47 protein-coding genes (1 of these 47 cut by a window edge) are annotated in these 47,385 nt (G+C 70.3%); 18 read left to right on the top strand and 29 right to left on the bottom strand.

The genetic code is table 11. From position 1 onward, the window contains the following. The coding region (locus LK09_RS15905; RefSeq protein WP_039401560.1) for an AMP-binding enzyme at positions 1–218 on the top strand (218 nt) is incomplete at its 5' end. Between the two features lie 69 nt (positions 219–287). On the opposite strand, the gene LK09_RS15900 is transcribed toward LK09_RS15905, so the two are convergent. Together LK09_RS15900 and LK09_RS15895 are read right to left on the bottom strand one after the other, a co-directional pair. Further along, complete coding sequence (locus LK09_RS15900) at positions 288–758, bottom strand: RidA family protein (protein ID WP_039401559.1); 471 nt, start codon at positions 756–758, stop codon at positions 288–290. A gap of 1 nt (position 759) precedes the next feature. After that, a complete protein-coding gene (locus tag LK09_RS15895) occupies positions 760–975 on the bottom strand; it encodes a DUF4177 domain-containing protein (RefSeq protein ID WP_039401556.1) in 216 nt (71 codons plus the stop codon). A 95-nt stretch (positions 976–1,070) separates the two neighbouring features. On the opposite strand from LK09_RS15895, the gene LK09_RS15890 reads away from it, so the two are divergent. From LK09_RS15890 to LK09_RS15865, 6 genes are all read left to right on the top strand, one after another. Continuing rightward, a complete protein-coding gene (locus tag LK09_RS15890; RefSeq protein WP_082008325.1) occupies positions 1,071–3,701 on the top strand; it encodes a penicillin-binding protein in 2,631 nt (876 codons plus the stop codon). A 1-nt stretch (position 3,702) separates the two neighbouring features. Beyond that, positions 3,703–4,620, top strand: a complete 918-nt coding sequence (locus LK09_RS15885) for a metallophosphoesterase (protein WP_039401553.1) — start codon at positions 3,703–3,705, stop codon at positions 4,618–4,620. A gap of 188 nt (positions 4,621–4,808) precedes the next feature. After that, positions 4,809–5,474, top strand: coding sequence for a VOC family protein (locus LK09_RS15880; RefSeq protein WP_039401550.1), 666 nt, complete (start codon positions 4,809–4,811; stop codon positions 5,472–5,474). A gap of 1 nt (position 5,475) precedes the next feature. Next, positions 5,476–6,138 (top strand): VOC family protein, encoded by a 663-nt coding sequence (locus LK09_RS15875; protein ID WP_052226892.1) that lies wholly within the window; start codon positions 5,476–5,478, stop codon positions 6,136–6,138. A 52-nt stretch (positions 6,139–6,190) separates the two neighbouring features. Beyond that, on the top strand, positions 6,191–6,661 hold the full coding sequence (locus tag LK09_RS15870; protein WP_039401547.1) for a MarR family winged helix-turn-helix transcriptional regulator: 471 nt from the start codon (positions 6,191–6,193) through the stop codon (positions 6,659–6,661). 94 nt (positions 6,662–6,755) lie between these two features. Next, the gene (locus tag LK09_RS15865) at positions 6,756–8,165 is read left to right on the top strand and encodes an MATE family efflux transporter (RefSeq protein WP_039401544.1); all 1,410 of its coding nucleotides are present in this window, start codon (positions 6,756–6,758) and stop codon (positions 8,163–8,165) included. 24 nt (positions 8,166–8,189) lie between these two features. Here LK09_RS15865 and LK09_RS15860 read toward each other — a convergent pair whose 3' ends face one another. From LK09_RS15860 to LK09_RS15850, 3 genes are read right to left on the bottom strand one after another with little or no spacing between them, the layout of a single operon-like run. Then, positions 8,190–8,678 (bottom strand): PaaI family thioesterase, encoded by a 489-nt coding sequence (locus LK09_RS15860; RefSeq protein ID WP_039401542.1) that lies wholly within the window; start codon positions 8,676–8,678, stop codon positions 8,190–8,192. Positions 8,679–8,683: 5 nt separating this feature from the next. Then, positions 8,684–9,256, bottom strand: coding sequence for a TetR/AcrR family transcriptional regulator (locus LK09_RS15855; RefSeq protein ID WP_052226891.1), 573 nt, complete (start codon positions 9,254–9,256; stop codon positions 8,684–8,686). Further along, complete coding sequence (locus LK09_RS15850) at positions 9,237–9,686, bottom strand: hypothetical protein (protein WP_052226890.1); 450 nt, start codon at positions 9,684–9,686, stop codon at positions 9,237–9,239. The genes LK09_RS15855 and LK09_RS15850 overlap by 20 nt, the downstream gene beginning before the upstream one ends. A 124-nt stretch (positions 9,687–9,810) precedes the next feature. Here LK09_RS15850 and pgi point away from each other — a divergent pair, with 124 nt between their 5' ends. After that, positions 9,811–11,499 carry a glucose-6-phosphate isomerase gene (pgi, locus tag LK09_RS15845; RefSeq protein ID WP_039401540.1) on the top strand — a complete coding sequence of 563 codons (1,689 nt, stop codon included), beginning with the start codon at positions 9,811–9,813 and terminating at the stop codon, positions 11,497–11,499. Between the two features lie 326 nt (positions 11,500–11,825). On the opposite strand, the gene LK09_RS15840 is transcribed toward pgi, so the two are convergent. The 8 genes from LK09_RS15840 to LK09_RS15805 all read right to left on the bottom strand — a co-directional run bounded on the left by LK09_RS15840 (position 11,826) and on the right by LK09_RS15805 (position 18,994). Continuing rightward, positions 11,826–12,602 carry a class I SAM-dependent methyltransferase gene (locus LK09_RS15840; protein WP_052226889.1) on the bottom strand — a complete coding sequence of 259 codons (777 nt, stop codon included), beginning with the start codon at positions 12,600–12,602 and terminating at the stop codon, positions 11,826–11,828. Then, positions 12,599–13,153, bottom strand: a complete 555-nt coding sequence (locus tag LK09_RS15835; protein ID WP_156138856.1) for a hypothetical protein — start codon at positions 13,151–13,153, stop codon at positions 12,599–12,601. The genes LK09_RS15840 and LK09_RS15835 overlap by 4 nt, the downstream gene beginning before the upstream one ends. A gap of 35 nt (positions 13,154–13,188) precedes the next feature. Continuing rightward, a complete protein-coding gene (locus tag LK09_RS15830; protein ID WP_039401688.1) occupies positions 13,189–13,893 on the bottom strand; it encodes a TetR/AcrR family transcriptional regulator in 705 nt (234 codons plus the stop codon). A 117-nt stretch (positions 13,894–14,010) separates the two neighbouring features. After that, complete coding sequence (locus tag LK09_RS15825; protein WP_039401535.1) at positions 14,011–15,126, bottom strand: Gfo/Idh/MocA family protein; 1,116 nt, start codon at positions 15,124–15,126, stop codon at positions 14,011–14,013. After that, a complete protein-coding gene (locus tag LK09_RS15820) occupies positions 15,123–15,917 on the bottom strand; it encodes a ThuA domain-containing protein (protein ID WP_039401532.1) in 795 nt (264 codons plus the stop codon). The genes LK09_RS15825 and LK09_RS15820 overlap by 4 nt, the downstream gene beginning before the upstream one ends. Before the next feature lie 17 nt (positions 15,918–15,934). Beyond that, a complete protein-coding gene (locus LK09_RS15815; protein ID WP_052226888.1) occupies positions 15,935–16,795 on the bottom strand; it encodes a carbohydrate ABC transporter permease in 861 nt (286 codons plus the stop codon). Further along, positions 16,792–17,640, bottom strand: a complete 849-nt coding sequence (locus LK09_RS15810; protein WP_052226898.1) for a carbohydrate ABC transporter permease — start codon at positions 17,638–17,640, stop codon at positions 16,792–16,794. The genes LK09_RS15815 and LK09_RS15810 overlap by 4 nt, the downstream gene beginning before the upstream one ends. A 121-nt stretch (positions 17,641–17,761) precedes the next feature. Further along, positions 17,762–18,994, bottom strand: a complete 1,233-nt coding sequence (locus LK09_RS15805) for a sugar ABC transporter substrate-binding protein (protein WP_039401528.1) — start codon at positions 18,992–18,994, stop codon at positions 17,762–17,764. Between the two features lie 181 nt (positions 18,995–19,175). On the opposite strand from LK09_RS15805, the gene LK09_RS15800 reads away from it, so the two are divergent. Beyond that, positions 19,176–20,210 carry a LacI family DNA-binding transcriptional regulator gene (locus LK09_RS15800; protein ID WP_039401684.1) on the top strand — a complete coding sequence of 345 codons (1,035 nt, stop codon included), beginning with the start codon at positions 19,176–19,178 and terminating at the stop codon, positions 20,208–20,210. Positions 20,211–20,217: 7 nt separating this feature from the next. Here LK09_RS15800 and LK09_RS15795 read toward each other — a convergent pair whose 3' ends face one another. Together LK09_RS15795 and LK09_RS15790 are read right to left on the bottom strand one after the other, a co-directional pair. Beyond that, positions 20,218–21,423, bottom strand: a complete 1,206-nt coding sequence (locus LK09_RS15795) for a serine hydrolase domain-containing protein (RefSeq protein WP_082008320.1) — start codon at positions 21,421–21,423, stop codon at positions 20,218–20,220. Between the two features lie 44 nt (positions 21,424–21,467). Next, entirely contained in the window at positions 21,468–23,162 is a 1,695-nt protein-coding gene (locus LK09_RS15790; RefSeq protein ID WP_269430942.1) for a biotin carboxylase, read from the bottom strand. Positions 23,163–23,371: 209 nt separating this feature from the next. Between LK09_RS15790 and LK09_RS15785 the strand changes: the two genes are divergently transcribed. The 3 genes from LK09_RS15785 to LK09_RS15775 are packed head-to-tail and all read left to right on the top strand — an operon-like array spanning position 23,372 to position 26,114. Next, the gene (locus LK09_RS15785) at positions 23,372–24,742 is read left to right on the top strand and encodes a ferredoxin reductase family protein (protein WP_052226886.1); all 1,371 of its coding nucleotides are present in this window, start codon (positions 23,372–23,374) and stop codon (positions 24,740–24,742) included. Positions 24,743–24,753: 11 nt separating this feature from the next. Continuing rightward, positions 24,754–25,269 carry an FMN-binding protein gene (locus LK09_RS15780; RefSeq protein ID WP_039401523.1) on the top strand — a complete coding sequence of 172 codons (516 nt, stop codon included), beginning with the start codon at positions 24,754–24,756 and terminating at the stop codon, positions 25,267–25,269. A gap of 23 nt (positions 25,270–25,292) precedes the next feature. Beyond that, the gene (locus tag LK09_RS15775; protein WP_052226896.1) at positions 25,293–26,114 is read left to right on the top strand and encodes an FAD:protein FMN transferase; all 822 of its coding nucleotides are present in this window, start codon (positions 25,293–25,295) and stop codon (positions 26,112–26,114) included. On the opposite strand, the gene LK09_RS15770 is transcribed toward LK09_RS15775, so the two are convergent. Together LK09_RS15770 and LK09_RS15765 are read right to left on the bottom strand one after the other, a co-directional pair. Beyond that, the gene (locus LK09_RS15770) at positions 26,092–26,898 is read right to left on the bottom strand and encodes a class I SAM-dependent methyltransferase (protein ID WP_039401520.1); all 807 of its coding nucleotides are present in this window, start codon (positions 26,896–26,898) and stop codon (positions 26,092–26,094) included. The genes LK09_RS15775 and LK09_RS15770 overlap by 23 nt on opposite strands. Before the next feature lie 153 nt (positions 26,899–27,051). Beyond that, positions 27,052–27,984: a nucleoside hydrolase gene (locus tag LK09_RS15765; RefSeq protein WP_039401517.1), complete on the bottom strand. Its 933-nt coding sequence runs from the start codon at positions 27,982–27,984 to the stop codon at positions 27,052–27,054. 83 nt (positions 27,985–28,067) lie between these two features. Between LK09_RS15765 and LK09_RS15760 the strand changes: the two genes are divergently transcribed. Beyond that, complete coding sequence (locus LK09_RS15760) at positions 28,068–28,520, top strand: GyrI-like domain-containing protein (RefSeq protein WP_156138855.1); 453 nt, start codon at positions 28,068–28,070, stop codon at positions 28,518–28,520. Between the two features lie 216 nt (positions 28,521–28,736). Here LK09_RS15760 and LK09_RS15755 read toward each other — a convergent pair whose 3' ends face one another. Next, positions 28,737–30,521 (bottom strand): DUF2207 domain-containing protein, encoded by a 1,785-nt coding sequence (locus tag LK09_RS15755; protein ID WP_052226884.1) that lies wholly within the window; start codon positions 30,519–30,521, stop codon positions 28,737–28,739. 38 nt (positions 30,522–30,559) lie between these two features. Between LK09_RS15755 and LK09_RS15750 the strand changes: the two genes are divergently transcribed. After that, positions 30,560–31,003 (top strand): MarR family winged helix-turn-helix transcriptional regulator, encoded by a 444-nt coding sequence (locus tag LK09_RS15750; protein ID WP_039401515.1) that lies wholly within the window; start codon positions 30,560–30,562, stop codon positions 31,001–31,003. 109 nt (positions 31,004–31,112) lie between these two features. On the opposite strand, the gene LK09_RS15745 is transcribed toward LK09_RS15750, so the two are convergent. The 5 genes from LK09_RS15745 to LK09_RS15725 all read right to left on the bottom strand — a co-directional run bounded on the left by LK09_RS15745 (position 31,113) and on the right by LK09_RS15725 (position 36,615). Further along, positions 31,113–32,141, bottom strand: a complete 1,029-nt coding sequence (locus tag LK09_RS15745; protein WP_039401512.1) for a DUF2804 domain-containing protein — start codon at positions 32,139–32,141, stop codon at positions 31,113–31,115. Positions 32,142–32,148: 7 nt separating this feature from the next. Next, positions 32,149–34,017: a peroxidase family protein gene (locus tag LK09_RS15740; RefSeq protein WP_052226883.1), complete on the bottom strand. Its 1,869-nt coding sequence runs from the start codon at positions 34,015–34,017 to the stop codon at positions 32,149–32,151. A 67-nt stretch (positions 34,018–34,084) separates the two neighbouring features. After that, complete coding sequence (locus LK09_RS15735; protein WP_039401510.1) at positions 34,085–35,611, bottom strand: L-serine ammonia-lyase, iron-sulfur-dependent, subunit alpha; 1,527 nt, start codon at positions 35,609–35,611, stop codon at positions 34,085–34,087. Between the two features lie 34 nt (positions 35,612–35,645). Next, complete coding sequence (locus LK09_RS15730; RefSeq protein WP_039401507.1) at positions 35,646–36,143, bottom strand: hypothetical protein; 498 nt, start codon at positions 36,141–36,143, stop codon at positions 35,646–35,648. Positions 36,144–36,249: 106 nt separating this feature from the next. Further along, positions 36,250–36,615 (bottom strand): VOC family protein, encoded by a 366-nt coding sequence (locus tag LK09_RS15725; RefSeq protein WP_039401504.1) that lies wholly within the window; start codon positions 36,613–36,615, stop codon positions 36,250–36,252. A gap of 138 nt (positions 36,616–36,753) precedes the next feature. Here LK09_RS15725 and LK09_RS15720 point away from each other — a divergent pair, with 138 nt between their 5' ends. Together LK09_RS15720 and LK09_RS15715 are read left to right on the top strand one after the other, a co-directional pair. Continuing rightward, on the top strand, positions 36,754–37,530 hold the full coding sequence (locus LK09_RS15720) for a metal-dependent hydrolase (RefSeq protein WP_039401502.1): 777 nt from the start codon (positions 36,754–36,756) through the stop codon (positions 37,528–37,530). Then, positions 37,527–39,602: a prolyl oligopeptidase family serine peptidase gene (locus LK09_RS15715; RefSeq protein ID WP_231563091.1), complete on the top strand. Its 2,076-nt coding sequence runs from the start codon at positions 37,527–37,529 to the stop codon at positions 39,600–39,602. Before LK09_RS15720 ends, LK09_RS15715 begins: the two co-directional genes overlap by 4 nt. A 7-nt stretch (positions 39,603–39,609) precedes the next feature. Here the strand turns inward: LK09_RS15715 and LK09_RS15710 are convergent, their stop codons facing one another. Beyond that, positions 39,610–40,005: a PNPOx family protein gene (locus LK09_RS15710; protein ID WP_052226882.1), complete on the bottom strand. Its 396-nt coding sequence runs from the start codon at positions 40,003–40,005 to the stop codon at positions 39,610–39,612. 136 nt (positions 40,006–40,141) lie between these two features. Between LK09_RS15710 and LK09_RS15705 the strand changes: the two genes are divergently transcribed. After that, entirely contained in the window at positions 40,142–40,351 is a 210-nt protein-coding gene (locus LK09_RS15705; RefSeq protein ID WP_039401499.1) for a three-helix bundle dimerization domain-containing protein, read from the top strand. Here the strand turns inward: LK09_RS15705 and LK09_RS15700 are convergent. Further along, positions 40,341–41,171 (bottom strand): DUF1684 domain-containing protein, encoded by an 831-nt coding sequence (locus tag LK09_RS15700; RefSeq protein WP_039401497.1) that lies wholly within the window; start codon positions 41,169–41,171, stop codon positions 40,341–40,343. The genes LK09_RS15705 and LK09_RS15700 overlap by 11 nt on opposite strands. A 140-nt stretch (positions 41,172–41,311) precedes the next feature. On the opposite strand from LK09_RS15700, the gene LK09_RS15695 reads away from it, so the two are divergent. Further along, complete coding sequence (locus LK09_RS15695; RefSeq protein ID WP_052226881.1) at positions 41,312–42,454, top strand: FAD-dependent oxidoreductase; 1,143 nt, start codon at positions 41,312–41,314, stop codon at positions 42,452–42,454. A gap of 4 nt (positions 42,455–42,458) precedes the next feature. Here the strand turns inward: LK09_RS15695 and LK09_RS15690 are convergent, their stop codons facing one another. The 4 genes from LK09_RS15690 to LK09_RS15675 all read right to left on the bottom strand — a co-directional run. Beyond that, the gene (locus LK09_RS15690; protein WP_052226880.1) at positions 42,459–44,501 is read right to left on the bottom strand and encodes a vWA domain-containing protein; all 2,043 of its coding nucleotides are present in this window, start codon (positions 44,499–44,501) and stop codon (positions 42,459–42,461) included. Between the two features lie 42 nt (positions 44,502–44,543). Then, entirely contained in the window at positions 44,544–45,935 is a 1,392-nt protein-coding gene (locus tag LK09_RS15685; protein WP_039401493.1) for a sigma 54-interacting transcriptional regulator, read from the bottom strand. A gap of 94 nt (positions 45,936–46,029) precedes the next feature. Beyond that, the gene (locus LK09_RS15680) at positions 46,030–46,683 is read right to left on the bottom strand and encodes a hypothetical protein (RefSeq protein WP_039401490.1); all 654 of its coding nucleotides are present in this window, start codon (positions 46,681–46,683) and stop codon (positions 46,030–46,032) included. 532 nt (positions 46,684–47,215) lie between these two features. Beyond that, positions 47,216–47,385, bottom strand: partial view of an arsenate reductase ArsC gene (locus LK09_RS15675; RefSeq protein WP_039401487.1) — the end only. The gene runs 241 nt beyond the window's last position; 170 of the gene's 411 nt are visible here — the last part of the coding sequence; its start codon lies off the right edge, out of view; its stop codon occupies positions 47,216–47,218.

The following is a 47,385-nucleotide window of genomic DNA, read 5'->3' as shown; positions in this document are numbered from 1 at the left end:
ACGGCCTCGCCCACACCCTCCGCGCCTGGGTCGGCGAACAAATCGGCCCCATCGCCCGCCCCCGCGACATCTACATCGTCGGCGAACTCCCCAAAACCCGCTCCGGCAAAATCATGCGACGCCTCCTCCGCGACGTCGCCGAAGGCCGCGACATCGGCGACACCACCACCCTCGCCGACACCCACGTCATGAGCATCATCAGCAGCCAAGTCAAATAGGCACAGACACAGAAGGGGCGGGATGCCATGGCATCCCGCCCCTTCTGCGTGCTGAGCGCGTCGATCCGCTCAGTCGAGAGTGAAGACGACCTCGACCTCGACGGGGCTGTCCAGGGGCAGCACCGGCACGCCGACGGCGGAGCGGGCGTGGGCGCCGGCATCCCCGAAGAGCTCGCCGAGGAGTTCGCTGGCGCCGTTGATCACCGACGGCTGCGCGGTGAAGTCGGGCACCGACGCCACGAAGCCGGTCACCTTCAGCACCCCGGTGAGACGGTCGACGTCGCCGACGGCGTTCGCCGCGGCCGCGATCGCATTGAGCGCGCACAGCCGCGCGTACTCGCGGGCATCCGAGGCGGGCACCACCTTGCCGTGGCCGTCGCTCACCTTGCCCGTGGCGGGGAGGGCGCCGGCGACGAGCGGCAGCTGGCCGGCCGTGTAGACGAGGTCGCCGTGCACCTTGGCGGGGACATATGCCCCGGCGGGAGTCGCGACGGGCGGCAGGTCGATGCCGAGGTCGGCGAGCTTCTGCGAGAGCGACATGTCAGTTCCCTTCGAACTGCTTGGCGGCCTCGGCGGCGGCGCCGAGTCCGGCGTTGGCGGCACCGGCCCCCGACGGCCGCTTGAAGTAGGCGACGAGACCGCCCTCGGGTCCGGTCACCACCTGCACCAGCTCCCAGCCCTGCTTGCCCCAGTTGTTGAGGATGGCGGCGGTGTTGTGGATCAGCAGGGGCGTGGTCATGTATTCCCACGTGGTCATGAAGCGCTCCGGTGGTTCGTTGCTGAAAGCAATCGGACAGTTTCCAGGGAGGGTCCGGGCAGGGTTCGCCCAGCCTCGTCCCCTAGATTGAGCCTATGCCTGATAACAAACGGACTGCTGCAGGCGTGCTCGGGGGGCTGGCGGGCCTCGTCGGTTTGAGTGCGCTGGCCGGTGTTCTGGTGACCGCGACGGTCACCCCGGCCGTGGCTGTGACAAGCTCCGCTGCGACAAGCGCGATCACCATGTTCGACAACCTGCCGAGCGTTCTGACGATCGACAAGATCAGCCTTCCGTCGACCTTGTACTACAAGGACCCGAAGACGAAGAAGGACGCCGTGCTGGCGAAGTTCTACGACCAGAACCGGTCGCCGGTGACGTGGAAGCAGATCGCGCCGGTGATGTACGACGCGATCTTGTCCAGTGAGGATGCCCGCTACTACGAGCACGGCGGGGTCGACCTGGTCGGCACGACCAGTGCGGTGCTGTCCAACCTGAAGGGCCAGTCCTCGCGCGGCGGTTCCTCGATCAGCCAGCAGTACGTGAAGAACGTGCTCATCCAGCAGTGCGAGTGGAACGCCGACGGCAACAGCGTCGACGCCGCCAACTCCTGCTGGCAGAAGGCTGCCGGCGCCTCCGGCACCGACGGCATCAAGCGCAAGATCCAGGAGATGCGGTACGCGATCGCACTGGAGCAGAAGTACTCGAAGAACGAGATCCTGCTCGGCTACTTGAACATCGCCCTGTTCGGCGGCACCAACTACGGGGTGGATGCCGCGTCCCGGTACTACTTCGGCATCCCCGCCTCCAAGCTCAGTGTCGCGCAGGCGGCGACCCTGGCCGGCATGGTGCAGAACCCGAACTCGTACCGCATCGACCTGCCCGCCGGGTCCACGCAGGTGAACGGCAAGGCCGCGAACACCGCGAAGGACAAGATCGCGCTGGTCAAGAACGGCGACTACTACGACATGGTCGATCCGGCATCCGCCCCGAAGGATGCCGTGAAGATCACCGGCTACTCGGTCACCAAGGAACGGCAGCTGTACGTGCTGGGCCGGATGCTGAAGAACGGGAAGATCACCCAGAAGCAGTACGACCAGGCCGCGACCGCCCCGATCGTGCCGAACATCACCCAGCCCACCGTGGGCTGCGCGAAGTCCACCGCACCGTACTACTGCGCGTACGTGCGCAACACGATCCTCACCGACAAGGCGTTCGGCGCGACCGCGTCCGACCGCGGCCGGATGCTGCAGAAGGGCGGGCTGAAGATCTACACCACCCTCGACCCGCGCGTGCAGAAAGCAGCCCAGACCGCCCAGAACACGTACCTGCCCACCGAGGTCTCGTACATGAAGCTCGGGTCGACGTCGGTGAGCATCCAGTCCTCGACCGGGCGCGTGCTCGCGATCGCGCAGAACACGAAGTACAGCGACGTCAGCAACAAGAACGGGTACCAGACCGTCATCTACGCCGGCGATTCGAAGAACGGCGCCTCCGGCGGCTTCAACGCGGGCTCGACCTTCAAGCTGTTCACGCTGCTCGCGTGGCTGAAGGCGGGTCACTCGGTCAACGACATCGTCAACGGCACCCATCAGTCCTTCTACACCTGGAAGGACTCGTGCCTGCCGAGCGGGACCCTGTCCGACCCCTCGGGCTACCAGCCCGGAAACTTCCAGAACGAGGTGGCGAAGTTCGGCACCCCGATGGAGTTCACCAAGGAGTCCCTGAACTCGGGCTTCTGGGGCATGGCGCATCAGCTCGACCTCTGCGACATCGGCAAGACCGCCGCATCCCTCGGCGTGACCCTCGGTGACGGCCTGGCGGTCCCGCTGGCCACCGACGGTCAGGGCAAGCAGGGCTACCCGGCGCCGTACGAGATCCTCGGATCGGACAACGTGTCGCCGCTGGCCATGGCGGCGGCGTACGCCACCGTCGCGAACAAGGGCATCTACTGCCAGCCGAAGGTGATCGACCAGGTCACCGACGCCGCCGGCAACAAGCTCGCGATCCCGAACACCACCTGCAAGCAGGTGATCGACCCGAAGATCGCGGCGACGGCGGCGTACGCCCTCAAGGGACCCATGCAGCCGGGCGGAACGGGCGCGCAGGGCAACCCGAACGACGGCACCGAGCTCATCGGCAAGACCGGAACGCACCAGTCGTACGAGACGTGGCTGATCACCTCGAGCACGGCCGTGACCACGGCGAACTGGGTGGGCGCCTGGGACGAGCAGAACAAGCAGCCGCGGATGGACCTGAACTACTACAACGGCACGCTGTTGTGGAGCATCCGCTATCCGCTGGCCCGTGACATCCAGGGCGCCATCGACCAGTGGTACAAGGGCGGCAGCTTCCCCCAGCCGGATGCCACCCTCACCAAGACCGCTCAGAAGTCCGTGCCGAACGTGGTCGGCATGAGCCAGTCGGACGCGATCGCCGCGCTGCTGAACGCCGGCTTCGGCTACGTGATCAGCTCGTCGGTCGACTCCGCACTGCCCGCGGGCACGATCGCGGAGCAGAACCCCGGCCCCGGCAAGGCGAACGCCGGCATCCGCATCACGATCAGCCCGAGCAACGGCAAGGCCAAGTCCGGCGGCGACAACGGCGGCAACAACAACGGCGGCTCCGGCGGCGGCTCGGGTGGCGGGTCCGGAGGCAGCAACAGCACTCCGACCCCCGGCCCCAGCAAGGGCAGCGGGCACGGCGGCGGTGGCGGCGGCAACGGCTGACGTGGCGAATCGCTCGACTCGGACCGCCCTCACCGCGCTCGGCGTGGTGGGGGCGGTCGGCGTCGCCGCGGCCACGTGGGGCATCGGCATCGAACGCCACCTGTATACCGTGCGGCGGCACACGCTGCGGATCCTCCCGGCCGGGACTCCCCCGCTTCGGGTTCTGCACCTCTCGGACGTGCACATGGCGCCGTGGCAGCAGCGCCGGCAGCGGTGGCTGGCGTCCCTCGCGGCGCTCGAACCGGACGTGATCGTCAACACCGGCGACAACATCGGCCACCTCGACGGGCTGGCCGGCATCCGTGCGGCGTTCGAGCCGTTCCGGGGCATCCCCGGGTTCTTCGTGCACGGCTCCAACGACAAGGTCGAGCCTGCCCCGCGGAACCCGCTGAAGTACTTCCAGGGTCCGTCGAAGGTGCACCGCATCCCGCTGAACATCGACAGCGCCGCGATGGATGCGTACTTCGCGGGCCTCGGCTGGGCGGACCTCAACAACACGGCGGCCACGATCGAGGCCAAGGGCGTGCGCATCAACGCGTTCGGCGTGAGCGACGCGCACCGCGACTGGGACGACCTCGACGCGCTCCCTCCCCTGGTCTCCGGGTTCGGCGACGGCCTCGTGTGGGGCGTGACGCACGCACCGTATCGCCGGGTCCTCGACGAGTACGTCGATCTCGGCGCCGAGATGATCTTCGCCGGCCACACCCACGGCGGGCAGGTGCGGGTCCCGTTCGCCCGCAGGGCGCTGGTCGCCAACTGCGACATCCCGCTCGACCAGGCCCGCGGGCTGTCGTCGTGGGCGCGCGACGGCCGCACCGTGCCGCTGAACGTCAGCGCGGGCGTCGGCCACTCGATCTACGCGCCCGTGCGATTCGGATGCCGCCCCGAGGCATCCCTGCTGGAGCTGCTGCCGGCCTGACCCCGTCGGTCCGCAGCGGTCGATTCGGACCCGTCCGCAGCGGACGGATGGCGGTGGATCGTACGGATGGCGGGTCGGATGGACCCGGGGATACCGCCCCGCGTTCACAGCGCCATCCGTGCCTGCGTCTTGCGACCGGTCGTCGCGATGTCGGAGGCCGGGTCTACGGTGGGTGCGAAGGAGCGGACATGACGGACGAACCCGAAGACCACATCAGCGCGGCGCAGTTCCACGCGTCGCCGGGCACGGCGGGATGGCACGTCCTCTACGGCGGCGCGCAGACCCTGTTCCCCACCGACTCCCTCATGATCGGGGCACGATTCGCGCGCCGCGTCGCCGAGGTGGCCGCCGGACTCGGCCGCGCCCCCGACATCGATCTCCGGGCGCGCTGCGTCGCCGTGCGCACGGCGCGCAACCCGCGCGGACGACTCGCCCGTGCGGATGCCGAACTCGCTCGCCTCGTCACGGAGGCCGCGCGCGAATCCGGACTCGCGCCGGATGCCTCGCAGCTGCAGACGCTGCAGATCGGCGTGGCGCAGTACCCGGGCGTCGACACGCAGGAGTTCTGGCGGGTCGTCCTCGGATACGAGCACCTCGACGACGTCGTCGCCGACCCGCTGCGCCGTGGTCCGCGTCTCTGGTTCTACGCGCTCGACAAGCCCGGTCGAGGCCGCACCCACTTCGACATCGCCGTACCGAATGCCCAGGGTGCGCAGAGAGCAGAAGCCGCCCTCGCCGCCGGCGGCCGGCTCTCGTGGGGCGACGACGTGCCCGCGTGGTGGGGCCTGGCATCCCCCGACAACCACGGCGTCGACATCGCCGCGTGGGGCGACGTCTCCGAGGCGGTGCTCTGACATGCCCGCGCTGCCGACCGACCCCGCACCGATCAGTGCGAAGCAGTTCCATGCTGCCGACGGCGTCGCCGAGTGGCGCGTGCTGTTCGGCGGGGCAAGCGCGCACTGGCGGACGCCATCGCTGGTGCAAGGCACCGAGTTCGCGATCGCGGTGGCCGATCTCGCTGCCGAGCACGACCGGGCGCCCGACATCGACCTGCGTCCGCACGACGTCATCGTGACGACGCGGCGGCCCGACGGGGCCCTCGATTCCGCCGACATCGCGCTCGCACAGCGGGTCACCCTGCTCGCCCGCGATGCCGGTCTCGTCGCCGACCCCGCGGTGCTGCAGGCGATGCAGATCGCGGTCGCCCATGCCCGCGACGTCGACGTGCGACCGTTCTTCGAAGCGGCGTTCGGGTATGCGGATGCCGACGACACCGACGCCGCCGACCCGAACCGGCGTGGCATCCCTCTGGCGTTCCATCCGTTCGATCGGGTGGGTCGCGGGCGCACCCACCTCGACGTCTCGGTGCCCGCCGATGTCGCCGAGGCACGCGTACGTGCGGCCCTGGACGCCGGCGGGCGGCTGGTCGACGACTCCCACGCCCCGCGGTGGTGGACACTCGCCTCTCCCGACAACCACGGCGTCGACATCGCCGCGTGGCCTGACCTCGACGACTGATTCGATTGTTCGATCCTTGACAGTTAGAACTCTAACTGTTAGGTTTCTAACCATGACACGAGCCGAGCAGATCAACGCCGCCATCCGCGCGATCGCGTTCGCCCAGCGGGCGACCGCCGACGCCTGGGTGGCCGGCAGCGGACTGACCCGGCAGCAGGCGTTCACGCTCGGCTACATCGAGGAGCACCAGGATCGCGGCGTGATCGCCCGCGAGCTGGCCGAGATGTCCGGCACGACGCCCGCATCGGTCGCGAGTCTGCTGCAGGGACTCGAAGACCGCGGTCTCCTCACGCGCACGCCGTCGCCCGACGACTCGCGCGTGAAGCTTCTCGCCGTCACGGAAGAGGCATCCGAACTGGTCGTCGGCTTCGACGAGCAGATGCGCGCGGCGCAAGAGCGGTTCTTCTCCTCCCTGACCGTCGACGAGCAGGACCAACTCGCGGCTCTGCTCGATCGCGTCGTCGCCGGACTCGACGTCGACATCCCCACCGAGCCGCCGCGCCGCACGCGCAGACGCCGCTAGTCCCCGGCCGAATCCGGTCGCCGTCCGGCGACCGGTGCTCGTCGCGCCCGCTCTCCCCCCATTCAAAGCCGTTCCCCGTGACGGAGGTCTCATCATGTCCGCATCCAACCGCTTCTATCTCTCATCCGCCCCGATCTGGCGATCGCTGGTGCACCTGTGCATCCCGATGATCGCCGGCTTCTCGGTCGGCGTCGTCTACAACATCATCAACGCGGGCTTCATCGGCGCCCTGCACTCGACGCCGATGCTCGCGGCCGTCACCTTCGCGATGCCCGTCTTCGCCCTCATCATGGCGATCGGCGGCGTCTTCGGCGTCGGCGGCGGCACCTACATCTCGCGCCTTCTCGGCGCGCAGGAGACCGAGGATGCCGACGCCGGAGCCGCGGCATCCCGCATCAAGCAGGTCTCGTCGTTCACGCTGTGGGCCTCGATCGCCACCGGTGCGGTGATCGGGGTTCTGGGCCTCGTGTTCGCCACTTCGCTCGCGGGCCTCGTCGGGGCATCCGGCGCTGCCCTGGCGCCCACCGCCCAGTACATCGGCGCCATGTTCGCGTTCGCGCCCGTCCTCGTCGCCTGCTTCTCGCTGGAGCAGGTGGTGCGCGCGGAGGGGGCGGCCGTGGCATCCATGACCGGTCTCATCGCCTCGACCGTCGCGAACCTCGTGTTCGACGTGCTGTTCATCCTCGTGCTCGGGTGGGGCGTCCTCGGCGCGGGGATCGCGCTCGGCCTGTCGAACGTGGTCATGGCCGGCTACTACGTGTGGTGGCTGAGCCGCCGCAGCGAGGCCATGTCGCTGCGCCCGCGCTGGTTCCGTGCCGACGGCGAGATGCTGCGCACCGTGTTCGGCGTCGGTGCGTCCGAGCTGCTGCAGTCGTCGTTCCTCATCGTGACGACTCTCGTCACGAACTGGATCGCCATCGGCTACGGCGACGCCCTGCTTGCCTCGATGGGCGTGGCCCTGCGCATCTCGCAGCTGCCGGAGATGATGTGCATGGGCGTGTTCATGGGGGCGATCCCGCTGTTCGCCTACGCGTTCGGCGCCCGCAACCACGCGCGCCTGCGCCGCGGCATCGCCGGGGCCGCGGTGGCGATCCTCGGGATCACCGTGGTGTTCTCCGGGATCGTCTTCCTGTTCCGCGACCAGGTGTTCGCGCTGTTCAGCGCCGACCCGAGCGTCGTGAGCGACGGCACGCAGGTGCTCACCGCCATGCTCGTGGCGACCGTCTTCAACGGCATCACCGGCCTCGTCATCGCGGTGTTCCAGGCGACCGAGCAGGTGCGCAACGCGACGATCATGTCGGTGGCTCAGGGCATCCTGTTCATCCCGATCGTCCTGCTCGGCAACGTCGTGTTCGGCATCACCGGTGTGATCTGGGCGATGACGGTCACCGAGCTGCTCACGTTCGCGCTGGGGATGACGCTGTTCGCGCTGTCGCGCCGCGCGCTGGATGCCGCGCCCTCCCCCGAGGCTGTGGAGGCGGCCGAGGCCGCGGTCGCCGCCTGATTCCGGCTCAGGACGGCATCCGGCTCACAGCACGAGCAGCGAGCTGGATGCCGTCGCGAGCAGCCGCCCCGCGGCATCCGTGATGTTGCCGTCGGCGAAGATCACCCGACGGCCGGGCTTGGTGACCGTCCCCACCGCGGTCAGGACTCCGTCGTCGGCGGTGATCGGCCGCAGATACTTGACCGAGATCTCGATGGAGGTGTACCCCCGACCGGCCTCGAGGGTGGTGTGGGCGGCGCACCCCGTGACCGTGTCGAGCAGTGTGCAGGCGAGACCGCCGTGCACCATGCCGAGCGGGTTGTAGTGCTCCAGCCCGGGACGGCACTCGAACGTCACCGTGCCGGGGTCGGCCGCGACGAGCTCGAAGTTCATCGTCTCGGCGATCGGCGGCCCCGGGTACAGTCCGTCACGGATCGCCCGCATCGCCTCGAGCCCGCTCATGCTCGCCACGCGATCGCGGGTCTCATGCGGGTCGGCGAACTCGATCGTGCGGGTGTGGCGCAGCTCGGTCATGCGGTTTACTCTTTCTCGTGGGTGGGCAGCGCCGCGGCCTCGTCGCGCAGGCCGCCGACCACCAGGTCGAACGTGTGCAGGGATCGCTGGGCACGCGCGATGGCGACCGCGCCTTCGATGCCGGCCAGGAGCCGGGCGGCGAACGCCTCCGCGGCGGATGCCTCGACGCCGGCAGCCGCGAACAGGGCGGACAACCGCGCGATCCAGCGGGCGAACATCCTCCCGGCATCCGCGCGGAGCTCTCCCGGCCCTGCCGAGGCGGTGACCGCGACGAGGGAGCATCCCACGGCGAAGTCGGTCTTCTCGAGCGACCGGCGCCAGCCGGCCGCGAACCCGTCGACGATGTCGGCCGGCGTGCGTCCGGCGAGGCGGTCGAGCCCCCCGATCACCCGGTCGGCCTGGCGCTCCAGCGCCGCGCGGACGAGTTCGTCCTTGCCGCCGGGGAAGTGATGGTAGATCGACCCCCGTGGGGCACCGGATGCGGCGAGCACCTCCGTGAAGGAGGTCGCCTGGTAGCCCTCCTCGGCGAGCAGGCGCGCGGCGGCATCCGCCATCAGGTCACGGATGCCGGTGCTCATGGGTCCGTCGGCCGGCGGCGATCTCGGCGCGGGCGAGGTCGACGAGATCGGCGTTCGTCTGGGCGTGGCCGTACAGACCCCAGCCCCCGTCGGGTGCCTCGATCATCTGCACCCAGGTGCGCGGACCGAGCGACGGATCGCCGGATGCCGTCACCACGATGCCCGTGATGTGGTCGACGAGGAGGTTGCGCTTGGCCTGGTCGAGGGCGCCGGCATTGGTGAGCACCTGCACGCGCACGTAGTTGCTCTCGCCGTCGACGTTCGAGATCGCGGAGGCGGGCAGCTCGTGCACGAAGGCGGCGGTGTTCTTGCGGAACATCGCGATGTCGGGGACCTGTTCGACCTCCATCACGGCCGTCGCCAGCTGCTGGGCGACCGCGTGCGTGGAACCGAACGTCCCCTCGGTGCAGTACACGTCGATCATCGGCATGGCAGCCTCCTTCGGTTCGCGCTGACTATGACGCTCAGCATAGTATGACGCGCGTCATATCGCCAGAGTCGGCCGATGTCCGAAGCGATGCACCATCCCCGCTGAGGCCAGTAACGTTGCACCCGTGACCGACAGTGCTGCCCCCATCGATGCCACGTCCACCTCGGCCTGGGCCGAGCTCACCGCGCACAAGGCGGGAATCGCGCCGGACCTGCGCGCCTGGTTCGCCGACGATCCGGGCCGCGCCGAGCGGCTCAGCCTCCCGCTGGCGGATCTGCACGTCGACCTCTCCAAGAACCTCGTGACGGACGGCATCCTCGCCTCCCTCGTGCGCCTGGCCGAGCAGACCGGCGTGGCCGAGCGGTTCGACGCCATGCTCAGCGGCGTCCACATCAACACCACCGAAGACCGCGCCGTGCTGCACACGGCACTTCGCCGCCCGGACGGCGCCTCCCCCGCTCTGATCGTCGACGGGCAGCACGTGGACGACGACGTGCACGAGGTCCTCCGCCGGGTCGCGGAGTTCGCCGACCGGGTGCGCTCCGGCGCCTGGACCGGCGTCACCGGCAAGCGCGTCACCCACGTCGTCAACATCGGCATCGGCGGCTCGGACCTCGGCCCCGTCATGGTCTACGAGGCGCTGAAGCCCTACGCGGATGCCGGCATCGAAGCCCGGTTCATCTCGAACATCGACCCGACCGACCTCGCCCAGAAGACCGCGGACCTCGACCCCGAGACGACGCTGTTCATCGTGGCATCCAAGACCTTCACGACGCTCGAGACCCTGACCAACGCGCGACTGGCGCGCGACTGGCTGTGGGCGTCCCTCGGGAACGCCGGCGTCGACGTGGCATCAGATGAGGCCAAGAAGGATGCCGTCGCGCACCACTTCATCGCCGTGTCGACGGCGCTCGACAAGGTGGCCGCGTTCGGCATCGACCCGGCCAACGCGTTCGGGTTCTGGGACTGGGTCGGCGGCCGCTACTCGGTGGACTCGTCCATCGGCACGTCGCTGGCGATCGCGCTCGGCCCGGACGCGTTCGGTCAGCTGCTGGCCGGATTCCACGCCGTCGACGAGCACGTGCGCACGACGCCGCTGGAGCGCAACGTGCCCGTCCTGATGGGTCTGCTCAACGTCTGGTACAACAACTTCCTCGGCGCGCAGTCGCACGCCGTGCTCCCGTACGCGCAGCAGCTGCACCGGTTCCCGGCGTATCTGCAGCAGCTCACTATGGAGTCCAACGGCAAGTCGGTGCGCTGGGACGGCAGTCCGGTCACCACGGAGACCGGCGAGGTGTTCTGGGGCGAGCCGGGCACGAACGGCCAGCATGCGTTCTACCAGCTGATCCACCAGGGCACACGCCTCATCCCGGCCGATTTCATCGCGTTCGCCAACCCGGCGTACCCGCTGGCCGACGACGGACGCGACGTGCACGGCCTGTTCCTGGCGAACTTCCTCGCGCAGACGAAGGCGCTCGCGTTCGGCAAGACCGCCGCCGAGGTCGAGGCGGAGGGCACCACCGGCCCGCTCGTCGCCGCGCGCACGTTCCCCGGCAACCGGCCCACGACGTCGATCTTCGCGGACGCTCTCACCCCGGCCGTGCTCGGCCAGCTCATCGCGCTGTACGAGCACATCACCTTCACGCAGGGCGTGATCTGGGGCATCAACTCGTTCGACCAGTGGGGCGTCGAGCTGGGCAAGCAGCTCGCCCTGCAGATCGCCCCCGCGATCGAGGGCGATGAGGATGCCGCCGCCGCCCAGGATCCCTCGACCCGCGCCCTCCTCGCCTACTACCACGCCCACCGCCGCTGAGCCCGGTCCCCGGTCGGCGGCATCCGGCCGGCCCCGCGCTCGGCGCAGTTTCGCTCGTCGCGAGGTGCGAGTCGACCCGCACTTCGTGACGAGTGAGTGACGAGTGTGGGGCAGTCCCCGCGCGTCACTCGGCACGTTCTGCACTTCGGCCGACGCGTCGTGACGAGTGAGTGACGCTCCCGCGCTTCGCTCGTCACGTTCTGCGCCTCAGTCCACACGTCGTGACGACTGACCCGGATACGCCCGGCCTCGCGGCGCCCGGGATCCGTCACGAACGTCGGGCTCAACCGGGCGTTCGTGACGGATCCGGGTGGGTTCGCCGCGGGTCAGACGACCACTCGTCGACCGTTGAAGCTTGTCGCGCAGCCGAAGAAGTGTCGCCGTGTTTCGACCGTGAGCAGGGGATGACTCGCAAGCGCAGCCGCCGTGCGTTCACCATCCCCGTAGGCCCGCAGGTATCGCGCCAGCATCCGGTACTCCTCGGTCTCGGCGACCAGAAGTCGCGCGAGCCGCGGCACGACGACACCGATGTAGAAGCGGTAGAGCGCGCGAAGAATTCGGTGCGGAGGCTCCGTGACCTCGATGAGCGCAAAGTGGCCGCCGGGCTTGAGGATGCGTGCCAGTTCCTCGACGAAGAGCTCCGTCTGCAGCCGGTCGAACGTCTTCACCCCGTAGGCGCTGACGAGAACGTCCAAGGATCCGTCCGACAGTCCGCTCACGAGCATGTCGTTCTGGACGACGGCGATCTTCCCGCCGTGGCGTGCTGCGCTTCGTGCGCGCGCACGGTCGACCATGCGCGAGGAGAAGTCGAGCGCGACGAGGTTCGTCCCCGGGAAGCGCCGGACGAGCGCCGTCCACGTCTCGCCCATGCCGCACATCGCATCGAGAATGCGGGCGTCCGCCGGCTGTGGCGGGACGAGTCGCGCGAGGCGGCGTCGCCACAAGACGGAGAACCCGAGTGACAGCGCAGTGTTGACGCGCTCGTAGGACCGGGACATGCGGTCGAAGAGGTCACGGACCGACGATGCGGAGTACAGGTCGTCGGGTGCTGGTGAAACCCGCCCCGCGGTGACCGGGACCGCGTCCTGGAGAGTGCCCTTCATGCCCCACCAACCGTCGGTGGCAGCGGGTCGTTCGCTGACGGCGGCAGCGCCACAGCAGCACCTTGACGATCCCGCGCGAGCGCCGCCCGTGACGTGATCAGCCATCCGAGCGACACCACGACACCGGAAGCCCACGAGTCGGCGCGCATCATCGACCAGGGCTGCAGCAACGTGCCGAAGGGGTTGCCGGAACCGATCGAGAAGACGTATTCGACCGCGAGGCCGACGGCGAGACCGTATCCGAAGAACGCCAGCACGTGGATCCAATCCCGATCCACCCGCCGCATGCGACGACCGAGCAGGTATGCGAGCGGCATGCCGAGCAGCGTGACGAGCCCGCTGACGAGGAGACCAGGCACGAGCCAGAGGAGCGCACCACCGAAGATCGTGCCGACGACGTTCGGTTGCGCGCCCGGGCTCACCTCGAGGATCATGCCGACACTGAAGACGAGGGCTCCAATGGGCTGGAAGAGGACATAGGCGATGCCGGCTCCGCGAACGAACTCATCCCCTGTGAAGGCCCGAGGCTCGTCGGCAGTGCGGGGCGACACCCAAACCTCCGCCGGAGACATGGCCGCCACGGCGTTCACTCCCCCACCTCGACGACGAGATCGAGCAGCCCGCGCAGCGGGCCGCGCACGACCGGCATCCGCGTCAACGGCAGCCCGAGCTTCAGCAGCTTCAGCGCCTGGGTGAGCAGTCGTTCGGTTCGCCTCTGCCCGGGGCTGCGGTCGTAGCTCCAATACAGGGAGAGCAGGAGGTAGCCGAGCCAGAGTGCCTGCGGCATCCGCACCGCGAACTCCTCCGGGAGCGGGTTCTTCTTCGCACGCGCCACGGCCTCGCGGAACAGGCCCACTGTGATGTCGCGTGCCGGGCTCGACTCAGCAGACATCGGGTTGAGCGGCGACTCGGGCGCGATCATCGCGGTGAGGAATCCCGAGGCATACTCGTGGAACGGACGAAGCTGCTCGAGCCCGGTGCGGAACACGATGGCCAGACGCTCCACCAGGTCGGTGGTCTCGTCGAGCCGTGGCAGCGCCGCCGCGCGGTGCGCCTCCTGCACCTCGACGTAGAGCTCCTGCACGAGGTGCGTCTTGGTCGGGAAGTAGTAGTAGGCGTTGCCGATCGACACCCCGGCATCCGCCGCGACCTTGCGCATCGTGGTGCCATCGAACCCGTGGTCGCGGAACGACCGCAGAGCGGCATCCCGGATCGCAGCACGTGTGCGCTCCGCCTTCGGCGTCAGCGCTGCCGAAGTGGCGTCGGGGCCGGCATCCTCATTTTCGAACACGTTCAAAAACTAGCACGCGCTCGATCGGCTGGCTACCCTCGACCATTCGGCTGTCCTGGATTGCACGCGCGGGCGTCATCCAGGACAGCCGAACAGCCCAGAAGCCGTCGGTGAATCTCAGCGCAGCCTCGCGACCGCGTCGCCGGCCGATCCCCACGAGGCCAGCACACCGCGCAGATCGGCATCCCTCTCATCGGCGAGCGCGGCGGTGTAGGCGTTCTCGAGCACGCCGTCGAGCGCGACCCGATGGCCGGTGCGGGCGGAGCGCACGGCCCCCTCCACCATCGCGATGGTGTGGATGTTGGAGTGGACCTCGCCCGAGGGGATGCCGCCGGTGCGCAGCGCCCGGACGAACTCGTCGAGCGCCCCGGCGATCTCCGAGCGCGCGGTCACCGGGCCGTCCGCCGGGACGACCGCCGGATCGGACACCGGCTCTCCCTCGCCGTCCCACGCGGCGGTCCCGTTCTCGCCGCTGATCCGCCACGTGCCGTTCCACGACGTCTCGAGCCCGGGGCTGCACCAGCTGCCGGTGTAGACGTAGCGCGCACCACCGTCGAATGCGAAGTCGGCGGATGCCGCGGCATCCCCCCGGTACCAGCTCCACGACGGGTTGAACGACCGGCAGTCGACCGATGTCGCCTCGGCGCCCAGGAGGTAACGCGCCACGTCGAAGGCGTGGATGGCCATGTCCACGAGGAGCGGATCGTCCATCTCGTCGCGGAATCCGCCGAAGTGCGGCGCCTTGAAGAACTCGGTCGTGACGATCCCGATGTCGCCCAGTGTCGCGGCCATGCCCTTCAGCCGCGCGAGGGCCGGGTAGTACCGCCGTGACTGGCTGGTCATCAGCAGCTGACCGGTCAGCTCGGCGGCCGCGACGAGCGCCATCGTCTCGGCCACCGTCGGCGCGATCGGCTTCTCGCACAGCACCGGCAGGCCGGCCCGCAGCGCCTCGACGTTCACCGCCCGGTGCGCCTGCGGCGCGGTCACGTCGATCACGGCATCCGCCCCCGTCTCGGCCGCGACGGCGGTGAGGGATGCCCCGGAGATGACGTCCGCGCCGGATGCCGCAGCGGCCTGCGCGGCGGCCTCGGTGTCGAGGTCGACGACGCCCACCAGCTGCGCCGCGGGTGTTTCGGACACGATCCGCATCCAGTGGCGTCCCATCACCCCGGCGCCGACGACGACCAGCCGGAGCGGCGCGGTGCCGGGGATCGTCGCGAACGCCGGGGTCATGCGTCGTCCCGGTTGTGCATCGCACCCTGGTAGCCGTGCCCGGTGAAGAAGTCGCCGCTTTCGTACCGCAGCAGCACCGGCGTCTCGCGGGCGGGACGGTCGGATGCCGCCCACAGGACTCCGTTGGCGATCACGCGCCGCACGTCGCGATGGTGGTAGACGGGGTAGTCCTGGTCGCCCGGGCTGAAGTAGAAGATCTTGCCGTTGCCGCGACGGTAGGTGATGCCGCTGCGGAACACCTCGCCGCCGGAGAAGGTGCTGAGGAAGACGATCTCGTCCGGCCTCGGGATGTCGAACTGCTCGCCGTACATCTCCTGCTGCGGGATCTCGATCGGGTGCGGCACGCCCTGCGCGATGGGGTGCGTCGGGTCGATCGTCCACACGAGTTCCCGGTCGTTCTCGCTGCGCCAGCGCAGCGTGCAGGACGTGCCCATCAGCTTCACGAAGATCTTCGACCAGTGTCCGGAGTGCAGCACCACGAGCCCCATGCCGTCGAGCACGTGGCGGTGCACGCGCTCGACCACCTCGTCGGACACCTCGGCGTGGGCGGCGTGCCCCCACCAGGTCAGCACGTCGGTCTGGGCGAGGCGCTCCTCGCTGAGGCCGTGGTCCGGGTCGTCGAGCAGCGCCGTGGTCACCCTCACGCGGTCGCCGAGGTGCTCCTCGATTCCCGACTTGATCGCGGCGTGCATCCCGTCCGGGTAGATCGCGGCGACGTGCGGCTCGACCTGCTCGTGGCGGTTCTCGCCCCAGACGACGACGCGCAGCGGGTTCTCGGCCGTGGGGTTCATTTGTTCTCCTTCGTAGGTCATTTGACGGCGCCGCCGAGGGCTCCGGCGGCGATGTAGCGCTGGGCGAAGATGAGCAGTGCCGCGGCGGGCAGGGAGGCCAGCACGGCGGTCGCCATGACCGGCCCCCAGCTCTGCACGTTCGCCGAGATGTAGTTGTAGATGCCGAGGGTGATCGGCCGGACTTCGGGAGTGCTCGTGAGGGTCAGCGCGAACAGGAAGTCGCCCCAGGCGCCGAGGAACGTGAACAGGGCGGCCGTCACGATCGCATTCTTGCTGATGGGCACCACGATCGAGATGAACGCGCGGAAGTTGTTCGCGCCGTCGACGAGCGCGGCCTCGACGAGGCTGGGCGGGATCGACGACATGAACGCCCGGATGAGGATGATCGCGAACGGGATCTGCGCCGCGCTGTCGGCGAGGATGAGGCCGACGTACGAGTTCAGCAGACCGACGTTGTTGAAGAGGGCGTACAGTGCGTTCGCGATCACGATCGACGGGATCATCTGGGTGATCAGCAGTGCGAACACGAACACCGTCATCCCCCGCATCCGGAACCGGGCGAGGCCGTAGGCGGCGGGGGTCGCGATCGCGATGGTGAGCACGACGGTGCCGACGGACACGATGATGCTGGTGACGAAGTTCTGACCCTGCTCCTGGATCGCGGTGGCGTACCCGGCGAACGTCGGATGCAGTGGCAGCCACGTCGTCGTCGCCGCTCCCGAGTTCGCCTGGAGGCTGCTGTTGACCATCCAGTAGACGGGGAAGATCATGACCACCAGGAACAGGATGCCGAGCACCGTCATGGGCCAGCGGCGAGCGTGCGCGCGTCTGGCCGCCTTCGCTCCGCGCGGGATGACGACCGCCTGCGTCGCGCTCATTCGTCGACCTCCTTGCGTGACAGATACAGATAGACGAACGCGAACACGAGCGAGACGACGATCAGCACGTTGCTGATCGCCGCGCCCTGCCCGAACGCGAACTCCACGAACGACTTCTGGTAGGCCCAGGTGGCCAGGGTCTGGGTCGAGTTGGCCGGGCCGCCGCCGGTCAGGCCGAGGATGATGTCGACCGCTTTGAGCGTGTAGACGACCCCGAGGACGATCACCACGCTGACGACCGAGCGGATGCTGGGCCACGTGATGTGCCAGAACGCCCGCCACCCGACGGCGCCGTCGAGGGATGCCGCCTCGTACAGCTCCTCCGGCACGGCCTGCAGGCCGCTGTAGAGGATGGTGGTGTTGAACGGGATTCCCAGCCAGATGTTCACGCCGATGACGGCGACGAGGGCGAGGCTCGGACTCACCAGCCACGGCACGGGCTGGATGCCGAACAGCCCCAGGAACTGGTTGAGGGCGCCGCTGTCCTGGTCGAGGATCCACTTCCAGACCGCGCTCGAGGCGATGAGCGGCAGCAGCCACGGCAGCAGCAGCATCGACCGCAGGAATCCGCCGAGCGGGAACTGCCGCGTGAAGAACAGCGCGAGCGCGAGGCCGATCACGAACTGCAGGGCGATCGAGCCGATCGTGAACAGCGCCGTGTTGACGACGGTCGTGCTGAACAGCGAGTTCGTGACCACCGAGACGTAGTTCGCGAATCCCACCCAGGGCGCTTCGCCGGTGTAGAAGGTGGCCGTCGTGTAGTTCTGCAGCGACATCGTCACGTTCTTGACGACGGGGTAGCCGAAGAAGATCAGCACGAAGAGGATCGCCGGGATGACGAACATCCAGCGGGCGAGCGAGGCGCCCCATCCCCGCCGCCGGCGCCGCGGTACCGGCGGTGGGGAGACGAGGCGGTCGTCGATCGCCTCGGCGGCGATCGTGGCGTTCACGGTCGACATCAGACGGTCACTTGTTCTGCGCCTGCGCCTGCTGCAGCGCGTCGGCCGGAGTCGCCTTCCCGGTGAGGGCCAGCTGCACGGCGGTGTAGATCGCCGTCGCCGCGGTCGGCCACTTCTCGCCGAGCTCGGCGGTGCGGGCGCGGGCGGTCTTGACGGTGTCGATGACGGATGCCACCTGCGGGTGCGTCTTCGCCCACGCGGCGGCGACGACCTCGTTGGAGGGCACGTTGCCGGATGCGGCGGCGACCTTGGGCTGCATGGCGGCGGAGTTCAGGCATCCCACGAACTTGCCCGCCAGCGCCATCTTCGCCTTGTCGCCGGTGTTCGGCACGGTGTAGGTCTCGCCGCCGAGGGGCGAGACGATCGACGTCGACGAATCAGGGGTGGGGATCGGCACGCTCGCGAAGTGCAGGCCCTTGGCCGCGTTCAGTGCGGGCAGCTGCCACGGGCCGTTGATCATCATCGCGGCCTTGCCGGCGATGAACTGGTTGTTGACGTCGGACTGCGCCCAGGTGATGGAGCTCTTGGACATCGATCCGTCGTTTTGCAGATCGTTCACGAGCTGCAGGGCCTTCGCCGCCTCCGGGGTGTCGATGTTCTTCTCGTCGCCGCCCGCGGTCCAGAAGAACGGCAGGAACTGCCACGTGCCCTCGTAGGTGTTGATGTTGCTCATCGCGAAGCCGTACCGGCCCTTGCTCTTGTCGGTGAGCTTCTTCGCGGCCGCGCGGAGTTCGTCCCACGTCTTCGGCGGCGTGATGCCCGCGGCCTTCAGCTGGTCGACGTTGTAGTAGAGCGCGATGGAGTTGACGACCGGTGCGAGCCCGTACAGCGTGCCCTTCGACGACCCGGCCGCGACGACGGCCGGCACCGAGCCCTTGCCGTCCAGGCCGTACGCCGACAGCGGCGACAGCGCCCCGGTGGCGGCGATCTGCTGCACGTCGGGGTTGTCCAGCATGAGGACGTCGGGGAGGGTCTTGGAGGATGCCTGCTGGAGGACCTTGGAGACGAGCCCGGCGCCGGCGACGTGGCTGGCCTTCACCGTGACGCCGACCTGCTTGGCGCATTCCGCGTAGATCGCGTCGTAGCCCGTGGCGTTGCCCTGGTAGTAGTCCTCGACGGTCAGGGCCTTGCTGCCCGCCCCGCTGCCGCCGCTGCCGCCGGCGCTGCTGGAGCAGGCGGCGAGGCCGAGGGAGAGGATCGTCGCGCCGGCGAGGGCTGCGACGAGGCGTTGCGTGTTCACGGATGAGCTCCTTTGCTGAGGTGAAAGCCGTGCCGCGAGATCTGGTCAAGCGCTTGACCTCAACGGCTTGATCAGGATTCTGCACCCTCGTCGAAACGGAAGTCAAGCGCTTGACCACAAGTTTCCGGAAGCGGGATACTGGATGCATGGACGAAGGATTCGGTCACGGCCCGTGGTGACGATGCAGCAGGTGGCGGATCGGGCGAACGTGTCGATCTCGACCGTGTCGTTCGTCGTCAACGACACGAAGCCGGTCAGCCCCGAGACGCGCGCCCGCATCCTCCAGGCCATCGACGAGCTCGGTTACCGGCGCAACGCCGCCGCCCGCACCCTCGCGAGCCGCCACTCACACGTGATCGCCCTCATGTATCCGCTCAGCGAGCACCACCTGAGCGAGTTCGTCACGGCGGCTGCCGCGGCGTCGGCGCGCCTCGGCTATCGGCTCATCCTCTGGCCGACCCACGGCGACGATGCGGCGTCGGAGGTCACCTCCCTCGTGAAGTCCGGGATCGCCGACGGCGCGCTGCTCATGGAGGTCAAACTCGAAGACGAGCGGGTCGCCATGCTGCGGGATGCCGATGCGCCGTTCGTGCTGATGGGGCGCACGCGCGACACCACCGGGATCGACTTCGTCGACGTCGACTTCGAGACCACGACCACCCAGGCGGTGGGGCAGCTCGCGCGCCTCGGGCACCAGGACCTCGCCCTCGTCGTCGAGGACAACACCGACACTCCCCTGGCCGGCTATGCGCCCGCGGCCCGCACCGAGCAGTCCTTCGTCGCGGAGACCGCCGCCCGAGGACTCGGCGCCTACGTCGCCCGGCTCCCGCGCGGGCCTGCGGCCGGGTCTGCGTTCGCCGATCTGCTCGTGCAGCACGCCCCGGACACCACCGCCGTCATCAGCCTGCACAACGACGCCAACTTCGGCCTCGTCAACACGCTGCGCCGCCGCGGGGTGCAGGTGCCGCGCGACCTGTCGATCATCACGATCTCCGCACCGGAGCGCCTCGGCGCCCTGTGCGATCCGCCGATCACCACCTATCCGCAGCCCGCCGAGGAGCTCGGCCGCCGCTCCGCCGAGGCGCTCATCGCGCGCCTGCAGGGCTCGGAGGAGGAGCCGATCCAGCTGCTCATCCCGTGCGAGCATCCCTCGTCGACGTCGTCGGTGGCAACCGCTGCGCGCGACCGGGCGCCGCTCACGGGCGCCGACCTCTGACGGCCGGTCAGCTCAGCGCGAACGCGGCCGCGTCGAACGCCGCGATCGTCGACAGCAGCTTCTCGCCGTCCTGCGGGGACGGCCAGGTCGACACCTTCGCCGCGACCACCCGGGCCGCACGGTTGATGTAGATCATCTGCCCGTGGATGCCGAGCGCGAGGAAGACGTCCGACCCCGCCCGCGGGAACCAGAACCCGTTGCGGTACATGCCGCCGTCCATGAGCGTCGGCTCCGGCGCGTTCGCGAAGGCGGCCCGCGAGTCCCACGCTCCGATGGCGGTGTCGGCGACCCACCAGCTCGGCAGCACCGGCACGCCGTCGAGGGCGTACCCGTCACGCAGGAAGAGCGATCCGAACCGGGCGAGGTCGCGCAGGGATGCCGACACACCGCCGTCCAGCATCGGCGCGCCGACCCGGTCGACGCCGACGTGGGCGTCGAACTCCGCACCCATCGGCTGCCAGAGCCGGGTGGCCATGACGTCGGCCGCGTTGATGCCGGTGGCCCCTTCGAGCACGAACCCGAGGGCATCCGTCTCGCACGACTTGTAGTCGAACCGGCCGCCGTGCGGGCCGTCGGCGCGCAGCGTCGCGAGGAAGCCGAGGAGCGTCAGCGGCACCCCTTCGTGGCGGCGGGGCGCCCAGTCGATCGCCTCTTCGAGCAGCCGGACCTCTGCCGCGTCGTCGAGGTAGTCCTCGGAGAAGTGGATGCCGGTGCGCATGTCCATCAGGTCTTGCACGGTGGCGCCCACGTACCCCGAGCCGGCCAGGGCCGGCACGTAGTGGGCGACGTGGAAGGACGGATCGAGCTCGCCCGTGCCCTCGAGGATGCCGGCGGTGGCCGTGGTGAGCGACTTCGAGACCGACATCAGAAGGTGCACGTTCTGCGGCGCGAACGGCTCGCTGTAGGACTCCTCGACGATCGCCCCGTCTTTCGTGACGACGTACCCGTCGGTGTCGGTCGCCGCCATCACCTCGGCGAACGTGCGCGTCTCACCGCCCCACGGATGCGGCACGGCGAGCGCCGACAGGTCTTGCGGCGTCCGCGCGAACGCGGTGGTGCGCGCACCGCGCGCGATGGGGTGCACGGGCAGGAAGCTGGCGATGTTCTGCATCGACCAGGCGAGGTATCCCGCCGTCTGCCACTGGTCCAGGGGCGGCCCGCTGGGCCTCGAAGCCTTGCCGCCGATCACATCGAACTCACTCGTCGTATACATCTCTGCTGCTGTTCGCGCACCCATCGGCGCGCCGTCGTCTCGGGTCAGGAGCCCTTGGCCGCCGATGTCCGGGGTTCGGCGGCGCGGCTCTCCAGGGGCGTTGCCGCATACATGCCGCGGATGGAATCGATGAAGTGCATCGCGCGGATCGTGAGCTTGTTGCCCGGTGTCTGCAGACGCCCCTTGGTGACAAGGATACCGAGGTCGGCGCCCTTCCAGCGATAATCGCCCGGTCCGTAGACCCGCAGGAAGAACGCCTCGCCCTCGTTGTTGATCTGGTGCCAGTCCGATTCGGCGTTCGAGAACACCAGCGCGCCGTCGTGGTTGATGACGTATCGGCCGGTGGGCGGGGCGGCGTTGATCAGCTCCACGGTGGGGTCGGTGTGCTTGATGACCATCGTCGACCACTCGTCTTCGCTGGCCAGTTCTTCCCAGCGCGCGTTGATCTCGGCGACGTCGAGCTCGAAGTCCACGCCGGCGTACTCGAGCAGGTGGAAGACGAACAGCGGAACGTCGGCGTACGCGCCGGCGGTCACGTTGGTCGTGGCGGACGCCCCGGAGATGCGCGGGTTCAGCTCGCCCAGGTACACCTCGCCGGTGTCGGTGTCGACGAGCACGTCGACCTCGAAGAACCCCCGGTATCCCTCTTTGCCGAGGGCGCCGCCGAGCCGCACGACGAGGTCGGTGGCCCGCTTGCGCGTGTCGTCGTCGAGCACCTCCGGGAACATCTCGTTGCCGGCCCAGCCGCCGCGGTACGGGGTCAGCGCCTTGTGTCCGGTGATCTCGGTCATGCAGGGTCCGACCACGGTGCCGTGGCGGGTGAGCACGGCCTCGACGGCGATCGGGCGGTTGTTGATCCGCTTCATGATCTTGATCTCGACGCCGGTGACCTCGCCGGCGATCTTGGCGAACTCCTCTTCGCTGGTCACGAAGAACGTCGTCTTGCCGGAGTCGCCGTACGCGGTCTGCAGCACCAGGTCGGTGCCCAGCTTCGCCTTCTTCGCGACCGCGACGACGTCCGCCCAGCTCTGCACCGTCGTGAGCACGTTGGGCACGCTCGGCGCGCCGACCGAGTCTCCCAGCTGCGTGGTGACGATCTTGGAGTCGAGGCGCTCCCGCAGCTCCGCCGACGGCAGGATGAGGTCGTAGCCGAGCTCGGCGCAGATCTCCTCGGTCTCGGCGTCGAAGAACACCATCGCGATCTGCGGGCGCGTGCCCGACGGCGTGCGCCGCGCGATGTGCGCACGCACCTCCGGATTGCGAAGCAGCCAGTTGTTGATCTCCTCGCCGGACTCGAACTCGATGTACGGCTTGTCGATCGGGCTGAACACGCGCGGGTGCGACCGCTCCCATGCGTCGTAGTAGACGATGTACGAGAATCCGCGCACCCAGCGGTCCAGACCCAGCAGGTTGAACGCGGTGGCCCCGACGAAGAACACGGGCTGCTCGCTGGTGCGGAAGTAGTGCCGGATCTCCGACATGTTGTGCAGCGCGTGCTGCTCACCCGTGGTCTTGGCCCGGCGCGCGTTGGCGGTGCGCCGGCGGGGTGCGGGTTTCGCGACGGTCTTCGCGACGGGTTTGACCACCGGCTTGACCGGGACCCGTTTGGTCGCGGCCGGCTTGGCCGCCGCCGACCTCGCCGGGCGTGCGGCCGGTTGGGTCGCGGGCTCGGTCGGAGCGACGGATGCCGTCGCGGCGTCGGCCAGTGCGGCGGAGCCGCCGGAGACGTCCTCGGCCACGGCGTCCGTCGAACGGACTGAAGACTTTCGCGCCATTGTGAAACCCCGTTTCCTGACTCAGGTGCCGCAATCCTGCCACAAGAGGACGGTGCGCGTCAGTCCGCGCGCGATTGATTTCCTAATCGGATTAGGTGATGCGATTGCTATGAAGACCCGGTGGACGCGTCATTCTCAGTCCAGTCTTGGCGGTTGCGCTCCACGATCGGAGCATGACCTCCTCCCCCGGCGCCGCGACACGCGTGTGGAACGCCGTCGCGATCACCGTGATCTGGCTGACGAGCCTGTTCGTCGTCGCCCTCTGGGTGCACGGCGGCGGCATCCGTTCGCTGTTCGCGATGGATGCCGACACGCTCGACACGCTGGGTCGCATCACCGGGCTGGTGTCGGCGAACCTGCTGCTGTACCAGGTGCTGCTCATGGCCCGGGTGCCGGTGTTCGAGCGCGGGTTCGGGCGCGGCGCGATCACGCGGATGCACCGGCTGGTGGGGTTCTGGTCGTTCTGGCTGCTGATCGCCCACCTCGTGCTCATCACCCTCGGGTATGCGTTCGCGGCGGCGATCAACCCCTTCGTGCAACTGTGGCAGCTGATCTGGGACTACCCCGGGATGCTCCTCGCGACGGCGGGCACGATCCTCCTGATCATGGTCGTGGTCACGTCTCTGCGCCGGTCCCGGCACAGGCTCCGGTACGAATCGTGGCACCTGCTGCACCTCTACGGGTACCTCGGCGTGGGCCTGGCGATCCCGCACATGCTCTGGACCGGGGCGGACTTCCTCGGCTCGACCGCGGCGACCGTCTACTGGTGGACGCTGTGGGCCGTCACCGCGGCGGCCGTCCTCGTCTACCGCGTGCTGGTGCCGCTGGTGCGCTCGGCCCGGCACACCGTGCGCGTGGCCTCCGTGCAGCGCGACGGCGCGAAGGGCGTCACCGTCCGGATGACCGGGCGCGCGCTGCACCGCCTCAAGGCGGCGCCCGGGCAGTACTTCGTCTGGCGCTTCCTGAACGGCCCGGGCTGGACGCGGGGCAACCCGTTCTCGCTGGCGGCGGCGCCCGACGGGAACGAACTCGTGATCTCCGCCCGGCTCGTGGGCGACGGCACCTCGCGCCTGACCACCCTGCGCCGCGGCACCCGGGTGATGTTCGAAGGACCGTACGGCGACCTGACCGGCGAGCGCCGCCAGGCGCACCGCCTGCTGATGCTCGGTGCCGGCGCGGGGGTCGCACCGTTGGTCGCCCTGCTCGAGGGCGAGCGCTGGGAGGCGGGCGACGCCATCCTCGTCACCCGTGACAGTTCCGCGAGCGAAGCGCTGCGCACGACCGCCATCGCCCGGCTGGTCCAGCGCCGCGGCCTCGTCCACTACGCGCTCGACGGCCCGCGTGCCCGGAGCGGCGCGCCCTGGCTTCCGGCGACGCACGAGCAGTGGGCGGGCCCCGACCTCCTCCGCTATGTGGCGGGCGATCTCGCCGCGTATGACGTCTACGTCTGCGGGCCGGTCCCCTGGATGGACGCCGTGATGGCGGACCTGCAGGAGGCCGGTGTCGCGCCCGCGGCCATCCACCACGAATCTTTCAGCATCTGATCGGAGCCACCATGAAGAAGATCGTCATCGCGGTGCTCGCCACCCTCTCGGGCCTGGTGCTGCTGTTCAGCTATAAGACCTCGCTCGACCAGTCGATCCCGGTTGCATCCACCGGCGGGACCGGCACGGGTTCCTCGGGATCGGGAACGACCGGCTCCTCGGGATCGGGAACGACGGGGTCGACCGGGCGATCCGCCTCGCCGACCCCGACGGGATCGTCCGCGACGAAGGGTTCGTCGGGGTCGGGGCTGAAGGACGGAACGTTCACGGGGCAGGCGGTGGACACCCAGTACGGCCCGGTGCAGGTCGCGATCACCGTCTCCGGCGGCAGGATCACCCACGTCTCTGTGCCGGAATACCCGCAGAACGACCCGCGCGACCAGGAGATCAACTCGCAGGCGATCCCGATGCTCGTCTCCGAGACGACACAGGCGCAGTCCGCGAACATCGACATGATCTCCGGTGCGACCTACACGTCGCAGGGGTACCTGCAGTCGCTGCAGTCCGCCCTGGACCAGGCCAAGTGAGCACGGGCGAGAGGGGCACCGACATGGGCGCCGGCATCCGGTACACGCGCATCGAGCACCTGATGGGCACCGTCTTCAGCGTCCACGTGATCGGCGCGCCCGATCGCGGACGGATGCCGGACGCCGTCGACGAGGCGATCGACCGCACCTTCGCCCAGCTCGCCGACGTGGAGCGCGTGTTCTCCCCGTTCCGGTCGGACTCCGACATCTCCCGGCTGCGCGACGGCGTCGCACGCCTCGGCGACCTCGACCCGCGCCTGACCGAGGTCGAGATCGCCTGCCGCACGCTCGCCTTGGAGAGCGGCGGCCGGTTCTCGGGCTGGCGGGACGGCTGGTTCGATCCCACCGGCTACGTGAAGGGCTGGGCGACCGAGCAGGCGGCACGCACCCACCTGGCCCCGCTCACCGGGCTCGACGGCATCCTCGCCGTCGGCCTCAACGCGGGCGGCGACGTCCAGGTCCACACCGCTGCGGAGGCAGAGTGGACGTGGCGGATCGGGATCGCCGACCCGCGGCATCCCGGGGCGGTCCTGGCGACCGTCGAGCTGCGCGACGGCGGCGTCGCCACCTCCGGCACGGCCGAGCGGGGCACGCACATCGTCGACCCGCGCACCGGGGAGCGGGCACTGCAGGTGCTGAGTTCGACGGTCGTCGCCGACGGGCTGACCGACGCGGATGCCTGGGCCACCGTGGGCGTGGTCGCCGGGCCGGACCTGTCGTGGCTGCGCGACGCTCCGGTGCGCTCCGGGATCCTCGTGGCCGCGGACGGGGCGGTGCGGCGCTTCGCGCACGGCGTGGAGCTGGCGCCCGCGGGCGACCTGCTCAGCTGCGCGCGAGCGCGGTGACGACGATCGTCGCGACCGAGAGCGTGAACCGCCCGCCGGCGGCATCCACCGCGTCGCGGATGCCGGTGAGGACGTCGGCCTGCGCCTGCTCCGGCATCCTGCTGAACCCGCCGAAGGTGGCCACCATGTCCAGCCACAGCGCGGTGTCGACCTCGGTGGTCCAGTCGAAGCGCCAGCGCTGCGGGTCGGTGTATCGTCCGGAGTCCGCGAAGCCGCGCTCGGTGTTCTCGAGGATGGTCATCGTCTCGTCGATCGTGGGGACCGCGAACGGCGTGAACGGCAGACCGGTGTCGGCGGACCGGTAGACGTCGGCGAACTGCTCGGCGAGGAGACGCGGCGGGTCGGCGATGTTCCAGAACACCGCGATGCGACCGGCCGGACGGGTGGCATCCGCCGCCTTCCGCGCCCCCGCGAGCGGATCGATCCAGTGCCACGACTGCCCCGCGATGACCAGGTCGAACCAGCGGCCGTCGGGGTCCCACTCCTCGAACCGGCCCTCCTCGACGGTGAAGCCGCGTGCCCGGGCGAGCGCGGCCATCCGGGCATCCGGCTCGACCCCGGTGACCAGGTAGCCGAGGTCGGCGAAGGCCTGGGCCGCGATCCCGGTGCCGATGCCGACGTCGAGCACTTTGCGCCCATAGGTGGTGCGACGGATCGCGTCGATCATGGCCTGCGGGTAGCGCAGACGGGCGCGATCGTAACGGTCGGCCTCGGCTCCGAACGACTCCGCGATGTCGCGGGCCTCGTAGCTGGCCGGCTGCGGTTCGGGATCGGGCGTGCTCACGCAGGGAACACTACCCGGGTCGGGCGGTCCTGCCCTTCGACAGGCTCAGGGCGCGAGGCATGCGGGCTGAGCCTGTCGAAGCCCACGACCCCGGCCGGACATCACGCGAGGGTGCGGGCTGAGCCTGTCGAAGCCCACGACCCCGGCCGGACATCACGCGAGGGTGCGGACGGCGTCTTCGATGAGCGACCAGAAGCGGGGCACGTCCAGGTCGAGCGCGACCGTCGCGTTGTGCGGCCGGTCGAGCGCGTCCAGCAGGTCGACGCTCGTCGCACCGCGGGTCTCGGTGCCGGCCAGTTCCACGTCGAGCCGGGTGCGAACGGTGGTCGCGACGGCGGGGTCGGCGAGCAGCGCGACGGTGATCGGGTCGTGCAGGGGGCCGTCCGGCATCCGCTCCGCCCGCTCGTAGGTCGAGCTGAAGTAGTCGAGCAGCTCGCGTCCGAACGCACCGGTGCGGGTGCCGGTGGCGGCGATGCGCGCCCGCACCTCCGGAGTCGCGAGCGCCTGGTGGGTGATGTTCAGGCCGACCATGGTGAACGGGACCTCCGCAGCCAGCACGATCGCGATCGCCTCCGGGTCGGCCCACGCGTTGAACTCGGCGTACGGGGTGACGTTGCCGCGGGTCGTCGACCCGCCCATCCACACCACGCCCGCGATGCGCGAGACGGTCTCCGGGGTCTCCTCGAACAGCATCGCGACGTTCGTGAGAGGCCCGGTCGCGACGATCGTGATCGGCTCCGGCGACGCGTCGATGACATCCCGCATGAGCTGCTGCGCGTTGCGGTCGTCGAGCGGGACGGTCGGGGCCGGCAGTTCCGGCCCGCCCAGGGCGTTCGGGCCGTGGATCCAGTCGGCCGGATGCAGGGGCCCGGCCAGCGGGTGCGCGGCACCCGCGCCGATCGGGATGCCGGACACCCCCGCCACGGTACACGCCACGCGCGCGTTGTAGGTGGTGTGCTCCAGGAGCCCGTTGCCGCCCACCGTGGTGATGGCCCGCAGGTCGATCGCCGGATGCGCGGCCGCCAGCCAGATCGCGAAGACGTCGTCGTGGCCGGGGTCGCAGTCGAGGATGATCGGCGTGGTCATCCCGGCAGGATATCGATGCCGGACCGTTGCGTCCGGGATGCGCGGCCCGGAGACTGGGACCGGCGGGAGAAAGCGAGATGCACATGTCCGAGATCGACGTCACCGAGAAGCCCCTCCCTGCCGTGCGGCTCGCCGCGCGGCGCACCGTCGTGGTGGAGCAGCGCGAGATCCCCGACTTCGTCGGCCCGGCGTTCGCCGCCGTGGCCGAGGCCGTCGGCGGTCCGGCCGGTGCCCTGGCGACTCCGATCGCGCAGTACGACATGGGCGAGGCCGGCACGGAGATCACGGTCGGCTACGCGTACGACGGCCCGGAGCTCCCCGGCGTCGAGATCGTCGAACTGCCGGCCGCCGACCGGGCGGTCTGCGGCATCCACCTCGGGTCGATGGAGCGCATCGCGCAGAGTTGGCAGGCCCTGCAGTCGGCGATCGCCGCCCGCGGGATGGTGCCCGCGGGGCCCTGCCGCGAGCTCTACGTCCGGGCTGAGTCGGACGACCAGTCGGACTGGGTGACGGAGTTGCAGCAGCCCGTGGCGTGAACCTGAACGATGGCTATGCGTCCACGTTCAGGAGCTGCAGGATGCCCCCGACCACTACCGCTCGTTACCGTTTCGTTATAGAGTGATCGCACGGCGACCGAATGCTGTGGCGGTCTCCGGATTGTGATTGCAGGACTACTCCTGGTGCAGGGTTGGGCCGGTCGGAAGCCTCTCCGACCGGCCCTTGCTCTGTCTCACATCCAGGTCGTGATCCGGTCAGACTCCCCCGCCGCCACCGCCCCCGCCGCCACCGCCGGCGAACCCGCCGCCGCCGGCCCCACCCGTCGACGACGACGCCGTCGCCGCGGCCGACAGGGTCGCGATCCCGGCCGAGAAGGCGTCCGCGTCGAACCCGCCGCCATTCAGGCCGTAGTACCAGACGGGCGCCGCGCCGGCGGCGGCGGTGTACACCGCGAGGTGCTTCGCCCACTCCCGCTCCTGGCCGAAAACGACCGCGTACGGCAGGAGCGCCTCGTAGAGCTTCAGCATCTGCCGCGGGTCGGAGGCATCCACCCGGACGCGCTCGGCCCCCTGCGGCGACTGAAGCATCCGGATGCGGTCCTCCTCCGCCCACTCGATGAACATCTTGAGGCCGGCGAGGTGATCCTTGGCGGCGACGCCCTGCGCCGTGAGCGGGCGACGGCCGACGAGGACCGCGATCACGACGATGATCGGCACGAACAGGGCCATCGCGAAGATCAACCAGCCCGGGTCCGCGGATGCCGCGAGGGCGGCGAGCAGGAAGCCGAGCCCGGCGAGCCCGGCGAGGATCGCGAGCAGGATCGGCCACGCCCGCGCCCCGGCCGGCACCGGCGCGAAGTAGCCGCGGGCCTTGAGTTCCTTCGTGATCGCGCCGGTGATCTTCGTGACGGCGCTCGCGAAGGCACTGTTCTGCGTGCCGAACTCGAACTCGGGACCGCGTCGGAACATCGCGTCCAGCACCATCCGCCCGTCGGCATCCGCCCTGGACGCGTCGACGAGCTGCGCGCTGAGCTTCGGCTTGCCGGTGAAGCTCCGGCCGGTCTCGACGAGTCGGATGCTGCCCCCGATCGCCTGCTCCAGGATCTCCGCCGGCACCGCCTTCGGCTGCTTCGCCAGCAGCAGCGCGCCTTCCAGCGCGTCGACACCGGGCGGCGGGGTGTACTCCGGGATGACGATGCCGCGGCCCGGGGCATCCCGCAGCCACCGCCGCCGCGACCGGAGCGCCAGGACGACGGCGACGAGACCGACGAGCACGGAGCCGAAGACCGCCCAGCCCCACGGCGTGGCGAGTGGCGACGTGTCGAACGACACGAACGTGCCGGCAGTGAAGCCGACCGCGAGCGTCATCGTGTTGTGGGGCGCGACGGGTGCCGCGGACGCCTTGGTCGCCTGCCCGGTTCCGTCGATCGTGCACCGGTTCGTGCTGCCCTGGGCGCCGACGTAGCAGGCCTGCTCGCCGGTGCGGGCTTTCGCGAGCTCGGGCGTCAGGTGCAGGGTCGCCGTCACCCGGCCGAACTGCTGCGGCCAGTCGAAGCCGTTGACGTCCCAGTAGAACTCGTCGTCGCCGGTGTCCGCGAAGTGCGCGGTCACGTGCCGGAGCGTGTAGGTGAAGACGAACGTCTGCGCCCCGTGCAGGTAGTCGGGCGAGCGCGACGTCATCGTGAACGTGCCGCCCTGCTGGTCGACGCTCGCCGGGCGCGGGTTGCCAGCGCCGTCGGTGATCGACACGAGGTGCGGCTGCAGCGGTTGTCCCTGGTACGTGTCGGGGATCGCCCGCCGCATGCCGTGGTTCTGGTCGGAGGTCGGGAAGTCCGCGACGAACGTCTCGACGACCCGCAGCGTGCTCGTGCCGTCGGGCTCGCGGCCGAGGGTGTAGTCGGCATCCATGCTCTGGAAGCTGAAGTCGTCCACGCCGGTCATGACCTGGGCGGATGCCGGGGCGGACGGGCCCGTCAGCACCCCGCCGATGAGCGCGACCGCGGTCAGGACGGTCACCGCGACAATGCGCCGGATCCTCATGACACCAGCTTATGAAGGACAAAGGTAGGGTGAGGGACATGACCGACCGGCGCCTCGCGATCGACGCGTGGGAGAGCCTCTTCCGCGCGCAGCACGAGGTGCTCGCGGAGATCTCCGCCGACTTCGATTCGGGCGTGCTCTCGCAGGCCGAGTACGACGTGCTGCTCACGGTGACGCGGGCCCCCGACATGACCGCGCGGCTCCGGGACGTGACCGCGAACATGCTGATCAGTCAGCCGAGCGTGTCCCGGCTCATCGACCGGATGGCGGTGGCCGGACTCATCGTGAAGGCCGCCGACCCCGAAGACGGCCGCGGCGCCCTGGTGCAGGCCACGCCCGAGGGCGCCCGGCGGTTCCGCGCCCTCGCCTCCCAGCACGGCCGTGCGATCGCCGAGCGCATGGCGGTGCTCGACGACGGCGAGCTGGCACAGCTGCGCGACCTCACCGCCAAGCTTCGCTCCCCCCGCGAGGAAGGCGACTGACAACGCCGCGTGCGGGCTGAGCCTGTCGAAGCCCACGCGCCGCGGGTGGTCTTACCCTTCGACAAGCTCAGGGCGCAGGTCCACAAGCTCAGGGCGCAGGTCCACGGGCTCACCAGCGGTTGTGCACGTCCTCGGCGAAGCCGTCGAGGTCGGCGAACGGGAGGGGGGTGCCGCCGGGCGGGGTGAACGTGCCCGACCACCGCCCGAAGCACTGATCGGTCCGCGAGGCGACGACGGCGAGATTCGTGTCGGAGTGCTTGAGCCGCTCCGGGGTGAACACGGCATCCAGATCCCCGCCGTGGATGCGCCACGGCTTCAGCACGTCGGCGAGGTCGTACTCCCAGGCAACCGGCACCGAGATCTTGTGCAGCACGCCGTCGACCACGACGCCGTTCTCGGTGGAACCCGTTCCGTCGGTCCAGCGTCCGCCGACCTGGATGCCGATCGTGCGGCCGTCCGTCACGCCGCTGGCGGCGCCCCAGTTCCACGCGATGTCGTACGGCCACTTGCCGCGCCCGTGGTCGAGCACCGCCCACGCGGCGTCGAACTCGTGCCGCACGCCGTCGACCGTGACCGAGCCGGATGCCGGCAGGGCGACATCCTTGACGGTGTACTGGAACCGGCGGTCGTTCCACGGCACCACCACGGCCAGGCACTCGTGGCCGGCCGGCCGGGTGACACGCACGTCGAACCACGCGGTGTCGATCCGCGCCCGCAGGCGCACCACCGCGCCGGCGGCATCCTCGGGCTCGATGTCGATCGTGAGCTTCCTGGCCCGCGCCCGGGCGGGACCGGCATGCAGGCGCGGGGGCAGCTCGACGCCCCGCGCGGGGAGGACGGTGGCATCCGCACCCCACGTCCGCCCGCTCGCGCGGTCGCAGATCCAGACCTCGTGGACGGCGGCGTAGTCGATCGACGAGACCGTCAGCGCCAGGATGTGCGACGGGGTGATGACGTTCCAGTACTCCCACCGCTTGTTGCGGCCCCAGCCCGCGGGGATCCCCGCCGTGTCGACGAGAGGATGCCGCGCGAATCCGAGCGACTTCGGGTCGAGCCGCCCACCGGGTGTCGTCAGAGAGACGTCCTCGGTGAGTTCGTGCTCGGTCGGGTCGGATTCGCGCGCGGCATCCTCGGTCATTCGTCGATCATGCCGCACCCGCTCGCTTCCAGATGCCGAACGCGTTCGGCAGTCCCTCGACGTACGGGGCGAGCCCGGGGCAGTTTCGCGACAGCACCGTGGCCATCGTGTTCTCGCGCACCCAGGCCATGCCCTCGGGCGTGTAGACGTCGTCGGTGAAGGCATCCGTGAAGAACCGGTCGCTGTTCAGGCGCCGAGATGCCATCAGCACGAAGATCCGGAACGCGGTGTCGCTGAACGCGAAGCCCTCGGGCAGGTCTTCGCTCATCACGCCCGGGATCAGGTCGAGGTCCTCGATCCTGCCGTCGTAGACCTCCTCCAGTTCCCGCGCCCACTGCTCGTTGCTCGTGACCTCGGCGAAGGTCTCCGGCACGGTCAGGTGCAGCAGCCGCCGGAACTCGCAGTAGCGCGGCACGCCGAGCTCCCGGCAGCGGGTGATGTCCAGCGCGGCCATATCCATGATCTTCCCGTCCGGCCGGGTGTACATCTGCAGCCCGCGGGGGAAGTTGTGCAGGGTCACCAGGCCCGGGTTCATCGTGCCGAACGTGTACAGCAGGTCGGTGAGCGAGACGCTGCGCAGGATCGGCACCGCGTGGGGCCCGGTCAGTTCGCTGAACTGCTTGGCTCCGAGCGTCGGCGCGTCGTCGGCCGCGGCCCGGAAGTCGAAGTCGTCCGGAATGAGCGGATGCATCCGGTACACGGCCACGAACTCCTCCGTGAGCGCGTACGGCACGCCGTAGTCCTCGGTGCCGGTTCCCGGGATGCCGCGCAGGGCCTCGTTCTTGGAGAACGCGGCGACGAAGTCGTGCAGCTTCTCGCCGGCGAGCCCGTACCAGTTGACGTGCAGGGCCTCGGCCGCGGTGGGGTGCGCGGTGACCGCCGGCGTCCACTCCACAGTGTGGATCTTGGCGATCAGCGCGCACACCACCAGCCGCGCCTTCTGGAACAGGGTCTCGTCGTCGAATTCGGGGTGGGCTGCGGCGAGGTGGTCGGCGACGGCATTGTGCTCGTGCGTGAAGAGGGTCTGCATCATCCCGAGCCCCAGCCAGAAGCCGGGAACGCGGGTGGGGTCGGCGGCGGGGTCGTCCGGGATCGGAGGCAGCCCGTCCACGATGCGCATGCGACCTCCGGTGCCCTCGCGCAGGAAGACCTGCGCCGCCCGGTCGTTGCCGTAGATCGAGGAGCCGTCCCACCAGTGGGTGTTGGTGTTGATCCAGGTGCGAGGGCCACGGGCATCCGGCGGCGTCGTCGGGTCGTCGGGCACGCGCATCACCTGCACCGGCGGAGTGGGCCAGGTGTCGCCGGGGACCGGCGGCATCACCCAGGGACGGTCGGTGGGGCTCGTGCCGTGACGGAACCAGTCGTGGATCATGAACTGCAGCCACGACGCGATGATCGCGTTGCCGCCCGTGGCGGCGTTGAGCTTGTCGCGCGTCATGAGCTTGAGGCTGATCTCGCGCGGGTTCGGGATCAGCATGCGGTCGTCGTCGCGCGCGGTGTTCTCGAGCGGGACGTTGCGGCCGAAGCGCGTGTTCGCCATCCCCATCTCGGGATGCTCGAGGTCGTTCCAGCTGCCGTCGGGCGTGCGCTCGGTGAGGAAGCGCTCCTCGAACGGCGGCGCCTGGGTGGCGTTCACGGCAGGGAGCCGGCTGGTGTCGTAGAGGTTGTGCTGCCGCAGGGTGTCGCGGATGCCGATCAGCTGCGCCAGGCCGAGCGGCTTGGGCAGCTCGTACCACGGCTTCTGCCGCGACCAGTCGTCGGTGAGGTGGTCGTACCAGAGCTGGAACGCGCCCGGCCGGTCGGGTTCGTCGGCCGTGCTGTCGTAGTCGGCGACGCGTTCGTCTGTGGTGGGTGCGCTCTCGTTCTGGGGTTCCATGGTGCACTCCTCTCGCCAAGAAGAGCGCCCCGCGGCATCCCTGATACGTGTTCGGCCCCGCCGTGCGTCAGCACTCGATGACGTTGACGGCGAGACCGCCCTCGCTCGTCTCCTTGTACTTCGTGGACATGTCGATGCCGGTCTGGCGCATCGTCTCCACGACGGCATCCAGCGGCACGTAGTGCGACCCGTCGCCGCGCAGCGCCAGTCGGGCGGCGGTGACCGCGGTGGATGCCGCGATCGCGTTCCGCTCGATGCACGGGATCTGCACGAGGCCGCCCACCGGGTCGCACGTCAGCCCCAGGTGGTGCTCCATGGCGATCTCCGCCGCGTTCTCGATCTGCCGGTTGGTGCCGCCCATCACGGCGGTCAGTCCGCCGGCGGCCATGGCGCACGCCGACCCGACCTCGGCCTGGCAGCCGCCTTCGGCTCCCGAGATCGACGCGTTCGCCTTGAACAGGGAGCCGAGCGCAGTCGCGGTCAGCAGGAACCGCCGGATGCCGCGGCGCCGGTTCGCCTCGGCGAGCTCGTCGTCGAGGTCGATGCCCTCGATCGCGGCGATCTCGCTCCGCTCGGCCGACAGCCGGGCGCCGGCATCCGCCGCGCCGAAGCCGAGCAGGGCCGAGCCGACCAGCTCACCGTGCGGGGTCACCGCGTTGCCGACCCCGAGGCCGGAGTCGGCGAGGAACCGCCACCAGTACATCGCGACGGCGGGGAGGATGCCGGCAGCCCCGTTCGTGGGAGCGGTGACGACCCGCCCGCCGGCGGCGTTCTCCTCGTTGACGGCGAGCGCGAAGGCGCCCAGCCACTCCCCCGGGAGCTCGCGGTGCCCGTCGGATTCGACGCCCTCCAGCTGGGCGCGGATGACGGATGCCCGGCGCTTGACCTTCAGGATGCCGGGGAGCGTCCCATCGGTGCGCAGCCCCGCCTCGACGCAGGTGGCCATGGCATCCCAGATGCGGTCGAGGCCGTCGGCGACCTCCTGCTCGCTGCGCTGCGACTCCTCGTTGCGGCGCGCGGCCTCGGCGATCGTGAGGCCCTGCTCGTCGCACAGCTGCAGCAGTTCGGCGGCGGAGTCGAACTGCAGCGGGTAGGTGTGCTTCGCGACCTGGGCGGGGGCTCCCTCGCGGCGGATGAAGCCGCCGCCGATCGAGTAGTAGGTCTCGGCGGTGAGGGGCGCGCCGGCGGCATCCTTCGCGACCAGCGTCATCGCGTTCGGGTGGCCGGGCAGCCGGGTGCGCGGCGCGAACGTGATGTCTTCCTTCGCGAACGGCACGGGGTGGGTTCCGCCGAGGATCAGCGGGTCGCCCTCCGGCCAGTCCTGCCAGGCGTGCCGCACGTCTGCTGGGTCGCAGGTCTCGGGCTCCAGCCCCTGGAGCCCGGCGACGACGGCGTCCGGGGTGCCGTGCCCGATGCCGGTGGCGCCGAGCGACCCGTAGAGGGTGCCTTCGACGCGGGCGACGGTGTCGAGGATGCCGGCCTCGCGCAGCCGGGCGACGAAGTCGACAGCGGCACGCATGGGGCCGACCGTGTGGGAGCTCGAGGGTCCTACGCCGATGGAGAACAGCTCGAACGCCGAAACGTATGCGCTCATACTCCGAGCGTAGGACCCCGCAGAGCCTGCGGCTCTACTCGGCCCGGGTCTGCCCGCCGACGGCGGTCTCCAGCGCGCGGTCGTGCACCGCCGCGAGGGCGTCCGCGCCGCGCAGCTGCTCCCATGCCTGCGCGGTCGCCTCGAGCGTGAACGCGAGACCGGCCGCATACGCCACGATCGACTCGTCACCGACGTACCACGGGTGCGGGTCGGGGTCCGGGAACGGGAACGGCACCGGGATGTGCGGGAACTTCCGCGGCGGCGGGCAGATGTCGTCGCCCGGTTCGAACGCGACGCCGAGCAGCTGCGCCGTCGAGGCCGCGCGCACGAGTTCGACGGCGACGCCGGCGCCGTAGTGCATCGCCCGCTGTTCGGCGGTGCGTCGCGCGGCTGCGATGGGCGGCAGCGGCTGCGGGTTGAGCGCGGCGAGGTTCGCGCGCTGCTGCCACGGCGCACCCGGTCCGCCGTCGACGATCTCCCAGATCGCCGGATTGATTCTCGCGATGATCGCGATGAGGCTGTTGCTGAGCATGACGAATGCTCCCCCCTGGTCATGGCGCCCGACGGGCGCACCCGCACGGTGCGGGGCACGGAGAGGAGCCGGTCGCCGCCGTCGCTGATACGACGCCCGGCACGGGTCAGCTGCGCTGGAACGACACCAGTCCGACGGTGTTGCCCTCGCTGTCGCGGATGAACGCCTGCCATTCGTCGTGGCCGGCCGGGCCGAGCGTGTCGTCGTCGTGGTGGAAGATCACGTGCGGCTCGGTGACGACCTCGACGATCTCGTCGAGGCGCCCGAGCGCGGCCCGGACGTCATCCACCTGCAGGTAGACGAGGGCGGTCGGGGCTCCGGCATCCAGCAGGAGCCGGGTGCCGCCCAGGTCGAAGAAGAGCAGCCCGGGCGGGTCGAACCGGGCCGTCGGCGGGGCGCCGAGAAGGGCGGTGTAGAACCCCGCCGCGCGGTCGAGGTCGTCGGCGTGCTGGGCGATCTGGACGAGTCGCATCAGCGGTGCTCACTTTCCCGTCACGCTCGTGGACATGACCCGAGCATGGCAGAACACGCCGGTGTTTTGACCCCGATCGCCGGGTGTCGGCATGCTGGGACGGCTCGGTTCCGGGCGCGACCGGAGGAGCACCGAAACATGATGGGGACAGCGCATGCCGTCAGCGGCGCCGCCGCGTGGGTGGCGGTGACCGCGACGGCGCTTCCGGCGCTCGGTCTCTACCCGCTGACGCCGGGGGCCGTCATCCTCGGCACCGTCGTCTGCGCGGGTGCTGCGCTGCTGCCGGATGCCGACCACCACAGTGCCACGATCGCACATTCGGTGCCGGTGCTCGGCGGTGCCGTCACCGACGTGGTCGAGGCCGTCTCCGGCGGCCACCGCCACGGCATGCATTCGCTGCTCGCCGTCGTCGGGACGATCGCCGCCACCCTCGGGCTCGGACTGCTGCACTGGACCCCGGAAGGGTGGGACCACAGCCTGCAGCTGGGGTCCGCACTCGCGGTCATGGCGTGCATCGCCTTCGCGCTGAAGGTGCTCACCGTCGTGCGCGCGTGGCTGCTGGCCTGGGTGATCGGAGCGTTCGTCGCGGGCGGCATCCTGCTGTGGGCGCCGACCCAGTTCGGCTGGCTCCCCCTGTGCGTCGGTCTGGGCTTCGCCGTGCACCTCCTGGGGGACGCGCTGACGATCGAGGGAGTGCCGCTGCTGTGGCCCGTGAATCCGCGGCCGCCCCGCGTGCTCACCGAGATCCCGGTGCTGCGCGACGTGTGGAAGCACAACGGCTATCTCGCCCTTCCGCTGCTCGGCCATGCCGGGTCGCGTCGCGAGTGGATGCTGATGCTGCTGCTGGCCGGGTACGCGCTCTGGGGCGTCGGCGCGTCGGCCGTGCTCCTCGCGGACGTAGGCTGGCCGACGTGACCCAGCCTGCCGCCGTCTCCGTGCCCCCGATCGCCGACGAGCCCGCCGACCCGCACCTGTGGCTGGAGGACATCCACGGGAGCGAAGCCCTCGCCTGGGCGGCCGAGCAGACCGCACGCACCGAGTCCCGCTACGCCTCGGGCTGGCGCAGCGAGCTGGAGCAGCGTCTGCGCGGCATCCTCGACGACCCGCGGCGGCTGGTGGTTCCCGCGCGGCGCGGCGACTGGATGTACAACTTCTGGCGGGATGCCGAGCACCCGCGCGGCCTCTGGCGGCGCTGCCCGCGCGACACCATGCGGGCGGGTGCGCCCGAGTGGCAGGTGCTGCTCGACGTCGACGCGCTCGGCGCCGCGGAGGGCGTCGAGTGGAGCTTCGCGGGCACCTCGCACGGACCACGCGGCACCGGCCGGGTCCTCGTCAGCCTCAGCCCGGACGGCGGCGATGCGCACGTGATCCGCGAGTTCGATCTGGATGCCGCCACCTTCGTGACCGAGGCCCCCTTCACCCTCGAGGTGCACAAGTCGCATGCGGCGTGGGTCGACCGCGACACGCTGCTGGTGGCGACCGCGCTGGAGGGCGGCGGCACGACCGACTCCGGCTACCCGATCTCGGCCCGGCTGTGGCGGCGCGGGACCCCGCTGCGGGATGCCCCGGTGGTCGTCGCCGGGAAGGCATCCGACGTGGGCGTCTTCGCGGGCGTGGACCACACCGGGGGCGGCGCCACCGCGGTGGTGGAGGTCGCGCACGACTTCTTCCACTTCGAGAACCACGTGTGGGACGCCCGCGACCCGCAGGCGGCGCCGCAGCTGCTCGACCTCCCGCAGGATGCCCGCACGTCCGTCCACGGCGAGCTCGTCGCGGTGCGCACCACGACCGACTCCGTGGTCGGCGGCGTCGAGGTTTCGGGCGGCACGCTGCTGGTCGGGACGATCGCCGACGTGCACGCCGGACGCCCGCTCACGGTGGTCTTCGCGCCGACCGCGACCCGCGTGCTGAGCACCTGGACGTGGACGAAGAACCGGCTCGTGCTGACGGTGCTCGACGACGTGCAATCGCGGCTGGTCGCCGTCGACCCCGCCGACGGGTGGGCGGCGACGCCGCTCGACCTGGCGCTGCCCGCGACCGACGTCTACTCGGTCGACGTCGTCACGCGGGATGCCGAAGAGGACGACGAACTGTGGGTCGTGGCTCGCGGGTTCCTCACCCCGCCGACCCTGATCGTGACGGACTCCGTCGCCCCGAACGCCGAGGTGGTGGCATCCGCACCGGCCGTCTTCGACACCACGGGGCTGTCCGCCGCGCAGCACTGGGCGGTCTCGGCGGACGGCACCCGGGTGCCGTACTTCGAGGTCGGGCCGCGCGAGCGCGACGGGCGCCTGCCGGTGCTGATGAGCGGGTACGGCGGGTTCGAGCACTCGCTCACCCCGGAGTATCCGTCGATCGTCGGCCCCGCCTGGCTCGAGACGGGCGGCGTGTTCGTCGTGGCGAACATCCGCGGCGGCGGCGAGTTCGGCCCCGCCTGGCACCTCGCGGCGCTGCGGGAGAACCGGCACCGCGCCTACGAGGACTTCGTCGCGGTCGCGCGCGACCTCGTCGAGCGCGGCGTGTCGACCCCGGACCGGATCGGATGCCACGGCCGCTCGAACGGCGGGCTGCTGGTGGGCAACATGCTCACGCAGTACCCGGACGACTTCAGGGCGATCGTGTGCGGCGTCCCGCTGCTGGACATGCGCCGCTACGCGCGCCTGTCGGCGGGCGCCAGCTGGATCGCCGAGTACGGCGACCCGGACGACCCCGCGGACTGGGAGTTCGTGCAGACGTTCTCGCCGTACCACCTGATCGATCCGAATGCCCATTACCCGGCATCCTTCATCTACGCGGCCACGAGCGACGACCGGGTCGGACCCGTCCAGGCCCGCAAGATGGCCGCCCGCCTCGAGGCCGAGACGGATGCCGAGGTGCACTACCTCGAACCGGCCGACGGGGGCCACGCCGGGTCGATCGACAACGCCGCCACCGCCGCCCTGCACGCGACGATCCACGCGTTCCTCCGGGACACGCTGCGGGCGTGATCGACGGTCAGCCCGAGGGAACCTCCTCGTGGAGGAAGCGGAACTCGTGGCGGCGGAGGATCCGCAGCACGATCGCGCGGGGGTTGCCGTACGCCGCGAGACCATCCGCAACGCTGCACGGCTCGATCCGGTCGATGTGATGGATCGCGCCGCGGTACAGCAAGTCGCACTGCCCTGCTGCGACGATGTTGCGGTACCAGTTGACGTCGGGGCCGTAGGTGAGTTCGGCGACGAAGCCACCGGGTCTGCGGGCGACCATGATCGGAGTCTCGTAGACCTTGCCGGAGGTGCGGCCGATGTGACGCACCAGGGTGAACGGGCCCCGGCCGGAGCGGGCGGCACGCACGGTCGCGCGATTGAGGGTGTTCTTCAGTACCCACAGGTAACGAGTCCGGAACGACATCACGATCCTTTCCGCGCGGTGACGACCCTCGGCATCCTTCGGCACGAGGTTCACGATACGAGCCGGTAGCCGGCAGCGCACCCCGAGGATGCCCGGATGCTTGACATCGCGAGTGATTCGCGGAGACCATGAGCCCATGACACGCGATGTCCCCGAAGGCGATGCCATCGCAGAGGTGGTCAGACGACTGGAAGAGCGATTCCCCCAGCTCCCCTCGTCGCAGATCGCCGAGGCCGTGCTTGAAGCACAACATCACTACGACAATGCGCGGGTGCGGGACTTCGTCCCGGTGTTCGTCGAACGGGAGGCACGGGCCGCGCTGGAACGCCCCATCCTCACGGAGTGAGAGCGCTCGGCACCTTCTCTCCGGCCTCGACTGCGACCTGCAGCCGGTTCTCCGCCGGCGGCAGCGGACACGTCGCATACGGGGTGTACGCGCACGGCAAGTTCACCGCGCGGTTGAAGTCGATGGTCACCCGGCCGTCCTCGTCGGGCGCGGCGATCGAGACGCTGCGGTTCGCCGCGTAGGTCGTCACCCCGCTCGTGAGGTCCGTGAACAGCGCGAGCAGTCCGCCGCCGTGCCCGTCGAACGCGACGAGCGAGCGCGGGCCATCGAGGTCGAACGAGACGGTCCCGGGCGCGTGGTAGACGTGCTGCAGACCGTCGACGACCGATCCGACCGTGACCTCTCGCGGCTCCGGGAAGGGCGTGAAGACGCCGTCGACCACGAACCGCTCCTGCGGCGGGTAGGCGTCGGTCCCCGGGTACGCGGTGCGGATGGGCGCGTCGGGATGCCGCGGCCGGATGATGTCGTGGCCGCCCCGCCGCGCGATCTCGACGACGGCGACCGTGTCGCCCGTCGTCCAGGACGCGGTGAGGCTCGACCGCTCGGGCAGCCGCCCGAACCGGTGGATGCCGGTCACGCGCCGCCCGTCGAGGTCGAGGAACTCGTCGTCGACGAGCACCACGACCGGGCCGTCGTCCGCCGTGCTCCAGGCACCCGGCACATCCGGATATCGGGTGGGCTCGGGACCGAGCCAGCGGATGCTCGTGATGGCGAGGAACCCGTGCTCGTCGGCGCGGACGCGTTCGTGCGCGTCGTGCCACTCCCGCCAGGCGGCGTCGAATCCGGACTCGGTCAGCAGGTCGGAAGCGCTCGTGCTCATGGGGGCGACGCTAGGCGACCCGGCCCGCGCCCGGGCCGGGTGTTGCGGGATGGGTCGTTCCGTGACAATGCGCGTCCTGTTCGTGTCGTCCCGAGTCGACCGGGACGACGACGCCCGGCCGGCGCGCTTAGCCTCCTGGCATGACCGACGTCTCCGGCACCCGCGAGGTGCACGATCGCATCGAGGTGGAGGTCGCCGTCGTCGGCGGCGGAGTCGTCGGCGCCGCCGCCGCGTGGGCGCTCGCCCGGCGCGGCAGAGCGGTCGCCCTCTTCGAAGCCCACGAGGCCGGCCACTCGCTCGGCGCGTCGCACGGCACCACCCGCAACTTCAACCCGGCGTACAGCTCGCCGCACCACCTCCGGCTCCTCCGGCGCGCCCTCCCCTTATGGCGCGAGCTCGAGGCCGAGTCCGGGGAGGTGCTGCTCGAGCAGACCGGCCTCGTCGAGCGCGGCCCGCGTGCGGATGCCGCCGCCCTCGCCGCGGAAGCTCCCATGTTCGGGTTCGACGTGGAGCGGATCCCGGCCGCGGAGGCGGAGCGTCGCTGGCCCGGTCTCCGCTTCGCGGGCTCGGCGACCTTCCTGCCGCAGGGCGGGCGCCTGTTCGCCGACCGGGCGGTGCGTGCCCTCCATGACGGAGCGGTCGCGCACGGAGCCGCGGTCCACCACACCAGCCCGGTGCGCAGCATCCTGCCCCGCGGCGACGACCTGGTCGAGCTCCGCACCGACGCGCACGCGATCCGGGCACGCCGCGTCGTCGTCGCGGCCGGCGCGTGGACCGACCCGCTGCTGCGCGGACTCGTCCGGCTCCCCCGGCTGACGGTCACCGAGGAGCATCCGGCGCACTTCGCGCTGCGGCTCGGCGACGACGGCGCAGGATGGCCGAGCTTCAACCACGCCCCCGAACCGTCGGGATTCCGCTGGCCCGGCCCCGTGTACGGCCTCGTCTCCCCCGGCGAGGGGGTCAAGGTCGGCTGGCATCGGGTCGGCCCGGTCGTCACCCCGCAGACGAGAACCTTCACGCCGTCGACGGAGCTGTCGGAGTCTCTGCGCCGCTACGTGCGGGAGTGGATGCCGGGTGCCGACCCCGACGTGTTCGAGCCGATCAGCTGCACCTACACCTCGACGGACGACGGGGACTTCGTGCTCGACCGGACCGGGCCGATCGTCGTCGCCGCCGGGTTCTCCGGACACGGGTTCAAGTTCGCCCCCGCGATCGGGGAGCACCTGGCATCCCTCGCCTCGGGCACCGCGCCGACGATCGCCGGATTCCGGCTGGAGCGGTAGCGGTTCACCACCACCAGGAGCGGCCGCGGAGCATCTCGCCGAAGTCCTCCGGCGTCCCGTGCCAGTCCTCCCGCGAGCCGAGGTAGCTGTCGACCACGGCCCGGCCGAGGTCGTCCAGCTCCGGCGCGACGACCTGGCCGCCGGCACGATGCGCGAGGGCGTCGATGAATCGGGCCAGGCTCGGGTCGTCGCCGAGCCGGAAGAACGTGGTCTGCGCGCCCAGCCGGTGCACGGTGTCCAGCTCGCGCACGGTCATCGCGACGGTGAGGGGATCCGGCGGGTAGGCGAAGACCGCTTCTCCGTCGGGTTCGAGGTGCGCGGTCGGCTCCCCGTCGGTCACGATCAGCAGCACGGGCTGCGCCGCCGGGTGCCGGCGGAAGAACCGCCCGGCCAGCAGCAGCGCGTGATGCAAGTTGGTGCCCTTGTCCCACACCGCGTCCTTCGCCGTCAGCTGCTCGATGTCCATCACCTCGGCGTACCGGGCGAAGGCGATCAGCTGCAGGGTGTCCCCGCGGAAGCGGGTCGAGATGAGGTGGTGCAGGGCGAGCGCGGTGCGCTTCATCGGCACCCACCGGTCATCCAGCGCCATCGAGAACGAGGTGTCCACCAGCAGCGCGACGGCGGCCTGGGTGCGCTGCTCCGTCTCGACGACCTCGACGTCGCGGGTGTCCAGCCGCACCCCGCCCGAGGGGTCCCCGCCGTCGGCGACCGTGCGCAGCACCGCGTTGGACACCGTGCGCGGGATGTCCCACGGCTCGGTGTCGCCGAACGCCCATGCGCGCGTCGCGCCGGTGCGGTCGCCGGCCGCCCCCGCGTGCCGGGTCTCGCGGCGCCCGAGCCGCCCGGACTGCCGGGTCGCGACGTCGCGCAGCAGCGCCCGCCCGAGCTGCCGCATGGCGCGGGGCGTGAGCCGCAGGGCCCCGTCGGAGGCGCGCTGCAGCATCCCGGTGTCCTTCAGCTGCTGTTCCAGATCGCGCAGCGTCTGCGCACTGACAGCGGCATCCTCCCCGACGAGCCGGCTCAGCGCATCCAGGTCGATGTCGTCCATGCGCGCGCCCGGGTACGCCTGGCTGAGCTGGTCGGTCAGCGAATCCAGGTCGGCGAGATCCTGCATGATTCCGGTGGCCTCGCCGAGCCCGGTCGGTTCGTCGCCCGAGAAGGATTCCGCGCCCGACCAGTCCTCCCCCGGCCGCAGCGACCGGAGGTTGGCGTCGAGGCGGGCGAGCGACTCGCGCAACTCGGGAGACCCGAACGCCTGCGCGGCGAGGCTCAGCAGCTCGTCGCGCTGCTCAGGAGTCATCGAGTTCAGCATCCGCTGCGCCGCCGCCGAACGCTCCGCGAGCGTGTCCAGCAGCTCGTCGAGGTCTCGCGGCTGCTCGGGGAACTGATCGCCGTGCTTGCGCATGAACTCGTCGAAGTCCTCCTGGGTGTCTTCGCCGCGGCGCCGCTTGTCCAGGAGGTCGTTGAGGTCGCCGAGCATGTCGCGGATCGCCTGCCGGTCGGCATCCGTCGCGTTCTCCAGGGCGTCCTTCATGCCGGCGAAGCGCTGGTCGAGCATCTCGCGGCCGAGCAGTTCGCGGATGCGGTCGTAGTCGGCCCGGGCGGTGCGACTCTGCCAGTCGTAGTCGGCGAGCTCGTTGACGGCGGCCGCCGTGCTCTGCGGCAGGTTCTCCAGCCGCATCTCGGCGAACGCCCGCGTCTGGTCGTCGAGCTCCACGTCGCGCACGAGCTGTTTGCGCTCCTCGAGCACCGCGTGGTCGAGGAGCCGGCGGACCTCTTCGAGCGTGCCGTCCAGGCGATGCCGCCGGAGCAGCTCGGAGCGACGCTGCTGCACACGCTGCGCGAGGTCGTCGAGTCCCTCGCGACCCCGGCCGCCGCGCCGAAGGTACTCGCGCATGGCGCGTTCGGCGGAGGTCCCGGCCATGACGTCGGCGCCGATCGCCTCGAGCGCCTCCTGCACCGGAACCGGCGGCGCCAGCGGGTCGCCGCCGGCATACCGTCCGTACCGTGCGGTGTGCGCGGGCGCCCGGTGGAAGCTGCGGACCATCAGGCCACCGCCGGGAATCGTCCGGCCGGAGCCGGCGTCGTGTCATCCATAGACGGTCTCCCCTGCGGCGCTGTCCTTGCCGATGCGGCGCTCGAGGAACAGCGCCTCCAGCGCCAGCTCCACCGCCCCGGCCCGCTCGCCCGACGTCTGCGCGCCGAGCCGTTCTGCGACCCGGTCGTAGAGGTCCGACTCGCCGAGCACCGGCATCCCGGCGAGCACGTCCGCGGCCGGGACCTGCTCCCCGGTCATCACCGTCACGCCGTCGTGCAGCGCCTCGACGAGGAGACGGAAGTCGATCCCGCGCAGGTGCACGCGGGCCGTGTCGGCGACGGCGGTGCGCAGCAGGTGCTCCAGGATCGCGCGCTCGCGGCCCTCCTCGCCCGTCTCGAACTCGATCTTGCCGCCGAGCACGTCCACCGCGGTCTCCAGGTCCACCGGCCGGGCGACGGCGACCGCCTCGTGCTGGCGGGTAGCCCGGTGCAGAGCGGCGGCGGCGATCGTCTCGGCACCCGCGATCGCGAAGCGCGCGGACACCCCGGCGCGCTGGTCGACGGCGTCCGACTCTCGAAGATTGCGGGTGAACCGGGCAAGGATCTCGAGGAGGTGCTCGGGCACCTCGGCCACCAGGTCCGCCTCCTGCCGGATGACGGCGATCTCCTCTTCGACGGTCTGCGGGTAGTGGGTGCGGATCTCGGCGCCGAAGCGGTCCTGCAGCGGCGTGATGATGCGTCCGCGGTTCGTGTAGTCCTCGGGGTTCGCGGTGGCGACGACCAGCACGTCGAGGTCGAGACGCAGGACGTAGCCGCGGATCTGGATGTCGCGCTCCTCCATCACGTTCAGCAGCGACACCTGGATGCGCTCGGCGAGATCGGGCAGCTCGTTGATGGCGACGATGCCGCGGTGGCTGCGCGGGACGAGCCCGTAGTGGATCGTCTCCGGGTCACCGAGCGATCGTCCCTCCGCGACCCGGATCGGGTCGACGTCGCCGATGAGGTCGGCGACCGAGGTGTCCGGTGTCGCGAGCTTCTCGGCGTACCGCTCGGCGCGGTGCCGCCACGCCACCGGCAGGTCGTCGCCGAGTTCGGCGGCACGCCGGCGGGAGCCCGGGGTGATCGGGTGGAAGGGATGCTCGCCGAGCTCGGAGCCGTCGATCACCGGCGACCACTCGTCGAGGAGTCCGACCAGGCTGCGCAGCAGCCGCGTCTTGCCCTGGCCGCGCTCCCCGAGCAGCACGATGTCGTGACCGGCCAGCAGGGCGCGCTCGAGCTGCGGGATGACGGTGTCGTCGAAGCCGTGGATGCCCGGCCACGGGTCGCGACCGTCGGCGAGCGCGGCGAGCAGGTTCTCGCGGAGTTCGACGCGCAGCGGCCTGTGGGTGTGCCCCGACGCGCGCAGCTGTCCGGTGGTGGCGATGGCGGGCGGGAGCGTTGTCATGACCAGAGAGTAGGACCACTGGACACCCCCGTGGGCCGGATTCGCAAGATCGGGGGTTCGAGACGAACCCGGCCACGGGGGTGAACAGCGGGGGTCAGAGGAGGAGCGCGCCCGCCGGCACCGTGATCGTCGTGGAGTCCGCGTAGGCGACGCCGTCGATCGTCGCGGTGACCGTGACGGGGAAGGTGACGGCGTCGGTGACGGGCCCGGCGCTGCTGGTTCCGACGAGGATGAACTCGATCATGGTCGTCACCGCCTGGTCGGCACCGGCGTTGAGGGGGAACGCCGGATGGGTCCACGTCGTCGTCGGAAACCCGGTCCCCGCCTGTCCGTAGGTGGGCTGGTTGTAGACGGAGAGCTGACTGCCGTTGATCCCGAAGACGCCGAGCCCGTAGGCGGTGCCGTCTGTCGGCGCCGCAGCGCCGCTCGGGGCACCGAAGGTGACGACGAGGCTGTCGATCAGGCCGGATTGCGGCGCCGAGCCGTTGGTGATCACGAAGCTGAGGGGAACGGTGACCGGTACCTGCGACGTGGCCGACTTCGTGGTCTCGTTGATCTCGAAGTCGGTCACCGCCTTGGTGCCCGACCACGCGATCGTCGGCGGGACGGTCGAGGCGGCCTGAGCCGGGGCGGCGACCGTGGCCGCGAGGATCGGGACGGACCACGCGGCCCCTTTGAGGAGGGTGCGGCGCTGGATGCGGGGGCCGCGGGGGGCGTCGGTGAACTCGTGCTGCGAGGAGGCGGTCATGGTGGCCTTTCGGTCGGGGCTCTGGATTCCGAGCCTGCTGACACAACCGGCATCCCGCACGGAAATCCCCGGCTTTGAGTAGTCGAAGCCGGGGATTTGAGTGGTGATTGCCCGAAATTGAGTAGTGATCTGAAAAAACCGTGGAGCGACGCGTCTGCCCCGGTTGCCTGTATCCGTCTGCGGCCCGGTGCATCCCTGCGGTCGGCCACCGCTGCGGCAGCGGGACGACCGCGCCAGCTTCCCCGCGCCCCTCGGGCAGAGTGCTCCCACGGTTTTTCCGGATCACTACTCAATTCGGCGAAATCACTACTCAATGCCCCGGTTCTGGCGTCCGGGCGGTGGGCGCCATCCGTACGGTGGCTATGCCGGTGTTCGGGAGATCAGGCATAAATCCCTTCGGACACGGCGATCCCTTGACGGGGGTGTTTCCATCCGCCGCCACCCCTGTCGAGGACCACCGGGCTCGGTTCAGACCCGGGGGTGGGGTGTGTGCGGCGCCCACGGGCCAGTAGTGGGCGCCGCGCAGCTCCCCTCAGGCTTCCGAGGGAACGAGTTGCGCGATCAGGTTCTCGACGCGTATGCGGATCTCGTCACGGATGCGGCGGACGGTCGCAACATCCTGGTCGGCCGGGTCGTCGAGCACCCAGTCTTCGTACCGCTTGCCGGGAAAGATCGGGCACGCGTCGCCGCAGCCCATCGTGA

It is taken from the genome of Microbacterium mangrovi (assembly GCF_000802305.1).
Classification (GTDB): domain Bacteria; phylum Actinomycetota; class Actinomycetes; order Actinomycetales; family Microbacteriaceae; genus Microbacterium; species Microbacterium mangrovi.
Note: the sequence above shows the minus strand (reverse complement) of the source record. Positions and strands in the feature narration are given on the sequence as shown.

Coding starts and splice junctions, on each gene's coding strand:
- LK09_RS15900 (WP_039401559.1), bottom strand. CDS start 758: ATGTCGCTCTCGCAGAAGCTCGCCGACCTCGGCATCGACCTGCCGCCC.
- LK09_RS15895 (WP_039401556.1), bottom strand. CDS start 975: ATGACCACGTGGGAATACATGACCACGCCCCTGCTGATCCACAACACC.
- LK09_RS15890 (WP_082008325.1), top strand. CDS start 1,071: ATGCCTGATAACAAACGGACTGCTGCAGGCGTGCTCGGGGGGCTGGCG.
- LK09_RS15880 (WP_039401550.1), top strand. CDS start 4,809: ATGACGGACGAACCCGAAGACCACATCAGCGCGGCGCAGTTCCACGCG.
- LK09_RS15875 (WP_052226892.1), top strand. CDS start 5,476: ATGCCCGCGCTGCCGACCGACCCCGCACCGATCAGTGCGAAGCAGTTC.
- LK09_RS15870 (WP_039401547.1), top strand. CDS start 6,191: ATGACACGAGCCGAGCAGATCAACGCCGCCATCCGCGCGATCGCGTTC.
- LK09_RS15865 (WP_039401544.1), top strand. CDS start 6,756: ATGTCCGCATCCAACCGCTTCTATCTCTCATCCGCCCCGATCTGGCGA.
- LK09_RS15860 (WP_039401542.1), bottom strand. CDS start 8,678: ATGACCGAGCTGCGCCACACCCGCACGATCGAGTTCGCCGACCCGCAT.
- LK09_RS15855 (WP_052226891.1), bottom strand. CDS start 9,256: ATGAGCACCGGCATCCGTGACCTGATGGCGGATGCCGCCGCGCGCCTG.
- LK09_RS15850 (WP_052226890.1), bottom strand. CDS start 9,686: ATGCCGATGATCGACGTGTACTGCACCGAGGGGACGTTCGGTTCCACG.
- LK09_RS15840 (WP_052226889.1), bottom strand. CDS start 12,602: ATGAAGGGCACTCTCCAGGACGCGGTCCCGGTCACCGCGGGGCGGGTT.
- LK09_RS15825 (WP_039401535.1), bottom strand. CDS start 15,126: ATGACCCCGGCGTTCGCGACGATCCCCGGCACCGCGCCGCTCCGGCTG.
- LK09_RS15820 (WP_039401532.1), bottom strand. CDS start 15,917: ATGAACCCCACGGCCGAGAACCCGCTGCGCGTCGTCGTCTGGGGCGAG.
- LK09_RS15815 (WP_052226888.1), bottom strand. CDS start 16,795: ATGAGCGCGACGCAGGCGGTCGTCATCCCGCGCGGAGCGAAGGCGGCC.
- LK09_RS15810 (WP_052226898.1), bottom strand. CDS start 17,640: ATGTTCGTCATCCCGGCGATCCTCTTCGTGCTGATCTTCTTCGGCTAC.
- LK09_RS15800 (WP_039401684.1), top strand. CDS start 19,176: ATGCAGCAGGTGGCGGATCGGGCGAACGTGTCGATCTCGACCGTGTCG.
- LK09_RS15795 (WP_082008320.1), bottom strand. CDS start 21,423: ATGTATACGACGAGTGAGTTCGATGTGATCGGCGGCAAGGCTTCGAGG.
- LK09_RS15785 (WP_052226886.1), top strand. CDS start 23,372: ATGACCTCCTCCCCCGGCGCCGCGACACGCGTGTGGAACGCCGTCGCG.
- LK09_RS15780 (WP_039401523.1), top strand. CDS start 24,754: ATGAAGAAGATCGTCATCGCGGTGCTCGCCACCCTCTCGGGCCTGGTG.
- LK09_RS15775 (WP_052226896.1), top strand. CDS start 25,293: ATGGGCGCCGGCATCCGGTACACGCGCATCGAGCACCTGATGGGCACC.
- LK09_RS15765 (WP_039401517.1), bottom strand. CDS start 27,984: ATGACCACGCCGATCATCCTCGACTGCGACCCCGGCCACGACGACGTC.
- LK09_RS15760 (WP_156138855.1), top strand. CDS start 28,068: ATGTCCGAGATCGACGTCACCGAGAAGCCCCTCCCTGCCGTGCGGCTC.
- LK09_RS15755 (WP_052226884.1), bottom strand. CDS start 30,521: ATGAGGATCCGGCGCATTGTCGCGGTGACCGTCCTGACCGCGGTCGCG.
- LK09_RS15750 (WP_039401515.1), top strand. CDS start 30,560: ATGACCGACCGGCGCCTCGCGATCGACGCGTGGGAGAGCCTCTTCCGC.
- LK09_RS15745 (WP_039401512.1), bottom strand. CDS start 32,141: ATGACCGAGGATGCCGCGCGCGAATCCGACCCGACCGAGCACGAACTC.
- LK09_RS15740 (WP_052226883.1), bottom strand. CDS start 34,017: ATGGAACCCCAGAACGAGAGCGCACCCACCACAGACGAACGCGTCGCC.
- LK09_RS15735 (WP_039401510.1), bottom strand. CDS start 35,611: ATGAGCGCATACGTTTCGGCGTTCGAGCTGTTCTCCATCGGCGTAGGA.
- LK09_RS15730 (WP_039401507.1), bottom strand. CDS start 36,143: ATGCTCAGCAACAGCCTCATCGCGATCATCGCGAGAATCAATCCGGCG.
- LK09_RS15725 (WP_039401504.1), bottom strand. CDS start 36,615: ATGCGACTCGTCCAGATCGCCCAGCACGCCGACGACCTCGACCGCGCG.
- LK09_RS15720 (WP_039401502.1), top strand. CDS start 36,754: ATGATGGGGACAGCGCATGCCGTCAGCGGCGCCGCCGCGTGGGTGGCG.
- LK09_RS15710 (WP_052226882.1), bottom strand. CDS start 40,005: ATGTCGTTCCGGACTCGTTACCTGTGGGTACTGAAGAACACCCTCAAT.
- LK09_RS15705 (WP_039401499.1), top strand. CDS start 40,142: ATGACACGCGATGTCCCCGAAGGCGATGCCATCGCAGAGGTGGTCAGA.
- LK09_RS15700 (WP_039401497.1), bottom strand. CDS start 41,171: ATGAGCACGAGCGCTTCCGACCTGCTGACCGAGTCCGGATTCGACGCC.
- LK09_RS15695 (WP_052226881.1), top strand. CDS start 41,312: ATGACCGACGTCTCCGGCACCCGCGAGGTGCACGATCGCATCGAGGTG.
- LK09_RS15690 (WP_052226880.1), bottom strand. CDS start 44,501: ATGGTCCGCAGCTTCCACCGGGCGCCCGCGCACACCGCACGGTACGGA.
- LK09_RS15685 (WP_039401493.1), bottom strand. CDS start 45,935: ATGACAACGCTCCCGCCCGCCATCGCCACCACCGGACAGCTGCGCGCG.
- LK09_RS15680 (WP_039401490.1), bottom strand. CDS start 46,683: ATGACCGCCTCCTCGCAGCACGAGTTCACCGACGCCCCCCGCGGCCCC.